General features: G+C 32.8%; 42 protein-coding genes and 1 tRNA gene (1 of these 43 running past the window's edge). 17 read left to right on the forward strand and 26 right to left on the reverse strand.

Annotation, left to right across the window (positions count from 1 at the left end; all coding sequences use genetic code 11):
• The 5 genes in view from J8H85_RS06805 to J8H85_RS06825 are tightly spaced (at most 39 nt apart) and all read right to left on the reverse strand, a layout consistent with a single transcriptional unit that may run on beyond the window.
• A protein-coding gene (locus J8H85_RS06805; protein WP_209653857.1) for a DUF1697 domain-containing protein crosses the window boundary here: on the reverse strand, positions 1-137 show its 5' portion. Its footprint begins 397 nt before the window's first position; 137 of the gene's 534 nt are visible here — the first part of the coding sequence; the start codon lies at positions 135-137; its stop codon lies beyond the left edge, outside the window.
• A gap of 1 nt (position 138) precedes the next feature.
• A complete protein-coding gene (locus J8H85_RS19145) occupies positions 139-408 on the reverse strand; it encodes a type II toxin-antitoxin system RelE/ParE family toxin (protein WP_209653858.1) in 270 nt (89 codons plus the stop codon).
• On the reverse strand, positions 392-643 hold the full coding sequence (locus J8H85_RS06815) for a hypothetical protein (protein ID WP_209653859.1): 252 nt from the start codon (positions 641-643) through the stop codon (positions 392-394). Before J8H85_RS06815 ends, J8H85_RS19145 begins: the two co-directional genes overlap by 17 nt.
• Positions 644-682: 39 nt before the next feature.
• Positions 683-1924 (reverse strand): BaiN/RdsA family NAD(P)/FAD-dependent oxidoreductase, encoded by a 1242-nt coding sequence (locus J8H85_RS06820; RefSeq protein WP_209653860.1) that lies wholly within the window; start codon positions 1922-1924, stop codon positions 683-685.
• On the reverse strand, positions 1921-2607 hold the full coding sequence (locus J8H85_RS06825; RefSeq protein ID WP_317194987.1) for a glycerophosphodiester phosphodiesterase: 687 nt from the start codon (positions 2605-2607) through the stop codon (positions 1921-1923). The genes J8H85_RS06820 and J8H85_RS06825 overlap by 4 nt, the downstream gene beginning before the upstream one ends.
• 55 nt (positions 2608-2662) lie before the next feature.
• Between J8H85_RS06825 and J8H85_RS06830 the strand changes: the two genes are divergently transcribed.
• On the forward strand, positions 2663-3538 hold the full coding sequence (locus tag J8H85_RS06830; RefSeq protein WP_245243746.1) for a hypothetical protein: 876 nt from the start codon (positions 2663-2665) through the stop codon (positions 3536-3538).
• Here the strand turns inward: J8H85_RS06830 and J8H85_RS06835 are convergent.
• Positions 3521-7198: a metallophosphoesterase gene (locus tag J8H85_RS06835; RefSeq protein WP_209653861.1), complete on the reverse strand. Its 3678-nt coding sequence runs from the start codon at positions 7196-7198 to the stop codon at positions 3521-3523. The genes J8H85_RS06830 and J8H85_RS06835 overlap by 18 nt on opposite strands.
• A 213-nt stretch (positions 7199-7411) precedes the next feature.
• Here J8H85_RS06835 and J8H85_RS06840 point away from each other — a divergent pair, with 213 nt between their 5' ends.
• Positions 7412-8608, forward strand: coding sequence for a Pycsar system effector family protein (locus tag J8H85_RS06840; protein ID WP_209653863.1), 1197 nt, complete (start codon positions 7412-7414; stop codon positions 8606-8608).
• Here the strand turns inward: J8H85_RS06840 and J8H85_RS06845 are convergent.
• The 15 genes from J8H85_RS06845 to uxaC all read right to left on the reverse strand — a co-directional run bounded on the left by J8H85_RS06845 (position 8605) and on the right by uxaC (position 28335).
• Positions 8605-10977 carry a GAF domain-containing protein gene (locus tag J8H85_RS06845; protein ID WP_209653865.1) on the reverse strand — a complete coding sequence of 791 codons (2373 nt, stop codon included), beginning with the start codon at positions 10975-10977 and terminating at the stop codon, positions 8605-8607. The genes J8H85_RS06840 and J8H85_RS06845 overlap by 4 nt on opposite strands.
• A gap of 95 nt (positions 10978-11072) precedes the next feature.
• A complete protein-coding gene (locus J8H85_RS06850) occupies positions 11073-11939 on the reverse strand; it encodes an acyl-CoA thioesterase (protein WP_209653866.1) in 867 nt (288 codons plus the stop codon).
• 65 nt (positions 11940-12004) lie between these two features.
• Entirely contained in the window at positions 12005-12535 is a 531-nt protein-coding gene (locus J8H85_RS06855; protein ID WP_209653868.1) for a peptide-methionine (S)-S-oxide reductase, read from the reverse strand.
• Complete coding sequence (locus tag J8H85_RS06860) at positions 12526-13488, reverse strand: aldo/keto reductase (protein WP_317194988.1); 963 nt, start codon at positions 13486-13488, stop codon at positions 12526-12528. The genes J8H85_RS06855 and J8H85_RS06860 overlap by 10 nt, the downstream gene beginning before the upstream one ends.
• Before the next feature lie 5 nt (positions 13489-13493).
• Positions 13494-15056, reverse strand: coding sequence for a protein adenylyltransferase SelO (locus J8H85_RS06865; RefSeq protein WP_209653942.1), 1563 nt, complete (start codon positions 15054-15056; stop codon positions 13494-13496).
• Positions 15056-15595 carry a peptide-methionine (S)-S-oxide reductase MsrA gene (gene msrA, locus J8H85_RS06870; protein WP_209653870.1) on the reverse strand — a complete coding sequence of 180 codons (540 nt, stop codon included), beginning with the start codon at positions 15593-15595 and terminating at the stop codon, positions 15056-15058. Before msrA ends, J8H85_RS06865 begins: the two co-directional genes overlap by 1 nt.
• A complete protein-coding gene (msrB, locus tag J8H85_RS06875) occupies positions 15595-16053 on the reverse strand; it encodes a peptide-methionine (R)-S-oxide reductase MsrB (RefSeq protein ID WP_209653872.1) in 459 nt (152 codons plus the stop codon). The genes msrA and msrB overlap by 1 nt, the downstream gene beginning before the upstream one ends.
• A gap of 230 nt (positions 16054-16283) precedes the next feature.
• Positions 16284-17849 carry a solute:sodium symporter family transporter gene (locus J8H85_RS06880; protein WP_209653875.1) on the reverse strand — a complete coding sequence of 522 codons (1566 nt, stop codon included), beginning with the start codon at positions 17847-17849 and terminating at the stop codon, positions 16284-16286.
• Between the two features lie 358 nt (positions 17850-18207).
• Positions 18208-18864, reverse strand: coding sequence for a fructose-6-phosphate aldolase (gene fsa, locus J8H85_RS06885; RefSeq protein WP_209653877.1), 657 nt, complete (start codon positions 18862-18864; stop codon positions 18208-18210).
• Positions 18865-18874: 10 nt separating this feature from the next.
• Positions 18875-20911: a transketolase family protein gene (locus J8H85_RS06890; RefSeq protein ID WP_209653879.1), complete on the reverse strand. Its 2037-nt coding sequence runs from the start codon at positions 20909-20911 to the stop codon at positions 18875-18877.
• Positions 20912-21243: 332 nt separating this feature from the next.
• Positions 21244-23676, reverse strand: coding sequence for a glycoside hydrolase family 2 TIM barrel-domain containing protein (locus J8H85_RS06895; RefSeq protein WP_209653881.1), 2433 nt, complete (start codon positions 23674-23676; stop codon positions 21244-21246).
• A gap of 337 nt (positions 23677-24013) precedes the next feature.
• The gene (locus J8H85_RS06900) at positions 24014-25315 is read right to left on the reverse strand and encodes a TRAP transporter large permease (protein WP_209653944.1); all 1302 of its coding nucleotides are present in this window, start codon (positions 25313-25315) and stop codon (positions 24014-24016) included.
• Positions 25316-25320: 5 nt separating this feature from the next.
• On the reverse strand, positions 25321-25779 hold the full coding sequence (locus J8H85_RS06905; RefSeq protein WP_209653882.1) for a TRAP transporter small permease: 459 nt from the start codon (positions 25777-25779) through the stop codon (positions 25321-25323).
• A gap of 87 nt (positions 25780-25866) precedes the next feature.
• Positions 25867-26841, reverse strand: a complete 975-nt coding sequence (locus J8H85_RS06910) for a TRAP transporter substrate-binding protein (RefSeq protein WP_209653883.1) — start codon at positions 26839-26841, stop codon at positions 25867-25869.
• Positions 26842-26934: 93 nt separating this feature from the next.
• The gene (uxaC, locus tag J8H85_RS06915) at positions 26935-28335 is read right to left on the reverse strand and encodes a glucuronate isomerase (protein WP_209653884.1); all 1401 of its coding nucleotides are present in this window, start codon (positions 28333-28335) and stop codon (positions 26935-26937) included.
• A 558-nt stretch (positions 28336-28893) separates the two neighbouring features.
• On the opposite strand from uxaC, the gene J8H85_RS06920 reads away from it, so the two are divergent.
• From J8H85_RS06920 to J8H85_RS06940, 5 genes are all read left to right on the forward strand, one after another.
• Positions 28894-30186 (forward strand): phage integrase SAM-like domain-containing protein, encoded by a 1293-nt coding sequence (locus J8H85_RS06920; RefSeq protein ID WP_209653885.1) that lies wholly within the window; start codon positions 28894-28896, stop codon positions 30184-30186.
• Between the two features lie 67 nt (positions 30187-30253).
• Positions 30254-31102, forward strand: coding sequence for a hypothetical protein (locus J8H85_RS06925; protein WP_209653886.1), 849 nt, complete (start codon positions 30254-30256; stop codon positions 31100-31102).
• A gap of 142 nt (positions 31103-31244) precedes the next feature.
• Positions 31245-31514, forward strand: coding sequence for a helix-turn-helix domain-containing protein (locus tag J8H85_RS06930; protein ID WP_209653887.1), 270 nt, complete (start codon positions 31245-31247; stop codon positions 31512-31514).
• Between the two features lie 3 nt (positions 31515-31517).
• Positions 31518-32585, forward strand: a complete 1068-nt coding sequence (locus J8H85_RS06935) for an AAA family ATPase (RefSeq protein WP_209653888.1) — start codon at positions 31518-31520, stop codon at positions 32583-32585.
• Positions 32586-32715: 130 nt separating this feature from the next.
• The gene (locus J8H85_RS06940) at positions 32716-33426 is read left to right on the forward strand and encodes a hypothetical protein (RefSeq protein WP_209653890.1); all 711 of its coding nucleotides are present in this window, start codon (positions 32716-32718) and stop codon (positions 33424-33426) included.
• A 425-nt stretch (positions 33427-33851) separates the two neighbouring features.
• On the opposite strand, the gene J8H85_RS06950 is transcribed toward J8H85_RS06940, so the two are convergent.
• Positions 33852-34244, reverse strand: coding sequence for a hypothetical protein (locus tag J8H85_RS06950; RefSeq protein WP_209653894.1), 393 nt, complete (start codon positions 34242-34244; stop codon positions 33852-33854).
• Between the two features lie 86 nt (positions 34245-34330).
• Here J8H85_RS06950 and J8H85_RS06955 point away from each other — a divergent pair, with 86 nt between their 5' ends.
• Positions 34331-34543 carry a helix-turn-helix domain-containing protein gene (locus J8H85_RS06955; protein WP_209653896.1) on the forward strand — a complete coding sequence of 71 codons (213 nt, stop codon included), beginning with the start codon at positions 34331-34333 and terminating at the stop codon, positions 34541-34543.
• Between the two features lie 80 nt (positions 34544-34623).
• On the forward strand, positions 34624-38868 hold the full coding sequence (locus tag J8H85_RS06960) for an NACHT domain-containing protein (RefSeq protein WP_209653897.1): 4245 nt from the start codon (positions 34624-34626) through the stop codon (positions 38866-38868).
• Positions 38869-38954: 86 nt separating this feature from the next.
• Here J8H85_RS06960 and J8H85_RS06965 read toward each other — a convergent pair.
• Positions 38955-39036 (reverse strand) — tRNA-Leu (locus J8H85_RS06965).
• 128 nt (positions 39037-39164) lie between these two features.
• Between J8H85_RS06965 and J8H85_RS06970 the strand changes: the two genes are divergently transcribed.
• From J8H85_RS06970 to J8H85_RS07000, 7 genes are all read left to right on the forward strand, one after another.
• A complete protein-coding gene (locus tag J8H85_RS06970) occupies positions 39165-40106 on the forward strand; it encodes an alpha/beta hydrolase (protein WP_209653900.1) in 942 nt (313 codons plus the stop codon).
• A 71-nt stretch (positions 40107-40177) separates the two neighbouring features.
• Positions 40178-41566 carry a dipeptidase gene (locus tag J8H85_RS06975; RefSeq protein ID WP_209653902.1) on the forward strand — a complete coding sequence of 463 codons (1389 nt, stop codon included), beginning with the start codon at positions 40178-40180 and terminating at the stop codon, positions 41564-41566.
• A 140-nt stretch (positions 41567-41706) separates the two neighbouring features.
• Positions 41707-42567, forward strand: a complete 861-nt coding sequence (locus J8H85_RS06980; RefSeq protein ID WP_209653904.1) for a DMT family transporter — start codon at positions 41707-41709, stop codon at positions 42565-42567.
• Between the two features lie 229 nt (positions 42568-42796).
• Positions 42797-43159 carry a BlaI/MecI/CopY family transcriptional regulator gene (locus J8H85_RS06985; RefSeq protein ID WP_209653906.1) on the forward strand — a complete coding sequence of 121 codons (363 nt, stop codon included), beginning with the start codon at positions 42797-42799 and terminating at the stop codon, positions 43157-43159.
• A gap of 2 nt (positions 43160-43161) precedes the next feature.
• The gene (locus J8H85_RS06990) at positions 43162-44652 is read left to right on the forward strand and encodes a TlpA family protein disulfide reductase (RefSeq protein ID WP_209653907.1); all 1491 of its coding nucleotides are present in this window, start codon (positions 43162-43164) and stop codon (positions 44650-44652) included.
• 49 nt (positions 44653-44701) lie between these two features.
• Positions 44702-46177 carry a M56 family metallopeptidase gene (locus tag J8H85_RS06995; protein WP_209653909.1) on the forward strand — a complete coding sequence of 492 codons (1476 nt, stop codon included), beginning with the start codon at positions 44702-44704 and terminating at the stop codon, positions 46175-46177.
• A 210-nt stretch (positions 46178-46387) separates the two neighbouring features.
• Positions 46388-47488, forward strand: coding sequence for a DUF4407 domain-containing protein (locus tag J8H85_RS07000; RefSeq protein WP_209653911.1), 1101 nt, complete (start codon positions 46388-46390; stop codon positions 47486-47488).
• Position 47489: 1 nt separating this feature from the next.
• On the opposite strand, the gene J8H85_RS07005 is transcribed toward J8H85_RS07000, so the two are convergent.
• Positions 47490-47768, reverse strand: coding sequence for an STAS domain-containing protein (locus tag J8H85_RS07005; RefSeq protein ID WP_209653913.1), 279 nt, complete (start codon positions 47766-47768; stop codon positions 47490-47492).
• A gap of 236 nt (positions 47769-48004) precedes the next feature.
• On the opposite strand from J8H85_RS07005, the gene J8H85_RS07010 reads away from it, so the two are divergent.
• The gene (locus J8H85_RS07010; RefSeq protein WP_209653915.1) at positions 48005-48436 is read left to right on the forward strand and encodes a YybH family protein; all 432 of its coding nucleotides are present in this window, start codon (positions 48005-48007) and stop codon (positions 48434-48436) included.
• 182 nt (positions 48437-48618) lie between these two features.
• Here J8H85_RS07010 and J8H85_RS07015 read toward each other — a convergent pair whose 3' ends face one another.
• Both J8H85_RS07015 and J8H85_RS07020 read right to left on the reverse strand, forming a co-directional pair.
• The gene (locus J8H85_RS07015) at positions 48619-49197 is read right to left on the reverse strand and encodes a PhnA domain-containing protein (protein WP_209653917.1); all 579 of its coding nucleotides are present in this window, start codon (positions 49195-49197) and stop codon (positions 48619-48621) included.
• A gap of 133 nt (positions 49198-49330) precedes the next feature.
• Positions 49331-50161: a hypothetical protein gene (locus tag J8H85_RS07020; protein WP_209653918.1), complete on the reverse strand. Its 831-nt coding sequence runs from the start codon at positions 50159-50161 to the stop codon at positions 49331-49333.
• Between the last annotated feature and the right edge of the window lie 393 nt (positions 50162-50554).

The raw sequence follows: 50554 nt of genomic DNA on the forward strand, positions 1-50554 counted from the left end.
ATAACGTTTCCACTTTGAATATAGGTTTGCACCTTTTGAAAACCTGCCGCAGTTAGTAAATCGCGCAATGTTGCCATGGGGACTTTTTTATGGCCTCCCACATTGACACCTCTTAAAAGCGCGATGTATATGGGCATTTTAGAAATCTTGATTTTGGTTTAGGATTCTTAGAATGATAATGCGTTTATTATAAACTGTATAATGAATTGAAAAATTGAAATGTTCTAAATTTACAATTCTTACTTTTTTATACCGAAGTTGAAATGCTTTGGGCATCGAACAAATAAGTCTTAACTGGTTGAGCAAATCATCCATAAAAAATTCTTCCTTGTTATATAATTTAAAATAGCAAATTGCCCTTTGCAGTTCTATATCTGCTTCTTTGGAAATCTCATAATTCACGCCCATAACGTTTTAAAACCTCAGAAACCGGCATGGTTTCCAATGTTCCATTTTCCATTTTCTCCAGCATATCATCCATCATTTTTTTATATGCCTCAGAGGGTTCGCTGTAACGCATTGCTGTATCTTCCAAAGTATATTCTAAATAATTTTTGAGTGAGCGTTTTTGGAGTTTAGCTTGTTTTTCAAGAATTTCTAAAGCTTTATCGTCTAACTCGATTAATTTTTTTGTCTTTCCCATGACATATCAATTATATATAGTAAATATATAAAAAATATATTAATCTGAAATAGATTTAGCTACAATATAAGCCCCAGTCCATGCATTTTGAAAGTTAAAACCTCCCGTAATGGCATCCACATTAATCACTTCACCCGCAAAATACAGGTTTTTATGAAGTTTACTTTCAAAGGTTTTGAAGTTGATTTCTTTTAAATCGACGCCCCCTGCAGTTACAAATTCCTCTTTAAATGTGCTTTTACCATCTACATTAAAAACAGCTTTTGTAAGTTGAACCGCTAAATTTTCTAACTGATTTTTGTTTAAATCGGCCCATCGGGTTTCTGGGTTCATGTTGGAAGCCAACACCAATTTTTGCCACAGTCGCTTAGGCAAATCAAATTGAGTTGATTTGAATACTGTTTTTTTAGCTAAATCGTGTTTTAAGTCTTTAAGAACCTCTAAACAATCTTCAAAAGTTTGTCTGATAAAATTTATTTCGATTTGAAATTTATAGTTTCTTTTAGCCAACTCCACAGCGCCAAACGCCGATAATTTTAAAATAGCGGGCGCACTAAAACCTACGTGGGTAACAAGCAAAGGTCCTTCACTCCATAAATCGGTTCCTAAAACCTTAACCTCAACATGTAAAGCCACAACTCCTGGAATGTCTTTAATGCGCTCATCTTTCACATCAAAGGTGAAAAGCGATGGCACAGGTTGTGAAATGGTATGCCCTAAATTTTCTAAAAGATTCCAGATTTTAGGATTGCTACCCGTGGCTATTATTAATTTTTGGCAAGAATATATATGGTCTTTGGTTGAAATTTCAAAACCATTTGATCGCACTTCGACAGGCTCAGTGTGACTAGATTGTGGAGAAATGGCTGTTACACTTTGGTTATATAAAACCTCCACCTGGTGCTTTTCAGCCTCACTTAAAAAACAGTCGATAATGGTTTGCGATGAATTGGACACAGGAAACATCCTGCCATCTTCTTCAATCTTAAGTTCAACACCTCTTTTTTCAAACCACTCGATGGTATCGCCAGTCATAAATTGATGAAAAGGTCCTAACAACTCCTTTTCTCCGCGCGGGTAATTTTTTATTAATTCTTGAGGAATAAATTCTGCATGGGTTACGTTGCAGCGTCCACCACCAGACACCTTTACCTTTTGCAAGCCTTCATTTCCACGTTCTAGGATGGCTACTTTTAAGTGCGGATTTTGTTCTGCAATGTTAATGGCCGCAAAAAAACCTGCTGCACCACCGCCAATAACAATCACATCTTTTTTAATCATAATCTGTCAGGAAAGTCTGAAATAATACCATCTACACCATAAGATTTTATTCGCTTTATGGGTTTTAAATTGTTTACGGTATAAGTGAATACTTTAAAATCTTCTTTTAAATTTTGAACAATTTCTTCGGTTAACATGGTATAATCTGGATGGATAGCAACCGCATTGATGGTTTTCGCAAAATCTATTGCTTTTTCCAAGTTGGAATCGGTAAGAACACCTAAAGGTATATTGGGGTTTGATTGAAAAACCGTTTCCAATAAGTTTTCTTGAAAACTAGAAACGATGATATTACTGTAGTCCCAACCTTTTTTTTCTACAAAAAATGTAATAAGTCTACTGGCTTCTTGGGCTGTATCCAATCCTTTTAACTCAACGTTTAACAGGCATTTATTGTTTACAAAGGTTAAAACTTCAGACAGTGTAGGTATTTGGCAATGCCCTTTTACTTCAACACGTTTTAATTGATTTAATGTGAATTTTGAAATCTCGCCAGAAGTGTTTGTCATTCTATCTAAAGTAAAATCATGAAAAACAACCAACTGCCCCGAAGCACAACGATGTACGTCTATTTCTACACCATCAACACCTAAACTCAATGCTTTTTTAATAGACTCTAACGTATTTTCGGCCAAATGTCCTTTAGCTCCTCGGTGACCTATGCGCAGTATCTTTTTATCCACTTTTTATTCTTATTAGAAATATCGCTGTAAATTTAACACTATTAAAACACATATTATGCATAAGCACCTAATCTTAATTATTTTTACCCTCATTATATCCTGTAATCATGGGAATTTAAAAAAATTGTCCAATTTACCAACAAAGCTTAATGAAGTTTCTGGCATTGAAACCGTGTTAAATTCAGATTTGATATGGATGATAAATGATGGAGGCAACCCAGCATCCATTTATGGGGTTAATAAAAAGGGTGATATTAAAAAAGAACTAAAAATTAAAGCCAAAAATAACGATTGGGAAGATTTAACATCAGACGACAAAAGAAATATCTACATTGGTGATTTTGGAAACAACAATAACGATAGAAAAAACCTAAGTGTATTAAAAGTAAATAATGACGCTTTAAACGAATCTAAAAAAATTAAGGTTGAAAAAATACAATTTAAATATCCTGATCAAAATGAATTTCCGCCACATAAAGACAATTGGCATTTTGATTGTGAAGCCTTTTTTTATTACAAAGACAGTTTGTTCTTGTTTACAAAAAGCAGAACAAACAAAAATTTTGGACAAACAAGCCTTTATAAAATACCTGCAAAATCTGGCAAATACATAGCGCAATATATAGCTACTTTTAACACTGGAAACGGTATGGAATCGTGGGTAACAGCCGCCGACATTAGTGAAGATGGAAAAATGGTAACATTGTTAACCCCAAAATTTGTTTGGATATTTTCCAATTACAAAAGCACTAACTTTTTTAATGGCACTGTTGCTAAATTGACATTAGAAGAAAACTCTCAAAAAGAAGGTATTTGTTTTAAAAACAATAACACTCTATATATTACCGACGAGAAATCCCATGGTTTTGAAGGCAGCCTATACAGCCTAAAACTGCAACAACCCAATCAATTATTAGAAACCAAACCCTAATTTAAAAGCAATAAGAAAACCATCTTTACTATGAAAAACAGAAAGATTCCCTGTAACCATATTAGCAGCATTGGCAAACACACCACCGCCCACTGCTGTATTCCATATATTTGAATCTTCATTTTCTACCCAAACTCTTCCATAATCCATACCTCCATACACACCTATATTTAATGGCAATAAGGTAGTTTTTACTTTACTTATATTTAAACGCAAATCGGTACTTTGTACAAAAGCGCTTTTTCCTGTAAACCGTTCATTTCTATAACCCCTTAAACCATTATTTGCACCTATGTTTGCGGCTTGATAAAACTCAAAACCATCACCCACATTAATTTGCGCTTTAAGTTTGGTTGCTAAAACCAACTCTCCGCTAGGTATCAACCTATAATCGAACGCTAATTCTGGTATTATATAACCAAAACTATGGGATGTTTCTATATTATTTTTATATCCTGTTTCTAGGGCCACTTGCATACCAAGTGTTGGAAATGCATTATTGTTTGCATTGCGGTACTCGTATTTGGCTTGTATACCATAAAAGCTTTTACCAGCTTCAATAATATCATTTAAAACCAGATTTACAAAACGTCCTTCAGTTTGTTCTACTTCATTGTTTTCATAAGACAGACCCACTTCAAAAATAGCCCCTAAACGCCCATGCCAAATTAACGAAGGCTCCAACTTAAACAACCTAATTTTAACGCGGTTATAATCTAAACCTACATCTACCCCATCGTTATCATCAGCTTCGTAATTTAGTGTTTCGTTTCCAAAACCAAAGTAATTCATTGCAAAATTAGGACTTGTAAAACGTATTTTTACCCCTAAGTTCATGTTGCCTACAACATTTGCAAATTCACCTTTATAACCTAAATCGAAACCATTGGTTGCAAAATAATAAGCCCCAGATAGGATGTGTTGCGATGTAAATGGATTACGCTCAAAATCATATTTTGTATAGGTGTTTGAGAGCCCCAGTTTAAGTCCGTCATCTGGATTTGCACCTATAATAGGGATGAGTTGATTGGTGTTGTTTTTAAGTTTTTTATAGTCGTAAACATTCGTTTCATAATCATCTGTTAACTTCACCCTTCCGTTAGAAGTTTTAAAAGTGTTTTCTTTTGATTTATAATCATAAATCTTAACTTTTTTTCCGTTTATTATACTGTATGTGTCATTATTTTGACCGCCAACTAATATTATTTTAATTAGCTTATCGCCGTTACCAGTTACTTTAAACACATCTTTATCATCTAAACCATAAATCCAAATCTCTTTGGTGTTATTTGAATTATATACGCGTTGATGAAACACTTCACCTTTATTGCCATTTTTAATTCTATAGGCGGTAACTTTTGTTTGTCCATCCTGCATACGCTCAATTTCAAACCAATCATCTTTATTTGTTCCCTTTACAATACCAAATTTATTCATGTGGTTGTAATAAGCATCTGAGATTTTTTGAAGGTTGCTTCGCCTGCCCTGAAGTTTTCGCTTTATATCTTGAATGCTTTCATCACTTACTTCCTTAGGGAAATTTGCAAATGCATTATCTATAACAGCATCGGTTAAATTCTCTGAAATTTGTTTTACTTGGGCATTCCAAACCTCTCGATTTGATTGATTAATTAATGCCATATCCAAAGAATAGGGCTCTAAATTAAACCACTTCGGTTTTTTTAAATCTTCATCATAGGACTTCATTAACCGCAAACCAGGAATTAACGAAGTAACAGCCCCTAGCAAAGCACCATCAGCCATTTTAGAAAACGCCTGATCTCTATCTCTGGGAATAGGTCTATATACTTTTCTACCTTTTTCTTTAAATTCTGCCCAGCGCCATTGGTCTTCATGCCGGTCCCAATCACCAATGAGCATATCAAATAAGCGCGCTCGAATGTATGCGACTTCATCTAAAATAAAATCTTCATCTTCATTAATTTTATTCAACAAATCGTCGGTACTAATCATGGCGTTTGAAAAACCAAAACTAGCTTTATTGCCATGACCCTCATCTGTACGTTCTTCAATCATGTACAATTCGTCGCCAAATTCGTCATTAAAACCCTCAATAGCTTTTTGTTTCGGCACATAATACAGTACGGGGTTTGTATGATAAACACCTACAGCATCTGCTAAATCTCCTATTACAAAAGGCGCATAGGGATGCGACCCTGTAAAAACATCTTGTAACAATTCTTGTGTAACAGTATCTTCAAACTGACCTTCTATATACTGATCTTTAAATGCCACAGCTTGCAAGTACTGAATGGCATTTTTTCGAAGCGCACGCATTACATACTCTCTTCCTTGCTTATCTTTTAACCTCAAAGATTTTGATTGATGCCCTCCACCTTTTCGAATAGGGGTTAGACCTCCAAATAGTGTGTCTAAATTTACCGTGGGCGCTTCTATTTCTATACCGTAATACTTTCTAAAACGCTCTCCCCAAAGTGTTTTGTATATACCATTTTTATCTATTTCTTCATTCGTATAGATAGAAGCTATTTTTGTTTGTGGAAACGCTTTTGGATAAATAACCTCTTTTTCTTTTTCATCATTTGAAAACACTTCTGCTTGAAAAACCACTTTATTCTCTTCAGCTGTGTAAAAACGCACTTGAGACGACCCATCAGTATAAACATCCAACACCGCATAACCAGGGGATCCATAAGAAAACAAACCTGTACCAACATTTCTGGTTGCTGTTGTTTTAGACCCCGACCCGCTAACTATTTGTGGTAAATTATCTCGAACTATGTATTGTAAATTATGGTCGTGCCCAGATACAAAAATTACTTTATCGTTTTCTTGTGAAAGGGTAATAATACGCTTTCTAAATTCGTTGTAAAGTTTATTCTGCACATCTACGGTTGCAACGCCCCCAGCTTTTCTAATCAAATTTTTTAAGGTCCCTAATACCGGTAATGGCTTTAAATAATTTGAAAATGCATATTGTCCACCATGAGATCCATTGGTAAACATAGGATGGTGAACTGCAATTAATGTTGTTTTTCCGTCAGCTTTTTTAATTTCACCTTCCAACTCATCAAAAAACTTGGATCTGGTTTTTATTTCACATTCATCATTAATAATGGGGTGCTTATCCCAATCGGTTAAATACCATTCCGAATCTATAACAATCAAAACAATATCATCTGAAATGTTCACTTTCTCTATTGGGCAGCCGTTCTCTGGCAGAAAAGTATTTTTCCCTAATTTGTCTTCAACATAATCTTCTTGCCGTTTCAAACCGTTAATGCCAGAATACCAATCGTGATTTCCAGGAATGAAAATAGTTTTTCCTTTAAAATGAGCAACAGCTTCTGTTTGAACATCTAGTTGATGTTCTGCAAACGCTCTTCTTTCATCATCCTTCTTAGGCAATCCTTTTGGATATATATTATCCCCTAAAAAAATAGCCGTACTATTTTTTTTAGCTTTACTTAAGGTATTTTTGAATGCTTGCAATGCTTTTGAAGATGTGCCCAAAGGTGAATTTCCTGCATCGCCAATTAAGTAAAACGAATGAGCAATACTTTTTTGAGACGCCTCGTTTTTCCAACTTGTGTTTTTATATTGGGGATTATAAGTGGCACAGGCGTTAAAAAATAAAACTGAAAAAAAAACAGCAAGTATTCTTATTTTAAAAATCATTCGGTTGGTTACTTTTTTTATAAAGATAAATTATCACTAAATATCCTGCAATTTACTATACTTACTTTTTCCTCATGTAAGTAGATATTTTTAGTATCACCTTACAAAACTAAATGCATAAGAACCAGAAAGCATTTTGTAAATTTACGACAAATAACCACGAACCCTTAAATTCGCTAAAGTTTAGTATTTTTACCTAAATCACATTCCCGAATGGACCATCTTATTGAAGCATCTGAAAAATACGTTATTCATTTATTAAATGAAAAGCTGAACAGCAACTTTACATATCATAATGTATCGCATACCCAACGCGTGGTAAAAAAAACAAAAGAATTATCCGAGTTATCTCAACTAACCGATTTTGAAAAAACGACTGTGGCAATAGCTTCCTGGTTTCATGATACGGGCTATACACAAAGCATAGAAAAACACGAAGAGAAAAGTGCTGCAATTGCTGAAGAATTTTTAAAAAGCCAAAATGCTTCTGAAGACATTATCACAACTGTTAAAGATTTAATTATAGCCACAAAAAAAGATTACATCCCCAAAAACATAAGTGAAAAAATTATTCGTGATGCCGATTGTTCCCATATTGGAAGCAAAGATTTTGAAAATATAACCGAATTGCTAAAAAAAGAATTGGAACTTACTTGTAACAAAACTTTAACCAGTGCAGAATGGTTAGAAGAAAACATCAACTTTTTAACTAACGTTCATCGATTTTACTCTGAGGCCGCCACAACCAACTGGACTGCGGCAAAGGCAAAAAATTTATCTAGATTACTAAAACTTCAAAATAAAACGAAACAAAACGCTGTTAAATTAAAACAAAAAAAGGCAGAATTAAGTTTTAAAAAAAACAAAACAGAAATACCAGAACGCGGTATTGAAACCATGTTTAGGGTTACCCTAAGAAATCACATTACTTTAAGTAATATAGCAGATACAAAAGCGAACATTTTACTGTCTGTTAACGCTATCATTGTATCATTAGTTATATCTAATTTAGTATCAAAATTAGACAATGCATCAAACCATTACCTAATTATACCCACTGTTATTTTTGTACTTTTTACGGTAGCTTCTATTGTTTTATCCATTTTAGCAACACGCCCTAATGTTACCAGTGGAAAGTTTACCAAGGAAGATGTTGCAAACAAAAAAGTAAATTTACTTTTCTTTGGAAATTTCCATAAAATGAGCCTTAAAGATTTTGAATGGGCTATGGGAGAAATGATGGTGGACAGAGATTATTTATACGCATCCATGAAAAAAGACCTGTATTTTTTAGGTTTAGTGCTTGATAAAAAATACAAAATACTCCGACTAACATACACTGTTTTTATGGTAGGTATAATTGTAAGTGTTATTTCTTTTGCATTAGCCTTTAAACTGTATGCACGTTAATTATTAATTTCTTTAATTAAGTCGTTATAAGAATAAAATGTTTTTTCTTTATTATTTGCACTATACAAGAGGCTTACCCGAATGGCTTTAAGCCCAGTTACAGATTGTAAATCTTGAAGCTCTACAATTTCCACATCGGTATCTAAATAATTTTTAGATTGTAAAAATTTTATATAACGTAAGTACTCCAACTCGTCTTGTTTTTGGGAATAAATAATACTGATTTTCCCTTTTTGGGTAACACGTTCCTTCGTGCCTTTTATATACGCCTTATCCACGCGTTTTTTTACAATTTCATAGCGTGCATTATAAGTGCCGTCTACATCAAACTGTTTTTCATCCATTCTAAAACTAATAGATAATGGTTGGTTAAATACCAAAACCATAGAAGCCACATCTAACCCAATAGAAAATGTTGATTGCATTTTGTAATAAGCGTTTTCCATTTCGCACATAACCTGTAATTGCCACAGCCTTAAATTATATAAATATATAAGATTAAAGCTATCTTCTTTGGTTATAGATTCTCCTATATACATGTTATGCTCTACACCATCTGTTTTAAAACGTTCAAAATAATGCGGATACATTTTTTGTGCTTCTACTTGCTTTTTATCAAGAAGTGACGCCATTTTTTTATTGATGCTGGCAATAGTATCATCATAATTTTTTCTGTGCTTGTAAAAAGCACCCACCTTGGCATCAATGGTTTCTTGGTAACTCTTTATAAGCGTAGTTAAAGCTTCAAATTTTGATAAGTACTCAAATAATGGATTGATATCATTCTTTAAAAAAACAGAAATTTGCTGCTCACTATCTACTTGAAAATCTATATTTAACTTTTCTAAATAACCATCTATTTGAAATATAAATTGCTCATATATAGGAAAGGCTTCTTCTTTAAAGGCAGCCTCCAAAATAGTTTTTACACTGTTAAGTTGTAGTGACAAATCTTGTTGGGTTGCCCAATTTCTAGCTTCTGAAGACCCTTTAATATCTATTTGACCATATAAAGGATAAATATCTTCGAACGAAATTTTATTAAATACCGCTTGATTGCCTTTTAATTGCTCTTGAATAAAAACTTTAGCCTCTTTTCTAAATTTCCACGAAACACTTGGATGTATAGACGTGCATTCTTGCTGAATTACGGCTTCTATTAGGTTTTCTTCTTCCTTTTTTGAACGTAAGACCGCCGAAACGATATACGGCATCACATCTATTAATTTATTGGCATTGATGCTGTTTAAAACCTTCGCATTGTTAGAAACAATTTCCAAAATACCCAATAACTCATTATCATCTGCAATGGGTGCCAAAATAGCACTTTTAATACCTTGGTTTTTTAATACGGCTATTTGAGGTGCTTTTCCTTTAGATAGTTCATAATATTTATCAACATCTGAAAGGGTGTAGAATTTTTTCTCTTCAAGCAGCTGCTTATAAGACCCCGCACATAAAGCACTTTTACACGGGGTTGTTTCATTCGCATTCAATAAAAAACTATGCATCCCCTCACCATAAACTGGTTCGAATGAGTCTTCTTCCTTATTGTAGATTGAAAAACCTACGCGAATATCTTTAATTCCTAATAGCGAGCTAAAAACACCTTGAAATCTTTCTATAAAGTTTTCATCGCTACGTTTATCTTTTGAAATAAGACTTGATTTAACATTTGAAATAGACTGATCATCCGTTACATCAAAAATATTTGAGATAACCAACCCTTTAAAAATGTAACTATTCGGTGGAAATTTCTCTTTCCAAAGTTCTATATTATCGTAATTATCCAATAGTACATCATAGTCTTCTTGGGTAATTTTTACGGCTTTTTCTGTTGGTATAATTTCACAAAAATCGGCATTGTACAAAATTTTATAATACCTTAAAATACCGTTTTCGTCTGGAATTTCATAAAAAAACGGTCGTTTTAAATTTAAATTATAGCCATAACAATAGTTTAAAATAACGGTACATGTAGCAATATATGTATCGTGTTCTGGCATGTTTTCTATTTTTAAAACAAAATCATCACCAGCATTTTTTAAAATTTTTTGAAACCTATTTGAAGCATTATAAATAATATTTTGAAACGGCACCGTTGCGGTTTTAATTTCATTATTAGTTAAAATAGGGCTGAAAGAATCTTGAAGAATAATGGCTATTTCTTTTTTATACGTTTCAAGCAACGATAAATCTGTAAAGCCCTCTCTTAATTCAGGATAGGGTTTTTGAATTTCTAGAATACGCTTCGCTTTAGCTGCAAGAATCTCATCATCACTATGCAGCATCTGCTCGTAAGTTTTAAGAAGTTCATTAAAACTTATTTTTAAAATCATTGGAGATTCTAAATGTTTATACAAATCCATGTTTTTAAATTAAGATATTGTAAAAATACAATTAATTTGATTAGTCTTAATTTCCTAAAGCAAATTACAAATTTTTAAAAATCGTTATATTATTTTCACTTAACAATAGGTCGCACTAATCCTTCTTGGGCTACCGATGCTATTAATTTTCCATCTCTTGTAAATATGTTTCCTCTTGCAAAACCTCTGGCACTGGTTGCGCTTGGAGACTCCATCGAGTACAACATCCAATCATCAAAATCGAAATCCCGAAAATACCACATAGAATGATCTAAACTAGCGGTTTGTGTATTGCCCCAATGCGCTTTACTGGCATGCGGATACAAGGTAGAACTTAAAATATTATAGTCTGAAATATAGGTAAGCACCTGCTGTTTTGTGGCTAAATCTAAATCTTTAGTACTTCCCTTCAACTTAAACCACACGTTGCTAAATGGTGGTAAATCTTTTTTGTCTAGGGGGTTCACTATTTCAGTGGGTTTAAATTCTACCGGACGTTCTATTTTCAAAAATGTTTTCATACTACTAGGTAAAAAATCTCCATATTGTTGAAGAATTTCTGTCCAACTCAATAGCTCCTCGGGTTGCTTTAAACCAGATTCCATAGGTATTTGATGGTCGTAACCTTCCTCTTCTTTATGAAACGATGCCGATAATATAAAAATAGTCCTATTTTTTTGATGTGCTGTAACCCTGCGCACCGAAAAACTACCACCATCTCTCACAACACTTACGTTATAGGTAATGGGTAATTCTAAATTTCCAGCCTCTAAAAAATAGGAATGCATTGAGTGCAACACCCTATTATTGGTTATGGTTCTACTGGCAGCATTTATGGCTTGCGCTAACACCTGTCCACCAAAAACAATGGGGCTACCAATGGTTTTACTAATACCATTAAATTCGGTATCACTAATTTTTTCCAAAACCAATAAATTTAATAAATCGTTTACAGTAGTCATATGTTTAATTCAATGTATGATTCTTTACAAAAATACGTTAGTTCCCTTTTTTAAAACAACAAAACCTATGTTATCTGCTCTTGTTTAATTAAATGTTTTAATTTTTTGATATTGGTTTGTTTTGAAAAGTGTTCTAACAAGAATTTTAATTTTGGGTTGATAAACGTTTCACAAAATGGTTTCTCAGGATTATTTTGATAATAATTCTGAATCGATTTTCTAGAGGCTTTAAAAGACTGAAACGGATACACCTTGGTTATTAATTTGCTACCAAATGCCTTTTGAAAATTATTAACAATAGCTTTTGATTGTTGATTTTGCTCTTCTGAAAACGTATAAATAGCCGAACGGTATTTGGTACGCATGGAATGATTGCTCGTGCTTTTATGGGTATGCAGATGTACTTCGATGAGTGTTTCTAATGAAATGACCTCTGGCTTAAAATGAACAATAACAGCTTCAGAGAAGGCTGTATTTTCATTAACCGATGCTACGTAACCTTGCTCTACGTTCTCAACGCCAAGTAAGGATTGAAAAACAGCTTCGGTACACCAATGGCAACCACCACCTAAGGCTATTTTAGAAATTAATTCCATTGTAATTGCTTACGCTCCTTCCAATAATCAAAGGGTTCAACACTAAAACTTTTTAAAAGCATAACATCTTCTTCACTTAAAACGAAAGTGTTTACTTTTAAATTTTCTTCTAACTGACTTATTGTACTCGCACCACTCAAAACCATACTTTCTGGAATGGTTGCATTACAAAACTGTAGCGCAATGGCATCTACACTCACAGCATATTTATTAGAAAGACTTTCTAAAGCACTATAGAACATATCATACTTAGGGTAATTTTTGTTTCTAAAAATCCTGCCGTTTGCCAAAGCTTCTTTAACTATTAACTGTTTGCCATTTTCTTTCAATTGAGTACGAATACCTAAAATACTTTGTTCTAAAATATTATAGGTACTCTGAAAGGTATCGAACAGTAACTCGCCTTCTACATGAACATCCAATGCTTTTTTAATAACCTCTACTTGGTTATCGCCCGTTGTGGAAATTCCAATTTTAATTTGATGTTCGTTCTTTAAAAAAGCCAACTGGTTTAACACTTCTGCATTTTCCAAAACCCCGGTTTCTAAGGTTGCGGAATGAATTTGATAGGTGGTTAAAAAAGGCAACAGCTTTTTGGATACCTGCCATTGTTCTTTTAATTTCGAAATACTGTGTTCTTTCACTTCATGAACAGTGGCATTTTTATCAAAATTGGCAGTATAGGTATACCCCCATTTTGTCCCTACTTGAAGGCTTTTATCATTTTTTGTCGCCAACCATTGAATCAACAAATCTTCGGCTAAACCGTAACCCGGCGCCGTATCAAAATACCGAACACCCAAATTGTAAGCTGCATCCAGCACTTTAAAACCATTGGCTTTAAGCTCGTTTACATCACTTTTTGCAATGGTATTGGTTCTTACGTTAATATAATGCGGTCTTCCTATGGCCGCCATTCCTAATCCTAAAGCCATCTCTTTTTGATTAATCAAATTTTTTACGAACTGCACGACAGCATGGAACAACCTACTTTATGCCGTGCCCAATCCGGACGTTTAGCAAACCATTTTTCGTATTCGGGTTGTTCATCATATGGTTTTTTAAGCATTTGAAACAATTCGTCAATCAACTTATAATCGCCTTTATCGGCGTCATCAATAGCTAATTGCGCCATATAATTCCTCAAAATATATTTCGGATTTACCCTGTTCATGTTTTCTTTCCTTACTTCGGAAGTTGTTTGTTCCTGTTCCAAACGCTTGGCATAACGTTGAAACCAAGTTTCCCATTTTTGCTGAATTTCCTCGGTTATTTCCGTTGAAACATAAAAAGCATCCTTGATAAGTTCTATAGATTCGGAAGGTTTTTCTATATTGAAATCGCTTAGTTTTCTAAAGAAAATGGTCATATCGGTTTCGGCAAGCAATAAATTATCTTCCAAATTCTGAATCAAAGAAGCGTCTAGCGCATCTTCAACTTCCAAACCTAATTTTGAACGCATCATGGCTAAAGACTTTGTTTCAAAATCTATTTTGTATTGGTCTAAAATAGCTTCTAAAGGCTCAGTTTCTTTAATTAAAGGGTATAAGGCATTGGCCAATTTGTATAAATTCCAAAGCCCAATATTAGGCTGATTCCCGAAACGGTACCGTTTATGTTGACGGTCGGTGGTATTTGGGGTCCAACCAAAATCAAAACCTTCTAGCCAACCGTAAGGTCCGTAATCGATGGTTAAACCTAAAATAGACATATTATCGGTATTCATAACGCCATGTACAAAACCAACACGTTGCCAGTGGATGATCATATCCAAAGTACGTTCAGAAACTTCACTAAAAAAAGCTAAATAGGTGTCTTTTGAAGGTTCGCCCAAATGACCAAAAAAATGTTTAATGGTATAATCCACTAAGGTTTTTAGTGTTTTAAAATCTTGTCTAGCTGCAAAAATTTCATAATTCCCGAAGCGCAAAAATGATGGCGCTACCCTACAAACAACCGCTCCTTTTTCATATTCGGGATTGCCATTGTACAACACATCGCGCAATACTTGGTCGCCAGTTAATGCCAACGATAAGGCTCGGGTAGTAGGCACACCTAAATGGTTCATGGCTTCGCTACACAAATACTCCCGAATGGATGAACGTAACACCGCCAACCCATCGGCAGTTCTGGAATAGGGCGTTTCACCGGCACCTTTCAATTGAAGTGCCCAATGGTTGTTACCGTGTTCAACTTCTGCTAAATTAATAGCGCGACCATCACCCAATTGTCCTGCCCAATTTCCAAATTGATGGCCACCATAACACATGGCATAAGGCTTCGTATTTGGCAAAACGGCGTTTCCTGTAAAGGTTTTCAAAAACGCTTCACTTTGGGCATCATCGTTTGAAAGCCCTAAATTATCTAACATGTTGGGCGACACGTGAATCATCTCGGGTTTTGCGGTTTTCTTTGGATTTACAAATGAAAAACAGGCTTTTTCAACCTGTCTTCTTGTGTTTTCTAAAACGCTATCTGCCGGTAATTCTTTATTAAAAGTATCTTTTATGTTTAAGTTCATCATTTCAATCTATCTCCATACAATTTTCTAAGCTTCGACAACTTAGGCATAATTACAAAACTGCAATAACCCTGTTCTTTGTTATTTCTATAATAGTTTTGATGATAATCTTCAGCTTTATAGAATGTTTTTAAAGGACTTATTTCAGTCACAATAGGATCATCATAATACTCAGCCACTTTTTCAACCACTTTTTCAGCTATTTCCTTTTGATTTTCATCATGATAATAAATTACCGAACGGTATTGCGTACCTATATCGGCACCTTGTTTGTTCAAGGTTGTTGGATTGTGGGTGGTCATGAAAATGATTAAAATATCTTCATAAGAAATGATATCCGCATCAAAAGTGATTTGAACTACTTCGGCATGACCCGTTAAACCCGAACAAATTTCACGATAGGTTGGATGCCCAGGCGCATTACCTCCAGAATAACCGGACACTACTTTTTCAACGCCTTTTAATTCTTGAAATACCGCTTCAGTACACCAAAAACAACCACCACCAAAAGTGGCTATTTGCAAATTTTTATTTTCCATTATTTAACGTCCCTTTCTGTTTCCAATACCATGGATTCCGAATTAATACAATAGCGCAACCCACTAGGCTCAGGCCCATCAGGAAATACGTGCCCTAAATGCGCATCGCAGGTATTGCACATCACTTCTACCCTTACCATTCCATAGGCGGTATCTCTTTCATACTTTATAGCATTTGGCTTAATAGGTTGCGTAAAACTAGGCCAACCAGTACCAGATTCAAACTTAATTGTTGAATCGAACAGTGGTGTATTACAACATACACAATTGTACTTACCTGCTTCATGAATGGTACAAAGCGCACCACTATGCGGGCGCTCCGTTCCTTTATGTCTTGTAATTCTAAACTGTTCTGGGGTTAATATGTTTCTCCATTCAGCATCGGTTTTTTCAACACGTTTATCTGGAGTTAGATTTCCTTTTACGGAAAAGTTGATGACATCTTTCCAAGTGAGCATATGAATGTTTTCCTTTCTTTAATTAATATTTATCTTCTATTGAAGTCAAAGTTCAGTCGTCAAATAAGTGATTTACTTTCAAAACCAATTGTTTTAAAAATTCAACTTCTGAAAAATAAAAAACCATCAAAAAGTAAATTTTGATGGTTTAAATTTAAGATTATTTTAATTAAGAAGCTAAAACCCTGAATTGTTTCAATTCAAGAAACTTTTATTGGGATAAAATTGGCTTACGATAAATAAATATAAAGTCCTATAACTGCAGCAACAACTGTATATCCAACGGGTTTTAAATATATCCAGTTTGTAATATCCACTTGTTTGGTATATTCCTGTTCGTAATCTGTTGCTCTTGGATAAAATTTACTTACAACAAACATGATGATGATAGTTAACACAAACAAAACACCCATGAGATGCAAGAAGTGCATATCGGGCTTAATCACATATAAAGTAACTAAATAAGTAACGGCACTAAACAAAATAGAGATATTTGCTGCTTTAGCTGAAACCCGTTTAGAGAATATCCCAACTAATATAATAGCTAAAATAGGCACACTGTGCGTACCGTTTAATTGTTGTAAATATGTAAAAATACCACCTTGAACACCATATAATAGCGGCGCTATAGCCATAGAGAATATTGCTAGAACGATACCGAAAATTTTACCCGCTTTTACAACTTGTTTTTCCGAAGCGTCTTTATTGACATATTCTTTATAAAAATCCAAACCAAATAGTGTAACCGAACTATTTAAAGCACTATTGAACGAGCTTAAAATAGCTCCAAAAAGTACCGCTGCAAAGAAACCAATAAATGCAATTGGCAATACTGCTTTTACTACCATTGGGTATGCTTCATCTGGATTTGCTAAATCACCATTAAAAATATAAAATGCAATAATACCTGGGAGCACTACAATAAATGGCCCTAATATTTTTATGAATGCCGCCAACAAAAGACCTTTTTGACCTTCTTTTAAATTTTTAGCACCAAGCGCTCTTTGAATAATGGCTTGATTGGTTCCCCAATAATAGAAATTCACAATAATCATTCCCGTAAAAAGTGTCCAAAATGGCACATCAGAACCAGGCCCTCCTATAATATCAAATTTTTCAGGAAGCTTTGTTACCAATCTATCTAAGCCAGTAAACACATTGCCATCTCCAATTTTCATTAAACCAAAGATTGGAATTAAAGAGCCTCCTATAATTAACCCTACCGCATTAATAGAGTCGGATACCGCAACCGCTTTCAAGCCACCAAAAATAGCATAGATACTTCCTATGATTCCTATAGACCAAACGGTTATCCAAAGTGTAGTTTCTGGACCAGTGCCTAACATCTCCGGAATTTCAAACATGGTATTTATAGCCAATGCACCAGAATATAACACGGTGGGCAGCATAGAAATAGCATAGCCTAACAAAAACAATAACGACACAATGGTTTTTGTACTTTTACCATAGCGATTTTCCAGAAATTGAGGTATGGTTGCAATACCACTCTTTAGGTACTTAGGCAACAAAACAAAAGCCGTAAAAACCATGGCTATGGCAGCTAAAACCTCATAAGCCATAATTGGGATACCATCTCTGAATGACACACCATTCATACCTACAATTTGTTCGGTAGATAAATTAGTTAATAATAATGATCCTGCAATAACGGGGCCTGTTAAACTTCTTCCCCCTAAGAAATAGCCATCAGACGAATTCTCATCCGTTTTTCGTGTAGACCACCAAGCAATTACAGCTACAAGTAAAGTGAATGCAGCAAAAGATAAAATACCCATATTCAATAAATTTAATTAGTTTTAAGTTAGTATTTGGTTTTAATTGGACGTTTTAAAAGCATCATTCTGCCTTCAATACAATTTGGAAAGCTTTAATGTGACACTAATAACTCGCAATATAAACATCTTTCATTATTGTTTACACAATGAAAACAAAAAATTAAAATGATTGGTTTAAATAAAAATAAAAACGAACGATTCCTATTCACACAAAACCAAGCAGTTCCTAAACCCTAGCTATTTATTATCTCAATTAACTTAAAATAAGATTTAAAGGCATAAAAAAATCTATAATTTTAACAAGTCCTTTTAAAACTTTATTAAAATTATAGATTTAGTATTCTATTAAATTTTAGGCTTATTTATTCCCCTTTTGGTAATCGGCCAAGAACTGAGCGAGACCACTATCGGTTAAAGGATGTTTTAACAAACCTTTGATGGCTGATAAAGGCCCCGTCATAACATCAGACCCTAACTTGGCACAATCGATAATATGCATGGTGTGACGTACTGATGCTGCCAAAATTTGAGTTTGGAAACCGTAGTTATCATAGATTAATCGGATTTCTGAGATTAGGTTCAATCCATCGGTAGAAATATCATCCAATCTTCCAATAAATGGAGACACATAGGTAGCTCCTGCCTTGGCTGCCAATAATGCTTGACCTGGAGAGAACACCAACGTTACATTGGTTCTAATACCTTTATCTGAAAAATATTTACATGCTTTAATACCATCGGCAATTAATGGTAATTTCACCACGATTTGTGGGTGTAAAGCCGCTAAAGCTTCACCTTCTTTTACCATACCTTCAAAATCGGTTGAGATAACTTCTGCACTTACGTCACCTTCTACTAAATCGCATATTTTTTTGTAGTGCGCAATAATATTATCAGTTCCTGTAATGCCTTCTTTTGCCATTAACGATGGGTTTGTGGTAACACCATCTAAAACTCCCAATGCTTGCGCTTCTGCGATATCATTTAGGTTTGCTGTATCAATAAAAAATTTCATAATTATATTTTTATACTGTTTTTAAATATTCCAATACTTGTTGGCTTACTTTTTCGCCTGTAAAGCCGAATTTATCGTCCAATACATTGGCAGGTGCCGAATATCCAAAATGCTCCAATCCGAACACTTTTCCATTCTCTCCCACAAGTCCTTCTAAATTTACTGGTAAACCTGCCGTTAAACCAAATAATGGTTTGTTTTTAGGAATTACCGCGTTTTGATACTCTTTTGATTGTAATCTGAATACCCCTTCTGAAATAATTGAAGCGATATTTACCTTCAATCCGTTTTGGGTTTCTAAAATTTCAGCGGCAGCAAATAATGTTGCTACTTCCGATCCGTTTGCGATTAAAACCACATCTGGATTTTCAACTTCCTTCACTAAATACCCACCTTTTTCAGCAGCTAAGGCATCACTGTATCTTGAAGCTCCTTTTGCTGGTAAATCTTTAATATTTTGTCTAGAAAGGATCAAACCAGTTGGAGTGTTTTTGTTTTCCAAAGCCATTTTCCAAGCAACACTTGTTTCAGCTGAATCTGCAGGACGTAACGCCATAAAACTTGGTCTGCCACTGTGGTTTTTCAATTTTTCCAACAAACGGATTTGAGCTTCTTGCTCTACAGGTTGGTGTGTTGGTCCGTCTTCACCTACTCTAAAGGCATCGTGCGTCCAAACGTATTTCACGCCTAATTCTTGAATACCGCTCAAACGAATGGCTGGTTTCATATAATCTGAAAACACAAAGAATGTTGCTACTACGGGAATAATCCCTCCGTGCAGCGCCAAACCATTTGCGATACATGCCATGGTTAATTCGGCAACACCTGCTTGCAAGAAAGAACCACTAAAGTCCCCTTTTTGAAGTGCCTGTGTTTTCTTTAAGAAACCATCCGTTTTATCAGAGTTCGATAAATCGGCAGAAGACACAATCATGTTTTCCACTTTTCCAGCTAAATAACCCAATACACCTGAAGATGCTGCTCTTGATGCTAAACCTGCTTTATGTTCGATGGATTCAAAATCCAGTTCTGGCAATTCTCCTGACAAGAAGAAATCCAATTTATCTGAAAGTTCTTTATTTGAAGCTTTCCAAGAAGCAATTTCTGCTTTCTTTTCGGCCGCTTTTGCTGTTTTAGCTTTTATAACATCTTTATAGAATGCCTCAACCTCTGGATAAATATCGAATGGGCTTTCAGGATTTGCACCCAAGTTCAATAAGGTTTTGGTATAATCCGCACCGGTATGTCCAATGGGTTGTCCGTGCAGTTCACAATGTCCTTCAAACATACTACCATCTGCCGCAACGGCACCTTTACCCATAATGGTTTTACCAACGATCAGCGTTGGTTTTTCGGTTTCGTTATTGGCATCGGTTAATGCTTTTCTTATTTCGTCGTGGTTGTGCGCATCTATTGTAACTACCTTCCAACCCCATGCTTCGTATTTCATGGCGGTATCTTCACTGGTTACTTCATCGGTAGAAGTTGACAATTGGATATCGTTGGAATCAAAAAACATAATAAAATTGCTCAACCCTAAATGGCCCGCAATTCTTCCTGCTCCCTGTGAAATTTCTTCTTGGATACCTCCATCGGAAATAAAACCGTATATTTTATGGTTCATCCAATCTCCAAAACGGGCCTGTAAAAATTTGGCTCCTATTGCTGCTCCAACACCCATAGTATGTCCTTGCCCTAATGGCCCCGACGTATTTTCTATACCTCGTTTAACATCTACTTCTGGATGCCCTGGTGTGATGGATCCCCATTGTCTAAAATTAGCAACATCATCTTTTGCATAGTTCCCTAAAAGATAATACTGAGCGTACATTAAGGTAGATAAGTGACCTGCATCCATGAAAAAACGGTCTCTAAAAGGCCATTCCATATCGGTTGGATCGAAATTGAAGAACTCGGAGTATAAGATGTGCATAAAATCTGCACCGCCCATTGGGCCTCCTGGGTGTCCTGAATTCGCTTTTTCTACCATCGCCACAGCTAATGCTCTAATATTATCTGCTGCCTGTTGATCTAATTTTTTGTTCATTTTTTAATAGTGGTTAATTAAAATAACCAGAAATTTAATTCGTATTATTTGTGTTTTTTAAATCGGTTCACAAAACTAAAACATTTTATCTAAAACCACTTATCAAAAAGACGATATTATGTATTAAATATGAGTTATGTATGAGCTTGTCAATATTTTATAACTATTTAGGATGTAAGGTTTTATTGAAGATTATTCAATTTAAGTAATTATTAAAACAATTACATGGATTTATGAAGCTATGTGAAGTAACCATTAATTATGGAAAAAGCTAAAATTTATGCAACAGCTAAACTAAAATTCACCTGTTTTTTAAAAGACTGAATTTTATATTAATCTTTTACCGTATCAATTTCTAGAGAAGCTTTTATAGCTCCATCATCAGTTGAAACATTAAGTTTTATATCATCATCTTTTCCGTTAGACTGGATGATAACCACACATTTACCATTAAAGGCCTTAATTTCTTTTGCTTTAAATGAAGTTAAATTTGCTTGATAACCATTATCTACACCTACTATTTTGCCACCGCCTTCAACTTCAAAATGAATTAAATTGTCTGCTTTTGGAACAAAATTGCCTTCAGCATCCAACATATTAACGGTTACATATACCAAATCGTAATGATCTCTTTTAATGCTTTCTTTGTGCGGAATTAATTCAATTTTCGAAGTTTCGCCTGCGGTATGGATTTCTTTTTCCAAAACCACTTTTCCATTTTTTCTTGAAACGGCTTTAAGGGTTCCAGGTTGAAAAGTTACTTGCCAACATAAGTGCAAATCATCATCTTGTTTTGACTTAGCACCTAAAGATTCACCATTTAAAAACAACTCCACCTCATCAGCATTATTATAATATGCCCAAACATCCACTTCTTGCCCTTCTTCCCAATTCCAATGTGGAAATACGTGTAAAACGGGCTTGTTGGTCCACTCACTTTGATACATGTAGTACGCATCTTTTGGAAACCCTGCCAAATCAACAATACCAAAATATGAACTTCTAGCGGGATAACCGTAAGGCGTTGGTTCACCTAAATAATCAAATCCTGTCCAAACAAACAATCCTGCAACAAAATCCAATTTCTTAATCATTTTCCAAGTTTCTTCGTGGGTAGACCCCCAAGGGGTAGAGACTTGATCGAAGGCTGAAACTGTAAAATCTTCATTTCCGAATGCCTCTTTGTTTGCTTCTGGCCATCTATGGATACTATCGGAAGGCATGGTATAATGACCCCGAGTTGCTAAAGCCGACATACTTTCTGAAGCTATTATTTTTTCACCTTTGAAATTTTCAGGAAAATCTTGATAAACTTGATGCTTATAATTAAAGCCTAAAACATCTAGTTGACCAGATTTGTAAATGAAATTTTTATCTGGGTCTATTTCGTTTAAAGCACAAGTTACAGGACGGTTAGCATCTAAACCTTTTACAATATCCACCAATTCTTTAGTGATGGCTGTACCTGATTTATCGTATTGTTCACGAATTTCGTTGCCAATACTCCACATAATTACCGAAGGATGGTTTCTATCGCGTTTTATTAAATCTTCTAAATCTTTTTTATGCCATTTATCCCAATCTTGACTATAATCGTAGGCTACTTTCTTCTTTTTCCAAACATCAAAAGCTTCGTCTTGAACTAAAAACCCCATTTGGTCGCATAGTTCCAATAACTCTGTAGAAGGCGGGTTGTGCGCGGTACGAATGGCATTTACGCCCATTTCCTTTAAAATATTCAACTTTCTTTCGATAGCGTATTTGTTGGCAACCGCTCCTAAAGCGCCATTGTCGTGATGCAAACAAACCCCAAGAATTTTAGTTGGTTTGCCATTGAGTGAAAAACCTTTTTCGACATCAAAATTAAAATAGCGGATACCCGTTGTGGTTGTATAATTATCTACCAATTCGGAATCTTCGTAAATTCTGGTTACAATGCGATACATATACGGATCTTCCAAACTCCATAATTTTGGGTTGGAAATTTCTATATCCGATAGCTTTGTTAATGTTTTTTTAGGATAAAGTTTTTCTAAAGTTGTGGCTTTCCCTACTTCTCTGCCTTTGGCATCATAAATTTTGGTTTCCAATTTAAACTTTTTGATAAGTCTGGAATTGTTTTGAACCGTTACTTCATAACTAACCAATGCTTTATCTTCGGAAACTTTGGGCGTTTTAACGTAAGTACCCCAGTGCGCTACATGTAATTTCTCTGAAGCAACCAAACGCACATTCCTGTAAATACCAGAACCTGTGTACCATCTAGAGTTTGGCTGTTCGGAATTATTAACCTTAACGGCAATAACGTTTTCTTGTTCGCCGTAGTTTAGATGGTCTGTTAAATCGTAAGCAAGGGATATATAGCCGTTAGGACGTTTCCCTAGATAACGCCCGTTGATCCAAACCTCACTGTTTCTGTAAACGCCACCAAACTCTATAGAAACCGATTTATCTACCCAATCTTCAGAAATGGTAAATGTTTTACGGTACCAGCCAATTCCTGCTGGCAAAGCACCACCTTCAGGTCTGGTTGGGTGCTCTTCACTAAACGCACCTTCAATACTCCAATCGTGAGGTAAATTGAGTTTTTGCCAATCTGAATCTTGAAATGCCAATTTACTGGCGCCTGGGTTTTCTCCCAATTTAAAACGCCAATCAAAATTAAAATCTTCAACAATTCGAATGTCCTTTTCTTCGAAATTACACGCTACCAATAAGCAAAATATGGCACTTAATAAGGAAAAACGCTTTAACAACTCTTTCATCTGTTAATGTCTATTGTTTTTTTAATGGTCAGATGCAACATCTACACTATCATTTATTTGCAAAACAAAAAATTCCAGTAAATATGATGTTTCATTTTTACATTATTGAAATTCAATGGGTTCTATTCGAAATCCTTTCATAGCATCCATTAAACTTGAATTTTACCGAGCAATTATTCATATCCATAAATCGGGAACGCTACAAGTAACCAGTTGCAACCCTCATGATTTACTGTAAAAGTAATATTGTTATTTGAATTTTTAATAAATTTTACTTTATCACTTTTCAAAAAAAGAAAATTACAACTAATTACTTTTAATATATTATGAAAATTGTTTATTCAATCAATCCAAAAACTCTAGGAAGCCATAAACTTAACTCAGGCAAATACGTAACCAAGAACAACACAAGTATCATAGCCAAAAACAAAGGCATCAACGGTTTAATTACTTTACCAATAGTTGTATTTGCAACACCTACCCCAACAAACAACACCGAACCTACTGGTGGTGTACAGAGCCCTATACAAAGGTTTAAAACCATAATAATTCCGAAGTGGATGGGATCCATACCTAATTTTTCTACCACTGGTAAAAATATAGGCGTGAAAATTAATACCGCCGGCGTCATATCCATAAAAATACCAACAAACAACAATAATAAGTTGATAATTAACAATATAATAATTTTATTATCACTAATTCCCAATAAAGCAGTACTAATATCTTGAGGAATGTTTTCGTAAGACATCACCCAAGACATACTCATAGACGCCCCAATTAACAACATAACAATAGCTGTTGTTGCAGATGAATCCAGTAAGATTTCAGGAAGCGATTTCCATGATATTTCTTTATAAGCAAACCCTAAAACCAAGGTATACAAAACAGCAATAGCCGAAGCCTCAGTAGCTGTGAAAATTCCCGTTACAATACCACCAATTACAACTACCAACAAAAACAAACTAGGTACCGCCGCTATAAACGTTTTAAATACTTCTTTAATAGAGCTTCTTTCACCTAACTTATATTTTTTCTTTTTAGCCCAAAACATGGCAACCAACATTAAAAACAGACCGGTTAAAATACCCGGAATATAACCAGCCAAAAACAACGCCGCAATAGAAACACCTCCACTAGCTAAAGAATAAACAATAAGCACATTACTAGGCGGAATAATTAAACCTGTTGTAGCCGAAGTAATATTCACAGCCGCTCCAAACTCTTTTGAATAGCCTTCCTTTTCCATTTCAGGACCTAAAATACTTCCCATAGCGGATGCCGATGCCATAGCTGAACCTGCAATGGCCCCCATTAACATGGCGCCTATTACATTTATTAACGCTAAACCTCCTGGCAATGCGCCTACTAAGGTTTTTGCAAAAGCAATAAGCCTATGCGCTATACCTCCTTTGTTCATTAATTGCCCCGAGAGGACGAAAAAGGGTATAGCGAGCAACGCAAAACTATCAAGTCCGGTACCCATGCGTTGTGATACCGTTGTAAAAGCAGCTATGGGAGAAATACTCACCAACATAGTTAACATAGCTGAAATGGCTATACTCCATGCCACTGGTGTACCTATTGATAAAAGAAATAAAAAACTAAAAACTAGTACAAGTATTGGTATATATTCCATCATAACTATTTTTTTAAAAGATCTGAAGTTTTGTAATAAATTATTAAAATGCCACTTATTGGAATTACCATATAAACTAATGCTAATGGTATTTGTAATGCAGGAGAACTCTGCCCAAGTAAATAACTAATATATACCAACCTAGAGCCCCCAATAACCAATGCTGTTATAGAAAACAATATGATTATTACATAAACAACACGCATTATCTTTTTTTGATTTTTAGGACTTGCTCGGGTAGGCAAAACATCGATAGCGACATGCATATTACGCCCAGACACATAAGCGGCACCCAATATACCTATCCAAATCATTAAATATCTTGCCAACTCATCGGTAAATGAACTTGGAACACCCATTATAAACCTTGTGAACACTTGCCATAGTACATTAACTACCATAACAGCCATAATAACAATAAGTATATTGCTTAGAATTTTATCAATCTTTTCTCGAAGTTTCATGTTTTAATATTTGTTTTAGTGGTATCTAGTTGCGCTCAAAAAAATCATTCTGCCACAAATACCAGAATGTGTTTTGAATGTTTTGTTTTAATTGGATTCTAGAATTTGGTTTATTAAACTATTTATTACTTTATCGTTTTCATAACCTTTGTAAATACTTTTTACTTTTTCTTGGAACAATGTTTTATCAGGTCTGATAATGGTTACCCCTGCTTTTTCAACTTCACGAAGTGCCTCGGCTTCTGCTTCAGCCCACAACGTACGTTGATAGACTACCGATTTATCAACCGATGCTTGCAGCCACTCCTTTTCTTGAGCTGAAAGTTTATTCCAGGTTTCAGTTCCAATCACTAAAACATCGGGCAATACGGTATGCTCATCTAACGAATAGTATTTACATACTTCATAATGACGTGATAAATAAAAACTTGGTGGATTATTTTCAGCACCGTCAACAACACCTTGTTGTAAAGACGTGTATAATTCACCCCATGAAATTGGCGTTGCCGATCCGCCCAACGCTTTTACCATATCCATAGCAGTTACACTTTCCATAACGCGCACCTTCAACCCTTTTAGATCTTCTGGAGTGTTAATTGGTTTTTCTTTGGTGTAGAAACTTCTGCTTCCCGCATCGTAATACCCCAATCCTTTTAACCAATATTGCTCGCCATCATCTAATATTTCTTTACCTACGGGACCATCTAACACATCAAAAGAATGTTGCCTATCACGAAACAAAAAAGGAACGCCAAAAACCTTCATTTTTGGCGCAAAATTTTCCATAACACCTACAGATACTTTGGTCATGTCTAAACTTCCTATTTGTAAAAGTTCCAAACATTCGCGCTCGCTACCTAATTGCTGACTTGGATAAATTTGGAGTTTCATTTTGCCTCCAGATCTTTTTTCTAAATCTTTACCCATCTCAACCATGGCTTTGTGTACCGAATGTTCAATATTTAAACCATGTGCAATTTTAATGGTTTTTGTTTTATTAGCTTCGTTACACCCAACTAGCACCATAGTAAGTAAAAGTGTTATTAATTTTATTTTTTGCATGTTTTTATCATTAATATTATGTAAGTCATTTATTTAATACGTTATGAAGCAGGTAACTTGTTTAGTTTATGGTTGAAACAAAACTAAACTATTTTATAATTTAAAATACTCTTTGGCGTTAAAATAACTAATATCTGAAACCAGTTTGCCTATCCATTCCATATCGTTTGGCAATTCACCTCTTTTTATTTCGTCGCCAATTAAGTTACAAAGTATACGTCTGAAATACTCATGTCTAGGAAACGACAGGAAACTTCTTGAATCGGTCAACATTCCTATAAAACAACTAATAAGCCCCATGTTAGAAAGTGTATTCAATTGATTTATCATACCGTCTTTTTGGTCTTGGAACCACCAACCAGAACCCCATTGCACTTTCCCTTTCACACTACCATCGTTAAAATTACCAATCATGGTAGCCATAACCTCATTATCCGCAGGGTTTAAGTTATAAATTATGGTTTTGGTTAATTTATCTTTAGTATCTAAAGCATTTAAAAACGCTGATAATTTTTCTGCTTGCGGGTAATCGCCAATGGAATCCCAACCTGTATCTGGCCCTAAAAGACGATACATACGCGCATTGTTATTTCTTAAAGCTCCTATATGAAATTGTTGCACCCAACCAAACTCATGGTAGGTTTCGCATAAAAATATTAATACAGCACTTTTAAATTTTAAAGCTTCATCATATGAAATCACCTTACCTTCTCGCTTCTTAGCAAAAATTGATTTTACTTCACTTTCAGTATAATTTTCAAAATAAATTTGAGCCAATCCATAATCACTAATTCGGCATCCATTTGCATTAAAATACTCAATACGGTTTCTTAATGCGGTTAACAAATTATCGAAAGAGTTAATTGAAACACCAGAAACATTGGCAAGGGTATCTACATAAGAATTATAATCATCAGCTTCAATTAAAATAACTTTATCCGGTCTGAAAGCCGTACTAACTTTTACGTTATAATCACTTTTAGCTAATTGTTGATGGTATTGTAAATTATCTATAGGATCCTCGGTAGTACACACATATTCTGCATTTACTTTTTGAAGTAATTGACGGCAACTGTAATTGCCAGACGTTAATTTCTCTTGGGTTTGCTCCCAAATTTTTTCAGCAGATTTCTCATTCAACAATTCATGGATATCAAAATATCTGGCTAATTCCAAATGTGTCCAATGATACAATGGATTACGCATAGCGTAAGGCACTGTTTTTGCCCAGTTTAAAAACTTATCTTTATCAGAACCATTTCCAGTGATAAATTTTTCATCAATACCTAAAGTTCGCATGGCGCGCCATTTATAATGATCGCCATGTATCCAAACATCGGTAATGTTTTCAAACGTTTTGTCTTCAGCTATTTGTTGTGGTGATAAGTGATTATGGTAATCTATAATCGGTTGGTTTTTGGAATGGTTGTGAAATAATTCTTCAGCGTATTTATTTTCTAATAAAAAATTATCGTGAATAAACTTTGTACTCATTTTATAATTTTAATGTTAATCTTTAGTTTGATGGTTTACAAAAAAAAGACAAAATACCACTAATTACAAGTGCCCCTACTATTTAAGTCAAAATTTAACAAAATAAAATAGAAGTGTTAAACAATGAACATCTGAAATTTAATGATGGTACCAAAGTTAAAATTTAATTGGACTTTTAAAAACCACATGTAACGGAATACTGTTTGTAAATTAATGCGGGAATTTACACTTAAATAAAATAGATACTATCCTGTACTATCATGCAAATTACACCTAACAATGAAGCATATTTAGGGTGAGCTTGTTAAAAACAAAAAAGCCGAATCTCTCGATTCGGCTTTTCCTTTACAGTGCGGGCGGGGATAACACTATTTGAAAACAATATTAAATCCAAACACTTCAATATACATCCCTAAACCCCTTTAAATATATATAAATAATGAAATAAATATTTTAAACCAATAGAAATAAATTTAAACTAAAAGAATATTATAGTACATTTTTAGTACAATAATGATATAGCTATTGTATTTTTGTACCAATTAAAACACTAAAATAATGGCAAGAGTATATTTTCTATTTCGTTCTCAAAAAGAGAAAGCTGCATTGAAAGTAAGATTACAAGACAAAAATGATAAAGGAGTTTTTTTTCAATTCGAAGGAAGCACCCAAATTCATACTTCTAATCAATTTTGGAATATTACTAGGAAAAAACAACGAGGCTTAAGCGGAATTGAAAAAAATGAAATAAAAAGCATAAATAAGAGTATTGAGACTTTGGAGGATTTTATACTCAAACAGTACGAAAAAGACAATCCTAAATCTGGAAACAAAAACTGGCTTAAACTTACATTAAAAGATTATTATACTCCAAAAGAAAAAGAAAAACTCTATCCAATTTTTTTAGTAGATTTTATCGACTCATATTTAGCAGACAAGAAAGCTTTAAATGAATTAAAAGAAAGCCAAAGGAAACGAATTACTACAACTAAAAATAAATTAATTAGACTTGAAAACGAAACCCACAAAAGATACAAATTAAAAGATATTAACGAAGACTTTAAAGCTGATTATATTACTTTTTCTGAACAAAAAAAATATTCAATTAATACTCAAAACAAAGAATTTGAACGAATTAAGACTATTTGTAGATATGCACAAAGAAAAGGGTTAGAGGTAAGCAAATCTTTAATGGAGAGTAATTTTAAAATAAATAAGGAGAAATCTCCGAAAATATATTTAGAAAGCACCGAAATTGAAAAAATTCAAAAAGTCGACTTAAAGTTTGATTATTTGGAAAATGCAAGAGACTGGCTATTAATTAGTATTTATTCTGGACAACGTATCTCAGATTTTATGCGCTTTACATCTAAAATGATACATAATGATGAAAATAATCGCTCATTTATTATATTTAAGCAAATTAAGACACAACATGACATGTATTTACCACTTAGAGCTGAAATAATTGATATTTTAAATAAAAGAAACGGAGAATTTCCAAGATCTATCTCAGACCAAAAATATAATGATTACATCAAATTGGTGTGCAAAGAAGCAGGAATAAACACCCTGTGTAAAGGAAAAAAAAGAATATGCATTGCAGAAGAGGGAAAGAAACCTACAAAGTTTGATTACAGGGATGTCTTAGGGGAATTTGAAAAATGGGAACTTATAAGTAGCCATATAGGTCGCAGAACATTTGCTACAATTAATTATGGCAACATACCAACTCCCGATTTAATGTATTTCACTGGTCACACTACAGAAAAAGAATTCCTTAACTATATCGTAAGACCTGATTATGACAAGGCTAAAAGGGCTTTTGATAGCTTTAATAAATTAAAATAACAAACCAAAACTTATCCCTCAACTATAAGTAATTTAAAAAATACTACTAATTGATAACACTTTAGGAATGGAAAAAAATATAAATGAATTTCTATTATTAATTTCTGACCCTAAAAATATTTCTCCAGACGATTTTGCAGAATATTACCCAAAAGCAGGAGAGTTCTGGAATAAGAAAAATCTAGACAAAACCAATATCTCAAAACATTTTAGCAGCCTCCAAAGGTTTAAAATTTCAGATGATTGGAACGGATATATCTCTTTACAAGCAAAGATTTATTTCCTACTTGAATCTTACAACAAACTATCAATTAATGACAAAGAAATATCTTTAAATTATTTTTCTATAATGAGTAGAGATTTAAGCTTTAAAACTCAATCTTTTATAAGTGATAAAATTTTAACCAAAAAAGAATACTACGAGCTATTAGGTGCTTATACGATTTTCGTCAAAAACTTAACAAAAACCATATTAAACGAATTTAAAGCATTGCTAAACAAGGAAAATGAATCAACAAATAATAAAAGCGGAAAACATAAAACTAAAATAAAACCATTCAAAGAAAACATAATTAAGCCTTGGAATGAAAAAGGCAAAGAAGCATTTGAAGGGTTTATTAAAAAAAAATTTAACGATATTAAAGACAAATACGAAAATAAGAAGAAAAAGAATTTATATTTATTAGCACTAGCGTTAAGAGATTTATGTGTTTTGAGTAACGAAATAGAAAACAAACATCTATTACATACAGTAGGAAACCTTTTTATTGGACCAGAGAAAATAATAATAGTTTCAGATGAATCAGGATTTAATAGTATAGCCAAAATAGCATATAAAAATCAACTTGATTATAAAAATTACATTAAAGATATTGAAACCATAATTAATGAAAGAATGATAATCTATAAGTTGTAACCATCCAGCACTTGATTGTGCTAATTATTTGGACAATTAAAACAATTAACACAATCATAAACAACTGTATTTCTGTATATTAAATAGAATCCAATAGTATTTTAGCACTTGAAAACGAATATTAATTTTAAATTCAAGTGTTATGCAACAAATTCAAGTTACATTCCCCGAAAGTCTTACAGATGAGATTAAGGCATTAAAAAATGAGCTTAAAGAAATCAAAGACAATTTCAAGCCTAAAGAACAATCAATCTATCTTAGTCGAAAAGAAGTATCTACAATGCTTAAAATTGATGTTTCAAGCTGTCATAATTGGACAAAAAAAGGCATCCTTCAAGCTTACCAAATAGGTGGTCGAGTTTATTACAAACGAGAGGAAGTTGAAGCAGCAATTGTTAAACTTCAAAATTAGGCTATGAAAAAAAACAAATCCCCTAGCCTAAAAAAAGCACTCAAAAAGTATAGGGTTAATTCATCAGAGATTTTAAAACCTCCAGAAATTGCTTGGGGGATGATAAGCAAAGATAAAAACAATTTTATTCCTCTTGGCACTTTAGGCAATTTCAGCTTAATAATTGGAAAAGCTAAAAGCAAAAAATCGTTTTTTATTGGTTTAATCACTTCTACTATACTTAAAAACAATAAGAACTTATTAAATCATTTACAAAGTCGATTACCGAAAGGAAAAGAGGGGGTATTATATTTCGATACAGAACAAGGTAAGTATCATGTGCAATTAGTTTTGAAACGTATCTGCAAGCAGATTAATATTAAAAACCCCAAGCATCTTAAAATGTATGGTTTAAGAAGTTTAAACCCAAAGGAAAGACTTGATTTAATTGAGTTTGCAATATACAAAAACGATGATATTGGTTTTGTAGTTATTGATGGGATTAAAGACCTAATAACTTCAATTAATAGTGAGGAAGAAGCAACTGGAATCGCAAGTAAATTGTTAAAATGGTCAGAAGAACGAAATATTCATATTGTGTGCGTTCTTCATCAAAACAAAGGAGATAACAACGCTAGAGGGCATTTGGGTAGTGAGTTGGTTCACAAAGCCGAAACGGTTTTGTCGGTATCAAAATCTGAAAATGATAAAAACATATCTGTTGTAGAAGCTGAAATGTGCAGAAATGAAGAACCCGACATTTTTGCATTTGAGATTATAGATGGATTACCTATTCAAGTTGAAGATTATGAAGAAAGGGCTAAAACAAAAAAGAAAAAATATGATGTCTTGGATATTCCTCATTATCAAATGTACCAACTCCTCACAGAAGTCTATTCATTTAAAAATGAATATAAATATGCTGAATTAATGATTGCAATTAAAACAGCACACAAAAAGCAACTTAAAAAACCTTTGGCAGATATACCAGCTAGAGACTTAATAATATATATGAAAAACATGAATTGGCTTATTCAAGAAAAAGAAAGAATGCCTTATAAGTTAGGGAAATATGAAACTAAAACAGATTAAGTGTTTCATGTGTTAACACATGTTTTTAACGCATTTATAATTATGTGTTAATAAGTTAAGTGCCTATATAAAGGCACTAACATAACACAAAAAAATACTATTTATAATGAACATAAAAAAAATAAAAACAATGAGAACAAGATTAGAATTTCAAAAAGAGCGGTATGAGTTATTTAATAAAAACATGAACGACTTTGCCTCAATTTTTTGTGATGTTATTAAGGAGTTAGGTAAACAAGGCATTGATGGATATAGCTTTGAAGAATTAAAAGAAGGGAACTTTCAAAAATTATTTGAAGATTATCACAAAAATCAACAGTTAAAGAACGAGGTAACAAAAAACATGATTTATGAAAAGTACCTCGATTTATATGGTTATAATGATGCAGAATTAAAAAAATTGGAAACTAATTACAAACGTTATTTAGACAGGGAATTTAGCTTTTACTTAATTAATGATAGTTTTTATGAATACTGTAAAAATAATTTTAAACAAAACCCTTTATTAAAGTCGTTCCTAGAAAATGCACCAGAGATTAAAATTTTCAAAATATTTGATTTTGTTAACATCAAAGGAAATAACATAAAAATTGATGTTCCCGAAGAATTATTTACTCTTTATGCCACTAGCCATAAACAGCTTGAAACAATGAAAAATATAAAAGAGTTTGTTAGAGTTGCTAAAAAGCTTGAAATGACCTCTAACGACATCCTAGAGCCTTTAGTAAAGTATTTAAATCATAAGGATGGTAGTTTTTTTATAAATGGCACTAAAGGTCTTTCAGACGACTTAAATACAATTAATTTTAATTACCACAAAATATTAACCATACAGTCATGAAGATAAAAATTTTAGAGAGCGATAGTACGCCAAAATTCGAAGAGAGAATTAATCAATTGTTAAAAAAAGGTTGGAAAATAAAAGGAAATCTATTCCGTGGGAAGGATTGTCTTACCGCAATAATGTGTAAAAATTAGTTCTGCTTTATTAATTATTGTTGTGAAGGGTAGTCAAAATTATTAGATTACCCTTTTTGTTATAATGTTGTTATCTTTTAAAAAAACCTTGTAGCCAAAGGGTTTTTCAATACTTTTAATATTTTTAAAAGAAGTTTATAACCAAAAAGATAACAAGAATCATATCTGTGTAAAGCGAGTGAAGGTTGCTGTGCGTAACATATTGTACCAAACTAAAAAGTCGAGCAAAGTAACTAAAAGATTTATCAAGTCAAATACAAATTATTGTATTACAAATAATCAATTGAATTAATCAATCCATTTAAGAACTTCAATTATATTTCCAAGAGTATCACTAGTAACTATAACTTCCTTTTTCAACGTACCTCCAAACCCGTTTTTTGCTGTAAAAGTGGAATAAACAGTTAAGAATGAATCCATATCTTTATACCTAGTTTCTATATGTTCATAGCTATTCGGATCATTTAAAGCTTCTTTAATCTGTTCTGTAAGCTTAATATGAGAGCCGTCCCAACCACTAAATAGTTTTTCAATATTTTGTTGATGGATTTCTTTTTTTGTTAATGTGCTTTTAGGCTCATTGGAACAAGTTTTTACTAGAATACCAATTACTATTACTGATAATATTATAGTTATTGCGCAACCTTTGTTAAAGCCTTTTGGAGTTGGTCCATTTGTCATATTGTAATAAGTTTTTCACAAATATATAAAAAATTAATGACCGATTAGTCATTGTTAAAATTACAGAAACAAATGACCTTAGTGTCATGGAAAACCTCTCCAAAGAAGAAGTGTTATTGCAACTTGCTAAAAGAGTTAAAGAATTACGCTTAAAGAAAGGTGTAAGCCAGCAAAACGCTTATAATGACACCAGCATTCACTTTGCCAGAATAGAACAGGGCAAGAGGGATATTAGTTATTTTACTCTATACAAAATCAGTAAATATTTTGACATTGAATTAAGAGACTTTTTTAAATAATAGTCTCAAATTCATTTTTATTATCATTATTTAATTTATCAGCTGCACTTTTTATTTAATTTAGATGAAAATTAATATCTATGGTAAAAAAAGGAGGGGATTTTGAAATTTTAGCTATAGAATTTCTTGCCAAAATTTTTACTGAATTAAATTACTCAGTTGTCCGCAAAAGACCACAAACCTCTGGCACTCAAGATGGTTATGATAATTTGATAGAAATTGTTGACAGTAAATATATAAGCCATTATATATATTGTGAATGTAAGGATTACACAACTGAACTCAACTATACAAGTGCATTTACTAAAATACCTCAACTTTATTCTACTCATGAAGAAATTGACTTGATGTTGTTTATTTCTCCTAAAAGAAATTTCACTAATATCTTTGAAGAAACAAGAAACAAACCTTTCTTAGAGTTTTTGGGAAACAATAAACTTAAAGTTGCATTTTTAAGTCCTGAAACCTTCGTTAATGAATATTTCTCTCTTTATCCAGAATTATACAGGAAAATATATCCTACAAATAGCCTAAAAATATCAAAAAGTGATAGACTAAAATTATTAGATAAGTTTGATAAGTTTATTTTTTCAAGCAAAAATCTCAGCAAAATAATTATTAGTGAAACTGATAAAAATAAATTTATTAGAGATATTAAGAAAGATTATTTCCATATTGAAAGAACAATTAGATATTCACAAAATAGAACATTCTATTATGATAGAAAAGCAGAAAAAAACACATTAGAGAAAGCAATAGGACAAACAAAACTAGGTCTTGTACTATTGGGAAATCCAGGGTATGGTAAATCTCATGAATTAGTTAATTTGGCTATAAATTTGTGGGATAGTAGGGATAAAAAGAACTTAATTCCCGTATTTTTTATTTTGAAGAATTTTTCATCAGATTCTAATATAGAATCATTATTACCAATTAATTACAAATTAATTCACAACATAATCCTTATATTGGATGGAGTTGATGAAATAGAAAACATAATTGATTTTAGTAATAAACTCCGCAACTTCATTTCACAAAATTCAGAATACATTGATAAATCTAAAATGAAGTTTTTAATTAGTTGCCGAACTAATGTTTACAAAAAATTTATTAAAAAAATAAGTGATTTTGAAGTTAGCTTTCTTGATGAAATTAATACATCAAGTTCTGTACAATTTCTAAAAGATAAGTATAATTTAGATATTGGAAAATACAAAAAATTTGATATTCATCAACATAGAGAACTTTTAGAAAACCCTTTTTATTTAGACCTTATTGGAAAACATTTTCAAAATAAAAAAACACTATTAACAAACAAAGCCAAGCTAATAGATAAATATGTTACGTCAAGATTAGAATACGACAAAATCAAAAAATATCAGAACGATGTAAATTTTGATACAGATAAAGTTGCTAGCTATACTCAAAAAACCGCTTTTGCGTTAGAAGCAATGCAAAAGCCCTCTTTAAGTTCTTCAGAGATTAAAAGAGTGATAAAACTTGAAGCCAAAGAATTTTCTAAAAATCCATTTTTAGAAGAAAATTTAGATGGCAGTTGGTCTTTTGTCAAAAAGAACATTCAAGAATATTTTGTTTCTAGATTACTTCAAGATTTATCTTTTGATGAAATAATTAACTTTGTAAAGATAGATTCAAAAACGAATAAAATACATCCAACATGGTATAACGTTTTAACTTTTCTATTGAATCTTGAACTTGACAAAGTTAAATACGATGAATTAATTAATTGGCTTTTAGCTAATGATTTTGAAATCCTCTTTAATGCAGATTCTAATAGAATATCAGATAATATTAGAAGTATTGTTCTACAAAATTTTTTCAATAAAAAATGTATTCAAGACACATTATGGATAAATGATGCCAAAGGGATTGCCTCATTCAGTCAATCTGATGCCAATATCGATTATTTAATTGAAAATATTAAAAACGTTAAAATCCATAGAAGAGCAAGAGTCTCAGCAGTAACACTACTTTCCTATATGGATGTCAACAGTAAATATCATTTTGAATTAAAAAAACTAATTATAAGAATTCTTAAAGAAAATAACCCCGAAGAGAAAGAAGACATCTATCTAAAACAAGATGTTATTAACCTTGCTGGAAGTTTAGGCTTAAACAATGATATTGATTTTTTTAATAAAATAATCAATATTTTAAAAGATAATGACAATAAAGAAATTGTAAGTGCAATCATAAATTCAGTTCCTGACAAGTCTATAGCACCAAATATCCATTACTTTTTAGAAATTCTTGACAAGGCTATTGGCATTAAACGATGGAATACCAAGTCTGGGTACATGTCTATTTTTTCAAGGAAAGAATCCATCTTCAATCTTTTTAAACGAATAGACAACCCAGACACTCTTTTAATTATTTTTTCATTTTTACTTGATAGGCATAAAAATCATAACATAAAAGAGAATTTGTTTAAAGATTTCTCTAAACATATTGAATCAATATTAAAAGACAAAGAAAATTATCATGAGACTTTGATATGCATAATATGTGATGCTATTATTAATGATAGGATTGGATACTACCAAGATGAGATATTAGTAAATTTAGTTCAAGGTTGTAATATTGAAAATCAAGTTTTTTATACCGTTTTAAATAAAATCAAAGGCAATTCTATTAGTAAACACTTTCTATCATTTATTGTTCAGGAAAATTTTTATGACGAAATAGCTAACCTGTATAACAAAAACCTATTAAATGATGATTTCATTAGAGAGTTCAGAAATGTAATAAGTTGCAGAAATTTACAGTTGAGTAAAATCTTTGAGAAACTTATTGAAGAAAACACCAATTATAGATTTAAGGAAAAAATAAATATTGAAGAAGTCAATGAGAAAAACGAGTATTGGAAAATACATCATCAGAAAAATTTTGATGTGTTATTTAACATAGATGAAATTATTAATCAAGTTTTTAAACTTTTTCATTTTTACAAAAAGAAAAAGTTAAGTCTTCATGATATAAGCAAGATTTATGACAAATACTACCATGACTTTGAGATACAAAAACAAGTAACAGAAAACTCTAAAAATCTTTTTTATAATTTTTTGAGAGATTATCACCCAGAAAACAAAAGCTTAGATATTAAAGACGTCCCCCATGCAATAAAAAGCATACAAAACGATATTATCTACAAAATAATTCAAAATGTTCCGGACGAAAACAGCAATAGTAATATAATAATAACCGAAGCTCAAACAGAATACTTGAAATCTTGGTGCATTACTAAAACAGATGAAGCTAATAGTTATTTTAAAAATCATCTTTTCAATCACAAATCATGGAATCATCAAAAATATTTTTTATGTGAAGGGATTTACAAAATTCAAAAACGTTTCAATTTCAATTTAGATGAAGAGCTGCTATTAAACATGCTTTGGTTTAACCATCAAGAGAATAGTATTAATTTAGATTATATGATTGACTTCGTTAGCATAGATAAAATCAATCAGCGAATTTTAGTTAATCTAATGAACAGGCAGTTAGATACAAACAGCTTTTACAATCACATTAAATACTGTATTGAGAATAATGTAAGCTTTGAACATTTAAACATTGATATAAAAAGTGAGATTTATTTGCTCACAGAAAACAATTCCTATTATGCGAATAGATTAATAGAAATATGTTATTATGAAGACCCAAAAACACTTAAAGAATTTTTAAATTATAAAGGTCAAGTTAATAATAAAGCTATTTTTATAGACAATATTATATCCATACTAATTAAAACTAGCGAAGAAAAAATTGTAAATGAATTTATAATTACTAACTATTCAAATTTAATCAAAGATAATATTTATAGAGAAATTGATTTAATTAAAAAGCTTATTACTACAAATAATGCAACTGTTTTTGAAAAACTACTTTCCTTATATCATTACAATATTAAGAATTCTGTTAAAGAAGTATTTGAATTTAGAAGTAACGAATCATTAAAATACACTAACAACAAAGCATTAGAAGATTTATTTAAAATTATTGAATTTTGCCTAACAGAACCTAACATTAAAGATATAAGTGGTCGCCATGATGACCCATTAAGGTTTTCTTGTGAGACAATAGTAAATATTTGCAAATCAAACTTTATCGATACTACAATTGACTCAATGAAAAAAGTTGAAAATATGGAAAAAGTCCTAATTGAAAATAAAAAGGTTGATTTATTTTACTTTTATAAACTTAAAAATGACTTACAAGAAATCTACATTATTCACAAATCTAAACCTTATCAGCTAAATGCAGTACTAAAGGTTTTAAATGATTATAAATACCTATTTATTGAGTAGCAAAAAGGTTTAGTACAACTTTAGTACAAATATTTAAAACAAAAAACCTACACAGCTAATAATCAGCTATATAGGTTTTTAAAAAGTGCGGGCAGGGAGACTCGAACTCCCACACCTCGCGGCACCAGATCCTAAGTCTGGCGTGTCTACCAATTCCACCACGCCCGCTAAAGGTCTGCAAATATAAACAAGATTTTTAAATTGCAAACTTCTAACGTACAAAAACATTCATTTTTTTATACTTTTAAAAAATAATGATTTATAGAGATGGATTCCCTTTTAGAAAACCTTTAATTATGAACAAAAAAACAATTTTAATCTTAATAATTTTTCTTTTTAGCAAGGAATCCATTTCCCAATCTGTAGAAGAACCTGTTGTTTTGAACACGAAAACAGGCGATATTTATGGAACTTTATTAATTGCAGATACCACTCAAGTTACACCAATCGTTTTAATTATAGCTGGTTCTGGTCCGACTGACAGAAACGGCAACAACCCCATGATGGCAAACAACTCCTTAAAAATGCTTGCAGAAGGTTTAGCTGAACATGGCATTGCTTCTTTACGCTTCGATAAACGCGGCATTGCAGAAAGTAAAAATGCCGGAGAAAAAGAAACCGATTTACGCTTTGAAAACTATATAGATGATGTAAAAGCATGGTGTTATTTAATTGAAAAAGATAAAAGATTCAGCAATTTAATAATCCTTGGTCATAGCGAAGGTTCTTTAATAGGCATGATAGCTGCCCAAGAAAACAACGCTAATAAATTTATTTCCCTGGCAGGTGCCGGATTTCCTGCGAGCGATATTTTACGCAAACAACTTAAAGAACAACCAGGGTTGGTATTGCCTCTTTCCCTCCCCATAATCGAAAAACTAGAAAAAGGAGAAACTGTTAGCAACCCTCCACAAATGCTCAACGCTTTATTTCGCCCCAGCGTTCAACCCTACTTAATTTCATGGTTTAAATACAATCCGCAAATAGAAATTGCAAAACTTGAGATACCTGTTTTAATTGTTCAAGGCACGACCGATATACAAGTTAGCATTGAGGATGCCGAAAAATTACATGAAGCTAACAAAATGGCAAAAAAAGTAATTATTGAAAACATGAACCATATTCTAAAAGCATCCGAAGCCGATAGAACCAAAAACATCCAAACCTACAGCCATCCAACGCTGCCATTAAAAGCGGAATTAATTCCAACCCTTGTAAACTTTATCAATCAACATTAACATCAAGGTTATTCCAAACAACCTAAAACATTCTTTTTTGTACTTTTGAGGTATCTATACAAAAACTTCAAATGAAAAACATTCAATCTTATATTAAAGACCACAAACAACGCTTTATAAACGAATTAATCGATTTACTTAAAATCCCATCCATAAGTGCCGATTCAGCTTACAAAAACGATGTTTTAAAAACCGCCGATGCCATTAAAATCAGTCTAGAAAAAGCTGGTTGTGATACCGTCGAAATTTGTAAAACAGACGGCTACCCAATTGTTTATGGCGAAAAAATAATAGACAAAAACCTACCAACCGTTTTAGTTTATGGGCATTACGATGTACAACCTCCAGACCCATTAAATTTATGGAACTCCCCTCCTTTTGAACCTGTTATTAAAAAAACCGAATTACATCCCGAAGGTGCCATTTTTGCACGTGGTGCTTGCGATGATAAAGGGCAAATGTACATGCACGTAAAAGCCATGGAATTCATGACCTCTACAAACCAGCTACCCTGCAACGTAAAATTCATGATTGAAGGCGAAGAAGAAGTAGGCAGCTCCAACCTTGCCATTTTTGTTAAAAACAATCAGGAAAAATTAAGAAATGATGTCATTCTTATTTCAGATACCGGCATGATTGCCCAAGATGTGCCATCCATAACCACTGGATTACGTGGATTGAGTTATGTGGAAGTAGAAGTTACAGGCCCAAACCGCGATTTACACTCTGGTTTATACGGTGGCGCCGTGGCAAACCCCATCAACATTTTAGCTAAAATGATCGCTTCTCTTCACGACGAAAACAACCACATCACCATCCCAGGGTTTTACGATAAGGTGGAAGAACTTTCAAAAGAAGAACGTGCTGAAATGGCAAAAGCGCCTTTCAATTTAGAAAACTATCAAAAGGCATTAAACATAGAAGCTGTTTACGGCGAAACAGGCTATACCACCAACGAGCGCAACTCCATACGCCCAACCCTAGATGTAAACGGTATTTGGGGCGGTTACACGGGCGAAGGTGCCAAAACCGTTATAGCCAGTAAAGCCTTTGCCAAAATATCCATGCGTTTAGTACCGCATCAAGACTGGGAAGACATTACCCAATTGTTCAAAACCCATTTTGAAAGTATCGCTCCAAAAGGCGTTACCGTAAACGTAAAACCGCATCATGGTGGGCAAGGTTATGTAACCCCCATAGACAGTATAGGTTACCAAGCCGCAAGTAAAGCATACCAAGACACGTTTGGCAAAACCCCCATTCCGCAGCGCAGTGGTGGCAGCATTCCCATTGTATCGCTTTTCGAACAAGAACTAAAAAGCAAAACCATTTTAATGGGCTTCGGGTTAGATAGTGATGCCATCCACTCTCCCAACGAACATTTCGGTATTTTCAATTACCTAAAAGGGATCGAAACCATTCCGTTATTCTATAAATATTTCACCGAACTTTCAAAATAATATAGGCGTTACCACAAGGGTCGCGCTTGAAGTTTATCTTGAGCGAAGCCGAAAGGTTACAAATCCTAGCTAGTCCCGATAAAAATCGGTACTAGCTGTGGGCTTTTCACTGCAATCGCTAACGCAAGTAGCAACACATTATGAAGAACCAACACTCAAGAAACCTTATTTTTCTTTTAATCGCCACACTTTTTGGCAGTACGTCTGGTCCGTTAGGAAAATACATAGATTTACCACCTCCAGTAATCATTTGGTGTCGTTGTATTTTAGGAGGCCTATTCTTATATGCGTTTTGCTATTTCAAGAAAGTAAACCTTAAAATCAGTTCAAAAAGAGATTTTAGCACCCTCATAATAAGTGCACTTCTTTTTGGTGCTCATTGGATAACCTATTTCTATGCGCTTAAATTATCAAATGTTGCTATTGGAATGTTATCATTATTTACATATCCAATGCTAACAGCACTTATAGAACCTCTTTTTATTAAAGTGAAATTCGATCCTATGTATATCGTTTTAAGCTTAATGGTTTTATTGGGACTTTACATATTAACACCCAAGTTTAACCCTAACAACACCTATTTTGAAGCTATTATATTTGGGGTTATCTCTGCGCTCTTCTATGCATTACGTAATATTATCTCCAAAAAACTGATAAGTCGCTATACAGGTATGAGTATTATGTTCTACCAACTAGCCATACTATCCTTGGTATTATTACCCGTGATTTTTTACTTTGATACAACAAACATTTCAATCCAATTTCCATATATTGTTGCTCTGGCCTTAATCACAACCGCAATAGGACACACCATGTTGGTTAGCAGTTTTAAACATTTTTCAGTAAGTACAGCCAGCATCATTAGTAGTACACAACCAGTTTTTGGCATTATACTAGCGTTTCTATTTTTAAATGAGACACCTACTTTAAGCACATTTTTAGGGGGCTCCCTAATTCTTGCAACAGTTATTATAGAAAGTGTACGGTCTAGAAACAAATAGAAATCATCATTTAATTTTTCAGACCTCACAGGTTTTAAAAACCTGTGAGGTCTTTTTTTTATAAAATTTTGTAACAAATTGGCAGCTTCAAACATTTTTAAATTCATGCAAATCAATTATTATAAAAGTGCACGGTCTAGGAAAGAGCAAACTATATTTTTTACTCTACATTTGTAGAATTGAAATATTTATTCTATGTTTGTAGAACAAATTCAAATTTTGTAGAAAAATGCAATTATCAAAATCCGAAGAAGAATTAATGAATTACTTATGGAAGCTTGAAAAAGCATTCATGAAAGATCTACTTGAAATTTACCCAGAGCCAAAACCAGCAACCACAACTGTTGCCACACTTTTAAAACGTATGACGGACAAAGGTTTTGTAGCCTATAATTTATTTGGTAATTCAAGAGAATACTATCCTTTGGTAAAAAAGAAAGATTACTTCTCAAAACATGTAAACGGACTTATAAAAAACTTTTTTAACGATAGCGCTTCACAATTCGCGTCGTTTTTTACCAAAGAAACCAATTTAACCAAAGAAGAATTGGAAGATTTAAGGAGTATAATTGATGAACGTTTAAAAAAATAAAGATGAAACAGACCATACTTATAGCAATTTCGTTATCCTTCATTTTGAATTCATTTACCAAAAGAATAGCACCTCCTATTTCTAAAACAGTTACCATTGCTGGAAGAATTCTTAATTATGATAAAAATTCAGGTAAAAACGCCATAAATATTTACGTAAACGATCACGGACAGTCTAAACAGTTAAATTACATATCAAAAATTGATTCAACAGGTTACTTTAATGTGAAGTTTGAACGAGACTTTACTCAAGATGTTCTCATTTCTTACAGAACAAATTTTAGGGTTATTGTTCACCCTGGAGACAGTTTATTTATTACTTTTAATGGAGATACAAACTCGCGTAACGAGATTTTAAAAACAGTTACATATTCTGGTGATGCAGCAGAATTAAATACAAAATTTTCAAAATACAATAAAACATATTTTGAAATGCGACCAAACCAAAACGTAACCACAAACAAGCAAAAAAACTATACAACTCTTGAATACAAACACTACCAAGATAGTATAAAAACAAGCAGAGAAATTAGAAGAGACAGATTTATCCTTGAACATAATCCCGACAAAGAATTATTGCAATGGATAAATGCTTCCATTGAATTATCTTATTATAATGAGATTTTAAATTATCCTAGTAGCCATAATAAACTTAATAATATTGCCTATGCTGATATTCGAGTTGATAAAACAGACTATAACGTTATCAAAAACATGCCGATATTAAGAAAAACGTTCTTAATAAATACAGAATCTAAACAATTTATTAATTACTTTCTACATTACTACGTGTATAGTATGTCAAAACACGTATCAGACTCCATTCCTATTAAAAATTATGATTCACTATACTTAAACAAAGCTATTGAGTTAACATCAAAACAGCCATTAATACAACAACTGGTTCTAAACGAAATGGTTAATGAAAGGTTAAACAGGTATGATGCTACATACTACGAAAACAACCAAACCACGATTAACAATATAATAAAAGAAGATTTTTTAATAGCACCTTTAAAGGCACATTATCTAGAAACAAAAAACAAAATAGCCAACCCCACTTTAGCAAAAAATATAACTATAAATAATGTTACTGACAAATCGGTAAAAAATATATGGGAAAAAATATTAGCAGAAGGAAAAGGCAAAGTAATATATCTAGACTGCTGGGGAACTTGGTGCGCTCCGTGCATTAAAGAACTCCCTAATTCCAAAAAAATGATGGAAAATTACAAGGGTAAAAATGTTGAGTTTGTTTATTTAAGTTTTAAATCTGATAAAAAATCTTGGACAAATGTTTTATCAGAAAACAAACTAGAGGGAAAACATTATTTTCTAAATGACGCTCAAAGCACCGCTTTTGCAAACCTTTTAAACATCAATTCGTATCCAACCTATATCATCATTGATAAAGAAGGAAAAATTATTAGGTCTGACAGTTCGTACCGTCCTTTACAACAACCAACCGAAGACATCATTAATGAATTGTTATAATACATTACAACGAAAAATATAACACTTTATAAAATAAATATAACAAATTATGCTTTTACTCATTTTAAAATCGAGTGCATGTTTAGCTATATTAATGCTATTCTACAAAATTTGTTTAGAAAAAACAAGCGCACATACATTAAAACGGTTCTATTTAATTGGCAGTGTAATCCTTTCAATAAGCATTCCTTTTATAACGTATACAACCTACATTGACGTTGCACCGCTTAACGTTATTTCAACTTCAAAAGTAATTGAAAATCCAAGTATCGCATTTTCAAGAATAAAAGAACCCCAAAATTATTTACCCATTATTTTATGGAGCATATATATGTTGGGTGTTTTTCTATTTTCATTCAGGTTCTTCAAAAACCTATATCAATTGATTCAAAAAATAAAAGACAACCCAAAACACAAGAACCGGAGCTTTGTAAATGTTTTAGTAACTGATTTAATAACGCCTCATACCTTTTTCAATTATATTTTTTTGAATAAGTTTCAATTTGAAACCAATCGAATTCCAAAGGAAGTTATATTGCATGAAGAAACCCATGCAAAACAAAAACATAGTTTAGATGTGTTGTTTATAGAAATACTCCAAATCATTTTTTGGTTTAGCCCCATTATCTATTTCATAAAACATAGCATCAAATTAAACCATGAATTTTTAGCAGATGAAGCTGTTATTAAGCATGGTGTTACAACTTCAACATATCAACAAATTTTATTGGCATTCTCATCAAATACTTCAGAACCTCAATTGGCAAATGCTATCAATTATCCATCAATCAAAAAACGATTTACAGTTATGAAAAAACAAACATCAAAAACAACCGTATGGTTCAGAAGTCTTATTGTTTTACCCCTATTAGCTATTTTGATTTATAGTTTTAGTGACAAGAAAGTTGTTACTCAAGTAAAAACTACTTCAGAAGAAAAAAAGCCCACAAAAATAAATTTTAGTTCTAATAATGTATTACAAAAAGACTCATTAATCAGAGACATTTATATTTTAATTAATAAAGAAAATGAGATTATATTGAATAATAAACCAACATTTATAAACCGTTTATTGGAAGATATAAATATGTTGAACCCTAATTTAACAGACACACAAAAAAGAAAATTTTTATGGGCTAATATTAAACATCAAACCAACACTCCAAAAGAATTAATTGAGAACATTCAAAATGTATTGTTGAGAGCTAATATATATAGTAATAGTAACGAAAACATAGAAGTGATAATTAAAAATAATTTTAAGACCGACATTCCGAACTTCCCCTTTATACCTTCTGATGGCTTAACCAAGGAAGACGAACCTATTTACAAAGAAAAACTGAACAGATATAAAGAATGGTTGCGTGTAAACAAACCCAACTGTACCTTGGAAGAAACTAAAGCTGGTTTTATTATAAAAAATGAAAAAGGGGAGGTAATTACAAGTACAGACCCCAATATAAAGAGTGAGCCATTTAAATTGAAAAAAGACTCTCCATGGTCAATAAGCTCTGATGTTAATTAAATAAATTTTGAGGAATTAAAAAACGACTTACATATAAAAGCAACACCAATAGAAGTAGAGAACTAAAATACATTAACAATAAAAAAGTATTATTTAAAATATCAGACCTCACAGGTTTTAAAAACCTGTGAGGTCTTTTTTTATACAATTTTGTAACAAAATGGCAATTTTAACGTTCTAATAGTCAACCATCAATCAAAATCAATCATTATGCTAAAGCAATTCTTCATTATTTGCTCGGGTTCCGATACCGATATTTTAAACGCCTGCTCCAAAGGCGAACAAAACAAATATGCGGGTATTGGCGCCACCGTTTTCTTTACCGCTTTAATGGCTTTTATAGCGGCCAGTTTTGCACTTTACACAGTATTCGACAATCTGTATACATCTATATTTTTCGGACTTATTTGGGGTTTACTTATTTTTAATTTAGACCGCTACATTGTATCAACCATCAAAAAAACAGGTAACGTTTTAGATGAGCTTGTACAGGCTACTCCTAGAATTTTGCTAGCCATTATCATTGCCATCGTCATTTCAAAACCATTGGAACTTAAAATTTTTGAAAAAGAAATCAATCAGGTATTGTTGGAACAGAAAAACGAATTAACACTTGCCAATAAAAACCAAATAGCAAAACAATTCAACCCAAACATTAAAACCTTAAATAAAGACATCACAACTTTACAACAAGAAATAGCCAATAAAGAAGCTGAAGTGAATGCGCTTTACGACACGTATATTGCCGAAGCCGAAGGAACTGCCGGTACCAAACTATTGGGAAAAGGTCCTGTTTATAAAGAAAAACGCGACAAACACGATGCCCTTTTAGCAGAATTACAACTACTTAAGGCAGAAAACAAAGAAAAAATTGCTACTACAGAATCTCAAATAGCTAAACTGCAAACCGATTTTGAAACACAAGTGACCACTACACAACCCATTATCAACAACTTTGATGGTTTAATGGCGCGTGTAAATGCTTTAAACAAATTGCCTTGGCTGCCTTCGTTATTTATTTTTTTATTGTTTTTAGCTATTGAAACTTCGCCCATATTCGCAAAGCTATTATCGCCAAAAGGGGCTTACGACTTTAAATTGGAAGACGAGGAAACTGCTTTGAAAACAAATGTGCTCCAAAATAAAAGCCAAAGAGAAGCCATGTTAAAAGCAGATTTTGCCATTAACGACCGTATTTATGCCGATTTAGAAAACGAAGACGAACTTTACAGCTATAAGCGTACAAAAGCTAGGGAGCTTATGCAGCTTCAGGCAGATGCCTTTTATAAACAACAAAAAAATATACTATAAATTAAGCTGCTATTTCGGTTTTAAAATGGTTGTATAAATCTTTACAACCCAAACCAATAATGGATAAGTTCTTATGTTTTGCAATGGCTTCTTTATGAAGATCATTTAATGCATTCACACCAAAACGATCCATACTTTCAACCTCTTCGATGCTTATGGTTATCGACTGTTGCTTGTCAAAAATGTTTTTGAATTCACTTTTAAATATCCCTAAATTGTTTTTGTTTAGAGTGCCCTTGATTTTAAAAAAATTGTTGCAGTTTGAAATTTTCAAATCCATAATAAGTTAATTTTAATTTGATTGAACAATAAACTTGGGCTATTAATTAGTTTATTCTTAGACCAATATAAAAAGCAAGGACTTATTATCCGCATTTAATCGACATACAGATTTTAACTTTAGATGAACAAAAGTTATATGTCAAATTAATCGATGAGTAACACTTTTTAAAACTAAGTTTTCATTATTTTTGCTTGTGTTTTTAAAAGCAAGGTTTTAATTAACAACCGTTTACTATGAATAAATTATTCTTGTTACTTTTCATTTCATGTACGTTTAGTGTCTTTTCCCAATCTAATGAAGAGAGAGACAAAGATGCTATTAAGGCTGTTTTAAAAGCCCAAAGAATTGCCTGGTCTAAAAACAATATTGAGGAATTTATGGAAGCCTATTGGAAAAGTGATTCTCTTAAATTTTATGCCTCCAACGGTTTAACTACAGGTTGGGAAAATATTTTGATTCGCTATGAAAAGGCATATCCTACTGAAGACCATACAGGGAAACTAAGTTATAAGATAAACGATATTACCAAAATAAGTGATGATGCCTATTACGTTTTAGGCGAATACCATATTAAGCGCGAGGTTGGAAATGCCGATGGTATTTTTATGCTTATTTTTAAACGTATTAATGGTGAATGGAAAATTGTTGTTGATACTTCTTGCTGATTTCGTTTGAATTTCAGGATTGCGTTAGGGATTACTCATCCGTTCTATTTTTAAATCAAGGAAATCGTGAATGCTACGCATTTGCAACGGGATCCTTTTGGTTTTTTGGAAGTGGAAAAACCTTAAAAACAAATTTATAGTTTTACAGGTAGATTCCTGCCTTCGCTGGAATGACAAAAATATTACAACTTTTTAACGTATTTGGTAATAATTACGATGTGTTGATTATCTACTTTGCCTTCAATATATTCGGCGTTTTCGTGGTCTAAACGAATGTTTCTAACGGCCGTACCTTGTTTTGCAACCATACTGGAGCCTTTTACTTTTAAATCTTTCACCAAAACAACCGAATCGCCCGCTTGCAAAATAACGCCATTTACATCGCGATGGATGATTTTGTTGGCTTCGTCCTCATGCTCGCCTGTTGCGCGTGCCAATGCCAAGGCTTCGTCGTCTAAATACATCATATCCAACAAATCTTTTGGCCAACCTTCATTACGCAACCTTTGCAACATTCTCCACGCCATAATTTGTACTGCAACAAACTCGCTCCACATACTATCGTTCAAACAACGCCAGTGGTTGGCATCCATTTCTGTATTGCCTTCTATTTGATCTAAACATGTGCTACAAACCAATAAACTATTGTCTACATTTTCATTTAATGAGGGCGGAATGGTATATTGTTTTAAGTTTTTTGTTGCTGTACATAATTCGCAAGCAGCATTGCTTCTTTCTTGTAATGTTTGTAGTACGCTCATGGTATAATTTTATATTTTGCAATATTACGCTTAATAAAAAGTCCCCACAAGTTCAGATTATTAAGAAATTCATTTGTTAAACAAAAAAAAAGACACTTTTTAGTGTCCTTTTTTTATAATTTAAAAAATACTTTTATTTTGAAAGATCGTGAATGTATGTGTACAAATAATCACCGTGAACCCCTGTAAAATATTTACTCCAAGCTTTTCCTTTTGCTTTATTAGCTTCGGTGTCTGGATAGGCTGCTTTCATTAATTCATCAGTTTTATCGAACATTTTATCCAAATCTGATATAGAGTCTAGGTAATATGCTTCTATAAACTCCGTTTTATCTGAACCCCAAGCATGTACATTTGGATAGTATGCTTTAATGTATTCGTTTTTTTGAACAATTGCGGCATTGGCTTCCATTCTTAGTTTATTAAACTCTTCCATGGTACCATCTTCCGGAAAGGCAAAATGACTTTTTTTAATATATAACACCATATCTTTTGTTGGTTTCTCAGTCATAAATTTACCACCAGAAATAGGTGTATAAATCTCATCGGAATGCTCGTTGGCATAATAAGAACCTAGATTTTTTAAGAAGGCTTTACGCTTAGTTTCATCTGGCCATGCCTCTTTTTCTAATTCGGCATTTCTTTTTCCAAATTTGCCTATATCTTCCCATGAAGCAAAAACTTGAACTGTGATAAACTCGGTATTATCTGGCGTCATGTTATGTAAAAACACAGAAGCTCCCATGATGTATTGATTTTTCATGGTTACTTTTTCCAGATACTCTTTTTCGGCTGCTTTCCACTCACTCATTTTAAAATCTTCTTTATCCATATTCCAATGGTTGGTGGTTACGGTAATAAATTCTGGTCGTTTAGGAGCATCATCCTGTGCTAAAACTGTTGTAGTACTAAATAAGAATAGCAATAAAACTGTTACTGAAAATAATTTGTTGGTTGTTTTCATAATCTGTTAAAAAATTAAAGTTAATATATGGGTTAGTTAAATACTACTTTAAGATTTTAGGGCGTACTCGATTATGCTATTAATAAACTGTGGGAGAGCGTTTGTGAATTAGGTAAATATACAAAAAAGTACTGAATTACAGCAACTTATATTTTTAATATTAATTACAAAGTGTCTCTTAATTTTTTGGGCATGCTTTTAACAACCATATCGTAAGAATGGTCTATAAGTTCTAAAATAAACTTAGGTTGCAAATCGCCGTCTTGAAGATAGCATTCATGAAAAAGCAGAAAGTCCAGTATCTTTAAAGTTCACCAAAACAATTAAGATATGAAACCTGAACAAACTGCCCAACCAAAGTTATACATAGGAATTGACATACACAAGAGAAGC

Origin of the sequence: Mariniflexile gromovii (assembly GCF_017814435.1) — a bacterium.
Classification (GTDB): Bacteria; Bacteroidota; Bacteroidia; order Flavobacteriales; family Flavobacteriaceae; genus Mariniflexile; species Mariniflexile gromovii.

Excerpts from the sequence above, each read along its gene's own strand:
- J8H85_RS19145 (WP_209653858.1), bottom strand. The coding sequence starts at position 408 with ATGGGCGTGAATTATGAGATTTCCAAAGAAGCAGATATAGAACTGCAA.
- J8H85_RS06815 (WP_209653859.1), bottom strand. The coding sequence starts at position 643 with ATGGGAAAGACAAAAAAATTAATCGAGTTAGACGATAAAGCTTTAGAA.
- J8H85_RS06820 (WP_209653860.1), bottom strand. The coding sequence starts at position 1,924 with ATGATTAAAAAAGATGTGATTGTTATTGGCGGTGGTGCAGCAGGTTTT.
- J8H85_RS06830 (WP_245243746.1), top strand. The coding sequence starts at position 2,663 with ATGCATAAGCACCTAATCTTAATTATTTTTACCCTCATTATATCCTGT.
- J8H85_RS06835 (WP_209653861.1), bottom strand. The coding sequence starts at position 7,198 with ATGATTTTTAAAATAAGAATACTTGCTGTTTTTTTTTCAGTTTTATTT.
- J8H85_RS06840 (WP_209653863.1), top strand. The coding sequence starts at position 7,412 with ATGGACCATCTTATTGAAGCATCTGAAAAATACGTTATTCATTTATTA.
- J8H85_RS06845 (WP_209653865.1), bottom strand. The coding sequence starts at position 10,977 with ATGGATTTGTATAAACATTTAGAATCTCCAATGATTTTAAAAATAAGT.
- J8H85_RS06850 (WP_209653866.1), bottom strand. The coding sequence starts at position 11,939 with ATGACTACTGTAAACGATTTATTAAATTTATTGGTTTTGGAAAAAATT.
- J8H85_RS06855 (WP_209653868.1), bottom strand. The coding sequence starts at position 12,535 with ATGGAATTAATTTCTAAAATAGCCTTAGGTGGTGGTTGCCATTGGTGT.
- J8H85_RS06865 (WP_209653942.1), bottom strand. The coding sequence starts at position 15,056 with ATGAACTTAAACATAAAAGATACTTTTAATAAAGAATTACCGGCAGAT.
- msrA (WP_209653870.1), bottom strand. The coding sequence starts at position 15,595 with ATGGAAAATAAAAATTTGCAAATAGCCACTTTTGGTGGTGGTTGTTTT.
- msrB (WP_209653872.1), bottom strand. The coding sequence starts at position 16,053 with ATGCTCACTTGGAAAGATGTCATCAACTTTTCCGTAAAAGGAAATCTA.
- J8H85_RS06880 (WP_209653875.1), bottom strand. The coding sequence starts at position 17,849 with ATGGGTATTTTATCTTTTGCTGCATTCACTTTACTTGTAGCTGTAATT.
- fsa (WP_209653877.1), bottom strand. The coding sequence starts at position 18,864 with ATGAAATTTTTTATTGATACAGCAAACCTAAATGATATCGCAGAAGCG.
- J8H85_RS06890 (WP_209653879.1), bottom strand. The coding sequence starts at position 20,911 with ATGAACAAAAAATTAGATCAACAGGCAGCAGATAATATTAGAGCATTA.
- J8H85_RS06895 (WP_209653881.1), bottom strand. The coding sequence starts at position 23,676 with ATGAAAGAGTTGTTAAAGCGTTTTTCCTTATTAAGTGCCATATTTTGC.
- J8H85_RS06900 (WP_209653944.1), bottom strand. The coding sequence starts at position 25,315 with ATGGAATATATACCAATACTTGTACTAGTTTTTAGTTTTTTATTTCTT.
- J8H85_RS06905 (WP_209653882.1), bottom strand. The coding sequence starts at position 25,779 with ATGAAACTTCGAGAAAAGATTGATAAAATTCTAAGCAATATACTTATT.
- J8H85_RS06910 (WP_209653883.1), bottom strand. The coding sequence starts at position 26,841 with ATGCAAAAAATAAAATTAATAACACTTTTACTTACTATGGTGCTAGTT.
- uxaC (WP_209653884.1), bottom strand. The coding sequence starts at position 28,335 with ATGAGTACAAAGTTTATTCACGATAATTTTTTATTAGAAAATAAATAC.
- J8H85_RS06920 (WP_209653885.1), top strand. The coding sequence starts at position 28,894 with ATGGCAAGAGTATATTTTCTATTTCGTTCTCAAAAAGAGAAAGCTGCA.
- J8H85_RS06925 (WP_209653886.1), top strand. The coding sequence starts at position 30,254 with ATGGAAAAAAATATAAATGAATTTCTATTATTAATTTCTGACCCTAAA.
- J8H85_RS06930 (WP_209653887.1), top strand. The coding sequence starts at position 31,245 with ATGCAACAAATTCAAGTTACATTCCCCGAAAGTCTTACAGATGAGATT.
- J8H85_RS06935 (WP_209653888.1), top strand. The coding sequence starts at position 31,518 with ATGAAAAAAAACAAATCCCCTAGCCTAAAAAAAGCACTCAAAAAGTAT.
- J8H85_RS06940 (WP_209653890.1), top strand. The coding sequence starts at position 32,716 with ATGAGAACAAGATTAGAATTTCAAAAAGAGCGGTATGAGTTATTTAAT.
- J8H85_RS06950 (WP_209653894.1), bottom strand. The coding sequence starts at position 34,244 with ATGACAAATGGACCAACTCCAAAAGGCTTTAACAAAGGTTGCGCAATA.
- J8H85_RS06955 (WP_209653896.1), top strand. The coding sequence starts at position 34,331 with ATGGAAAACCTCTCCAAAGAAGAAGTGTTATTGCAACTTGCTAAAAGA.
- J8H85_RS06960 (WP_209653897.1), top strand. The coding sequence starts at position 34,624 with ATGGTAAAAAAAGGAGGGGATTTTGAAATTTTAGCTATAGAATTTCTT.
- J8H85_RS06970 (WP_209653900.1), top strand. The coding sequence starts at position 39,165 with ATGAACAAAAAAACAATTTTAATCTTAATAATTTTTCTTTTTAGCAAG.
- J8H85_RS06975 (WP_209653902.1), top strand. The coding sequence starts at position 40,178 with ATGAAAAACATTCAATCTTATATTAAAGACCACAAACAACGCTTTATA.
- J8H85_RS06980 (WP_209653904.1), top strand. The coding sequence starts at position 41,707 with ATGAAGAACCAACACTCAAGAAACCTTATTTTTCTTTTAATCGCCACA.
- J8H85_RS06985 (WP_209653906.1), top strand. The coding sequence starts at position 42,797 with ATGCAATTATCAAAATCCGAAGAAGAATTAATGAATTACTTATGGAAG.
- J8H85_RS06990 (WP_209653907.1), top strand. The coding sequence starts at position 43,162 with ATGAAACAGACCATACTTATAGCAATTTCGTTATCCTTCATTTTGAAT.
- J8H85_RS06995 (WP_209653909.1), top strand. The coding sequence starts at position 44,702 with ATGCTTTTACTCATTTTAAAATCGAGTGCATGTTTAGCTATATTAATG.
- J8H85_RS07000 (WP_209653911.1), top strand. The coding sequence starts at position 46,388 with ATGCTAAAGCAATTCTTCATTATTTGCTCGGGTTCCGATACCGATATT.
- J8H85_RS07005 (WP_209653913.1), bottom strand. The coding sequence starts at position 47,768 with ATGGATTTGAAAATTTCAAACTGCAACAATTTTTTTAAAATCAAGGGC.
- J8H85_RS07010 (WP_209653915.1), top strand. The coding sequence starts at position 48,005 with ATGAATAAATTATTCTTGTTACTTTTCATTTCATGTACGTTTAGTGTC.
- J8H85_RS07015 (WP_209653917.1), bottom strand. The coding sequence starts at position 49,197 with ATGAGCGTACTACAAACATTACAAGAAAGAAGCAATGCTGCTTGCGAA.
- J8H85_RS07020 (WP_209653918.1), bottom strand. The coding sequence starts at position 50,161 with ATGAAAACAACCAACAAATTATTTTCAGTAACAGTTTTATTGCTATTC.